Origin of the sequence: Nostoc favosum CHAB5714, assembly GCF_020829495.1 — a bacterium.
GTDB lineage: Bacteria > Cyanobacteriota > Cyanobacteriia > Cyanobacteriales > Nostocaceae > Nostoc > Nostoc favosum.
Map to the genome: position 1 here is coordinate 151822 of NZ_JAIVFQ010000004.1, position 57671 is coordinate 209492.

Consider the following 57671-nt stretch of genomic DNA (forward strand, 5'->3'; position numbering starts at 1 on the left):
GAATCTTGCTCCCACATTCGGATAACTCGATAACGGTGGGTTGTGACTTCGCTGACATATTCTTCAGTAAAAGCGATTTTGTCACTTGTCTCTTGTAAGAAAATCACTACCTGCGTAACAGGAACTTGATATTTCCGTGTCAATCGGACATAGTAATCTAGCATCCGCAGAGAAATTGGTTTTTGGGATTTGATTGTGGTTTGAAATTCTAGGTGTAAAATCCGATTTTCTGTTTGTAGAAATGTCACTGAATCAGCACGTATCGGTTCGATGCTTAATTCGGTTTTTAAGATTTCAATTGTTCGCGGTTCTTGATTTAATAACCAACGGATAAAATCACGGGGATATTTTTCTGCGAGTATTTTACAAAGGTTGTCATATTCTGCCATCTATAAAGATTGCACCTGATTTTATTGATTACTTTAAAGGCGATGTCTAGAGTGGGCTATTCAACGTCGCAGCTTAATTTAGGCACATTTTTTATAGTGACATGTATTTATAACTCGGAACTTCGACCTTTTAACTTGGAACTTCGACCTCTGAACTCGGAACTTCGACCTTTTAACTTGGAACTTCAACCACTGAACTCGGAACTTCGACTTCTGAACTTGGAGCTTCGACCTTTTAACTTGGAACTTCGACCTCTGAACTCGGAGCTTGAGCTTCTGAACTTGGAACTTCAACCTCTGAACTCAAACTCCGAGCTTCTAAACTCTAACTCTCAACTTTTTAGGCACAATTGCCGATAGATTTTCTCCACTACTGATGCTTATGGCTGCACTTTCAGAGCTTTACAGATGAAATTGCGTCCTCATCAACTTTTAGTTTCTACCTTTGAAAGAGTTTAGCCATTCTTGAACTTGCTCGCGGGCAATATCGCGCCCCCCAAGACCAAAAGCTAGGGCAATAGCAACTGCGATCGCACCTAGTAAAAGTCCAAAGGCTAAATTCACAATATCACTGGCAACTCCAATCTGTTGCAGTGCCATTGCAGACACTAAGGTAATAATTGCAATCCGCGCCACTTGTCCTAAAATCTGTGCTTGACGTTCGCCAGAACTGGTAATGATGTTAAAAGCCAGATTTGCCAGGAATAAGCCAATGGCAAATATCACCAATCCCGCCAAAATCCGCCCGAATATGATCACAATCCCAGACACTAATGCTGTCAGGGCTGGAATATTCAAGATATTCACCGCCGCTACCGTTGCAAATAGCATGATCCCCACTAAAGCAACAATGCCTGCAATTTCCGATGGAGTGCGGCTTGGAATCGGGGGGGTTGTTGATTCTGTTGAAACTACAATTCGTCTGCTGGGTGTTGTCAGACCCAAAATAGTGAAAATGTTATTAAAACCTAAATTGGTGAGGATGCTTGTAACCAAATCCGCGATAAACCGCCCTACGAAATACGCAACAATCAAAATTGCTACGGCTGTAAAAATGGCAGGTAGGGCGTTGAGAATCTGTTGCAGCATTGCGATCGCAGGCACAGATATCGCATCAATTCGCAAGGCATTCAGCGCTGCGATCGCCACAGGAATCAAAATCAGAACATAGACAATTGTGCCGATAATACTCGATAGAGGTTGCACCCCCGCAGCCGAAGATAATCCCAGCCGGCTACCTAAATGGTCGATACCAGTTGTCGCCAGCAAGTTCGTTACAATCCGCCGCACCACATTAGCTATGAACCAGCCAACTACAGCAATTAGCGCCGCCGCTAAAATGTTCGGCAGAATTAGCAGAACTTCTGTAATTAGAGCTTGGACTGGTTGTAGAGCCTGCCTTAGTTCCAGAGTATCTAAAACGGGGGCCAGAAACAGTAAAAATATAAACCAATACAGAGCATTGCCAATCGTCTCACTTAGAGACAGCTGATTAAGGCTGGGTGTCCTGTCTTCTGGTTGTGGATTCAAACGCTCATCTAGGTTAAATGCCTGTAATGAGCGCACAGTGATAATCTTCACAATGGTCGCCAAAAACCAGGCGGTTACCAAAAGGATTCCCACACCAACCAATTTTGGCAAAAAGCCAATAAGTTGATTGAGAAAATTATTGAGGGGTCGAGACGCTACCTCTAAATCTAATGCCTGTAAAACAGCTACTGCCGTCAGTAGGATAATGCTCCAAAATACTAAGCTGGAGATTAATTTCTCCACTTGGGGAACATCTTGACGACCCGTTACCCCTGCGGCAATGCGGTTATCTATATTTGTGCGATTGAGGATTCCTCGCGTCAGCGCGGCTACACCGAAGGCAATTAGCAAACCTACTAACAAAATTGCCACTGCCCCCAGCAGACGGGGTGTAAACAGAATTAACTGTTGAACAATACCTTGCACATCAGCAATTCCTTGATTCACTGCTGGTTGTGCCGATTGCAGGCTGGGCGATTGTGCCAAAAATTGCTGCGTCCTTGTGGACAAAGCAACTCCTATCACCTGGGTTATTCCTTGCCAAGTTGTGTTCATGGTTTTCGGGAATTAAGCTTAAAGTATTCGCCGCAAACACTGAGTCAGTGTTTTGCCTATCAATTTACCAGTAAAAACATACTTCTATGCCATTGATATCAAGAGTAATTTCTGACTGGTTAAGCTGATATGCGTCTAAATTATATAAACATTCTTTATAATCGTTGACGGATGACGGTTGACGGTTGACGGTTGACGGTTATCAGTCATCAGTCAACCGTCAACAGTCATCAGGTAAATGTACTAGTTTTATGCGTAACAGCTTACTAAATATTTGATTTAATCTACTGACAGTGCTGAATTTTGCGTTACTCTAATTGCAGCAACAGCATCAGAGATATAAAATGTCTCAAGTTTTGTCACAATCGATTCAAATTAATGCTACAGCTACGGTGGTGGAGCGCTGTATTAGCGATTTAGCTCTCATGCATCGCTGGCTCAACCCCGTTCTCCGTTGCGAACCTGTGGGTGAAGCTTGGAGTACTGATGTTGGCAGTGAAAGTCGTTTTATCATTCAAATTCCTCTGCTGAAACCCACGTTGAATAGTGTAGTTGTAGAACGACAACCGGGTTTGGTAGTTTGGGAATTTCAGGGATTTTTTCAAGGGCGCGATCGCTGGGAATGTCAGCCAACAAAAAAGGGAACGCTCCTACTCAACCGCTTTGAGTACGATATCCCTAACCCCTTAGTTAGTTGGGGTTTCAACACCTTTGCTGCGTCTTGGACAAAAGAAGATATGCAAGCCCAACTGCGCCGCCTCAAACGAGTTGCAGAAGAACAACAAAATTAGTCATTTTTAGTTGTGAATACTCACACCCATGTTTCCCCTGCTTATCCGAACCGTATTGGGAGTAGGGGGAGAAAAGGGAGAAAATTTTACCTTGTCCCCCTCTTCTTCTTTTAGGCTGTCGGTGTCAATGATTGTACTCTTGATTCCGATTGCCAGTCTAATGGATTCAAAACTCGATCTTCCAGCGCCATCTGCTCAATCAAACTTGCCAGTCTTAGGGCTTTGAGAGCTTGTTCACCACCTACTGAGGGTTGATTGCCACCGTGTACACAGTTGACAAAATGCTCTAATTCTGCACTTAAGGGTTGAATATTGCTGGTGTAGACTTTTTCAATCACACCATCTTGCCTGTAAAGTACTTGTCGGTGGTCGGTGAGAGAATTAGCATTTGTTTGTCGGTGAATCAAAATTTCATTCTTGAGAAAATCTGCCTCAGTGAATGAATTTTTGCAATGGGCGACAATCCGGCGAATTTTTCGGTGGGTAACTTTACTGGCGGTCAGAGTAGCAACAATACCATTGGCAAACCCCAAGGTGGCAGTTACGTAATCTAAATAACCAGAGTCCAGGGCGCGAGTACCGCTAGCAGTCAATTTCGTGACTGGGGAAGCAGCTAATTCCAGAAGTAGGTCGATGTCATGGATCATTAAATCCAGCACAACCGAAACATCGTTTGCCCGATCTGAGTAAGGACTCATCCTGTGGGCTTCTAGCGCCAGCAATTCCTCTGTTTTCAGAACTTGGCTCAGTTCTTTAAAAGCTGGGTTGAAACGCTCAATATGACCTACTTGCAGGATACATCCAGACTCAGCTGCGGCATTTACTAGGGACTCTGCCTCAGAAATACTGGCTGCGATCGGTTTTTCAATCAAAACATGAATTCCCGCTAACAGACAGTTGATGCCCACAGCGTAGTGCAGACGGGTGGGAACAGCGACACAAACGGCTTCCACAAGGGGTAGCAGGTCACAGTAATCTTCAAAAAAACGCACCTTGTACTTGCTGGCAGTTTCTAAACCTCGCTCAACGTTAATATCTGCCACTCCGACTAGTTCAACATCTTTCATTGAACTCAGCACGCGAGCGTGGTGTTGTCCCATGTTACCCACTCCAATCACGCCTATGCGGATCGGTCGTGGCTGGTTACGCTGTGTATATGGATTCGGTTCTGCCACTGACATGCTATTTTGCACTATTATTCTCTCCTCAACCACCAAATTTAGAGACGCTACGGCCGTTGGCGTTTATACTCGAAAGCCAGTTACGATCCGTCTAAAACCATCCAGATGGTAACATAGAGCCTATGTTTATGAAGAATTTCAAAGTTTGTGATCGGTTCCCGTAATCCAGATATCTTTTGTATAGATAGTTCGGATATGCTTTTGATTTTGCACTTTATACAATAAACATGTATCTTTTTATTAACTTTAAAACATTCAGTAAGACTTAAGTGTAAATTATTTAAATTTCTAAGGGTCGGCTTCTTCTGCTCCGACTTAACTTAATTGTTGCATTTAGACAATTAATTACCGGGATCAATATTTAATTGATACTACTAAAATTACAAAATCATCAAAAAGTAACATGTGTGCTTTTTGAAAGAAAAATGCTATTGGAAATGATCGCCACTGATTACTTGAAAAGATTTTTGTATGATTATTTGCAGTATTGATCGTAGAAACTTACTCCTGCAAAGAAGCAATTTATGCGTAGCGTCTAGTACCACAAGGCGGAAATCAGCCCCAACTCTTAGAGACGCTGTGTTTCGACTCCGCTCAACATAAAGAAAGCGTTCGGGGAAGTCATATCATGTCCGCATAAATAGTTATGCTAACCACAGCCATTACACCCCACCCCCAGCCCCTCCTGCTTGCGGGGAGGGGAGACAAAGCGACGATTGTCGGGGTGGGGTTCTTCGGGTTTAATAAGCAATCAAGCGGACATGATATCACGCATTCACGCATTCACGCATTCAAAAGTTTTGTATATCAAGGCTTTTGCAAGTTTTAAAATGGGAGCTTGATTTTTGCGCCCGCTGTACTAGTAGAGAAGACATTGCACCGCTTTTTGAGAGAAACTAGTGTAGATTGTTTCTTTGGAATATTTAAGGTGCGGCGTTGTTTGCCATCACTCACAGGGTTCAGGAGTCGCTTTGGCATTGCTTCCTGACATCTTGTTGAGGTGTAATTTGGCGATTTAAAATCCAAAATTTGCAACCGAGATGAAAGCTGTAATTCTGTTATCTGGGGGATTAGACTCTTCCACAATTCTATATAAAGCTAAGGCTGATGGCTGTGAATGCCATGCTATTTCCTTTGACTACCAGCAGCGACACCGACGAGAGTTACAGTCAGCCCTCACTGTTGCTCAAAAAGCTGCGATCGCAAAACATCAGGTGGTTAACTTTGACTTACGACAATGGGGCGGTTCGGCGCTTACCGATGATGCCATTGATTTACCCCAGGAGCGATCGCTAGATGAAATGTCTCAAAATATTCCTGTCACTTATGTTCCGGCTCGTAATACCATCTTTTTAAGCTTTGCTCTTGGTTACGCCGAAGCGATCGCAGCTGAACGTGTCTATATCGGTGTCAATGCCTTAGATTACTCAGGATATCCTGACTGTCGCCCCGACTATATCCAGGCGATGCAGGAAGTTTTTCGTCTGGGAACCAAACAAGGGCGTGAGGGACAACCAATAAATATTGTTGCACCCCTGATCAACCTGAAAAAAACCGAAATCATCCAACTGGGCAACCAATTGGGAGTTCCTTGGGAGCTAACTTGGTCTTGCTATGCCGGTGGAGATGTCGCCTGCGGTGTATGTGATTCTTGTCGCTTGCGCCTAGCAGCTTTTGCCGAATTGGGACTGGTTGATCCACTGGCGTATGCTTCTTGAGTGAAAAGTCATGAGTTATGAGTGAGGAGTTAGGAGTATGAGTTTTAACTCCTAACTCCTAACTCTCAACTCCTAACTCTTGTAACCGTTGCAGTTGAATTTGATGCAGGCGTGGGCCAACAATTGATACCACAGTGAATTCGAGATTTTGATAACGGAAGGTTTCGCCCTTGGCAGGAATTTTCTGTAACTGATACAGCAAAAAGCCCCCTAGTGTCTGATATTCTCTTGTCAAGGGCAAATCGAGATGTAAAACTTCGTTGAGGTCTTCGAGGTTGATCTGCGCCTGCACTAAAAATTTATGCTCATCTAACATCTGAATCAGCAAGTCGTCGTTGCTTTCAGGTTCGCTGGCGTCGCCAATGATTTCGGCAATGACATCTTTGATTGTCACTAGTCCCACAGTAGAGCCAAATTCATTTACTACCATGACCATAGCTGGTTTCTCTTGCTGCATCATGGGCAAAAGTTCACTCAGCGACGTGTGTTCGGGAACAAATCGGGCGGGACGCATCCAAGGTTGGATTTGTGTCTCTAAACTGAGCTTTCCTACAGCTAAAGGTTGTGCCAAATCTTTAAAATAAACAATGCCGCGAACATCGTCTAAAGATTCACCAATCACGGGATAACGAGAGTAACCAGTGGAAGCCATTTCCTTGAGTAATGCCTGGAAGGTAGCATCTTTTGGCAGCGCGATAATACTCGTGCGGGGGATCATCACATCTTGGGCCATGACATCCCCAAACTTAAAGACATTATTGAGCAATTCTCGCTCCGCACGCTGTAAACCAGTAGACCCCCATTCTGTAGAGATAATCAGTTGCAATTCTTCGGGAGTCACAGGTGGCCTCCAGCCTTGACCTGTGTATTGGATGCCAAAAATCCGCAATAAAAAACGAGTTGATTGGTTGAGAATCCAGATGAAGGGGCCAAAAAAACGCACGATCGCTTTTACCGAAGGCCCCAAAAATCTAGCTAGCTGTTCTGAGTACAGCATAGCTAAGGATTTGGGACATAATTCTCCGATCACAATTTGCAGATAGGCAATCAAGAAAAAGGCAATGGGAATTGATAGAGAATGCGCCAAGAAGGTAGTCATGCTACTTGGTAAAGGCCAGGATTTTAACCATGCATTCACCAGCACGACAATCGTACTTTCGCCAATCCATCCCAATGCCAAACTGGAGAGGGTAATACCTAACTGGGTGGTAGATAGTAGCCTGTCAATACTACGTTGTAGCATCTCGACTGCGATCGCTGGAATATCGCCAGCTTTAACTAGCTGGTGAATACGCGATCGCCGCACGCTCACCATCGAAAATTCCGCCGTCACAAAAAAGGCATTTATGGCAATCAGCAGTAGCACTGACAACAACCTTAGCGCCACGTCTGTCCAAATTAAATTAGGAAAACCACTCACCACCAAAGCTCGTGTAAAACTCACGCCCTCCATTTAGGGGAATAGGGGATAGGGAATAGGGAATAGTAAAAAATAACAGATAATCACCAATGCCCAATCTACCTTTCCACAGGAATATTCGATGCCTCTAGCTTTAATTCTTGAGCGGGATAATCAGTGAGAGCAAGTGATATTTTCTTGACATCATCAAGTAAAGCTGTGGGAATACTCACTGTACCTGTAAATGCTGGCCCATTTGCAGGCAATTCTGTTGGTAAACCCTCTGTACTAGCACTGAGGGTTCGTCCTTTATCATCGGTAACATCTAAAAAACTATATAGGAAGCGCACAGAATCTTTACCTTTGTTCTGCATTTTCACTTTCAGTAGCAAATCACCACCAGAGTAGCGGACAGATTGCACAGACATGGTTACACCCTCACTCAGAGCAGTAACTGGAAAACCTGGCTGGAGTTTTTCTTCAACCACTGCTGGGGGTTTCTCCTCTGGCTTCTGCTTGCTGCTATTGGTTTCTTCATCATCGTCCTCTAGCTTTTCCGATTTAGCAGCCTTGGTCTTACCCTCAATTCGCGCTTTGACAATTTTCAGAATCTCTTCCTCTTTTAATAACACTAGTCCTCCCTGTTGGGAGCTATTTGTCTTATTGCTGGCAAATTTGGTTGTGGGACGCCCATCTGGTGTAGTAACGCCTTTAAGTGCTGAACTCCCCAGTTCAAACCCCAAAAAGGCACTCACAGAACCTGCTCCCATCATCAGGATTAACAAAACCAAAGTAAGAAGTACAGTAGAATTTATTTTCATCGCTGACAAGCTATCACAATAGAATGCTGGTCTATTTAAGAATAGTGAAGCTTTTGACCTCAATCCTTAAAGGAACTTAATCAATATTAGTCTGCACTATTCCATGATTAAATTATGTAGTATAAAAATCTGGTAAACTATTGTCGAGTATTCACAGATGTAAATCTGTGCTATAATTACGCAATTGGCTAAACTCAGTGCATGAGGTATTTTCCTCAGTCTAAAATTAGCAAATCAGGTTGACCTAAGAGTTGAAGTAATTGACTCTTATGAACCCGAAGCCCAACAAAATAAGCGCCTTTGGCCGATTGGGGAGGCAACGAACTCATAATTCGTCTTCAGGCTGGTTCGATTCCAGCAGGGCGCACTTGAATGATCCAAAAGTAGTAATAGAGGGATAAAGGGCATTGGGCATTGGGCATGGAGCATTGGTCAATAATTAATAGTTATTCTTCCCCTGATCTCCCACCCCACTACTTCGGCTTCGCTCAGTACAAGTCCCCACTCCCTACTCCCCAATATTACCGAGGTGGTAAAGTTTCAAACTTGAATTCAGTTCCCACTTTGAGTTTGTTGCTATTCAAACGAGGAGACATCATCAGCGACGTGTCGTAAGGATTTGGTAAATCAGGAGTGCGAATATATGGATCGTTGCCAACTTGCTGAGTCAGGACATCATGATATAAAGTGTTGAGCAACTGAGCATCGCGGGCAATTTCATTTTCTGGGAAGGAACCACCGAAACCGTAACCACCTCCTAGAAGTGAGTCTAGTTGGCGCTTGAGGCTACCATTTTCGTAGAAATTGCGATCGTGACGAAAATAAGCTCGTTCAAATACATCATTCGTAGTTTCAGTTTTGGGGGTTTCCTTTTGGGCAGATGCAACAGAGGGAAAAGCAATACCAGCAGCAAGCAGTACCAATAAACCCCCAAAGGTTTTAAATTTTATACCCACGTTCCTAACTCCTCAATTTTTGGGCAATCTTAATTTATGCTTAATTTCAGAACTCTGATGAGTTCAACCTTTGGTGTAGCACAACTTTTAATGTTTTGTAATGACGTATCCTACTGAAACTCTTACCCACTCAGATATTTGGGCAACTACTGCTGATTTGACTATTTTGCGCCACAAGCTACTAGATTTATTTTCTCAACTGGCTTATCAAGAGGGTGATTTTGTTCTCGCTTCTGGGCTACGTAGTTCTTATTATGTCAATAAGATGCAGGTAACACTCCACCCTCAAGGAGCTTTAGCTGTTGGACGATTGCTGTTTCCTTTACTACCTGTAGATACTCAGGCTGTAGCAGGTTTAACGATGGGGGCTGACCCAATGGTGACAGCAGTGAGTATAGTTTCTGTTTATGAAAACCGCCCGATACCAGCGCTGATTATTCGCAAGGAAGCCAAGGGTTATGGAACGAAAGCTTATATAGAGGGCCCCACTTTACCTAAAGGTGCAAAAGTAGTAGTTTTGGAAGATGTGGTGACAACTGGGCAATCGGCTTTAAAAGCAGTTGAGCGTCTTAAAGATGCGGGTTATACGGTAAATCAAGTAATTTCACTGATAGACAGACAGCAAGGAGGAGGTGAGTTGTACCAGTCAGCTGGGTTGAAGTTTGAAACTTTGTTTTCGATTCAAGAAGTTCAGGAACGCTACCGACAACTTGCGAAATCATGAATATATAAATATAAGGTTTAGTTAGAGACTAAAACATAAACTTATGTAATGTAGAGCCAAAATCCCCAAAATCTAGGGGATTTTGCGTTCAAGCCAGCAGCGGGATTTGAACTCGCGACCTTCCGATTACAAGTCGGATGCACTACCACTGTGCTATGCTGGCAACTTTGGCGATTGCTTTTAATTAGCAACCACGATTTATTATTGTACCATAATAAATTTCTTTGTCTAGCTGTAATTGCTAAAAAATATCTCCCTGTTCAGAAATTAGGCTAGAAGACCAGAGATTTTGCCAATATCGCTGCTTTTGTGCCCCTAGATCGTTTAATTGGCGTTGCAACTGTGATTAGCCATAAAAAAATCAGTGATTCTGCTCACTGATAAAGTTGATAAATTAGTATGCATGGCAAAAGCTAACTCAAATCCTGGGCTAGATGCAAAAATATTTGGTAAAGTTTTAAAACTGTATTTTCTTGACACAGATGAATAAAGGAACAGAAATATTTGACACTCCCTTCGGCTAAAGCCGAAGGGATTCTTGGTTCAACGAGTCCACTTAACCTAGACCCCTTGCGGTATCTAAGCCTCCTTGTGGTTCTCTCCCCTTCGCGCAGCGTCTCGAAGAGAAGCTTTAACTTCCGGTATGCCCTACCGTAGTTGGATTGCTCCAAAATTTGTTTGATTTAAATGCTGTTTGTCTAGCTCCCATGTTCGCGTTAGCGTCTCGTAGAGAAGATTTTACCTATTCCTGGGATGTTCTAAAACTATGGAATAGAACCCTATATCTTCAATTGTCTTCGCGCAGCGTCTCGATAGAGAAGGTTCAGCACGGCAGTTGCTCCACTTGGGGAGACCCCAAGACCGCACTGCCTCGTCTACGTGTTAGGTAGCAATCGGGTTTTTTAAGTGGTTGATTACCCTTCCACTAGTCTTATTTTACCATGATAATTATTTTTTACAGATCACAAGCATGGCAGCATTGCTCGGACGAGATTTATTAAGTCTGGCGGACATCAGTCCAACAGAACTTCAAGAACTCCTGCAATTGGCAACTCAACTTAAATCACAACAGTTGAAGTTGCAGTGTAATAAAGTTTTAGGATTGTTGTTCTCCAAAGCTTCAACTCGCACGCGGGTAAGTTTTACTGTGGCGATGTACCAATTAGGTGGACAGGTAATCGATCTCAACCCTAATGTCACTCAAGTTAGTCGCGGGGAACCTTTACAGGATACGGCGCGGGTGTTAGACCGATATCTGGATATTTTGGCAATTCGCACTTTTGCACAGCAAGATTTAGAAACTTTTGCTCACTATGCCAAGATTCCGGTCATTAATGCGCTTACCGATGCAGAACATCCTTGTCAGGTATTAGCTGATTTATTGACAATTCAAGAAAGCTTTAACACCCTTGCTGGGTTAACTTTGACCTACGTGGGTGATGGGAATAATATGGCTAATTCTCTGATGTTGGGCTGTGCTTTGGTGGGGATGAATGTTAGAATTGCCACCCCTAGCGGATATGAGCCAGATTCTAAGATTGTAGAACAAGCAAGAGCGATCGCTAATAACAAAACGGAAGTCCTCGTCACTCATGATCCAGAATTAGCAGCTAAGGGTTCTGCTGTACTTTACACTGATGTTTGGGCGAGTATGGGGCAAGAAGCTGAAGCAGACAATCGAATGCCAATTTTCCAGCCTTATCAAATTTCGGAGCAGCTATTGAGCCTTGCGCAACCAGAGGCAATTGTTTTACACTGCTTACCAGCCCATCGTGGTGAAGAAATTACCGAAGCTGTTATTGAAGGTTCTCAATCACGAGTTTGGGAACAGGCAGAAAATCGCTTGCACGCCCAAAAAGCTTTACTTGCAAGTATCTTAGGGGCAAAATGAAAAGAGTTAAAAGACGCGATTAATCGCATCTGTACAAAAGTTAAGAGTCAGAATGGCGAGTGGGCAGCTGGCTCTTAACTACTTAAAATTTGTAAAAATCAAGAATAAATTGGTAAAAGAAAAGAGAATATTTTTGCTTTTGACTTTCATATTTTTATTTTTCTCTTGTTATGGGGAGTTTTTTGTAGTACTAATGTTCTAGAGACATTTATAATTACTTCCCGCTTTTTTTATGGAACGTCTAACTGAAGCTCAACAAGAACTTTACGAATGGTTGGCAGAATACATCCGATCGCACCAGCATTCGCCTTCAATTCGGCAAATGATGCAAGCGATGAACTTGAAGTCACCAGCACCAATTCAAAGTCGTTTAGAACATTTACGCACTAAAGGATATATAGAATGGACTGAAGGCCAAGCACGAACGATTCGGATTTTGCGTCCTGTTAAGCAAGGTGTACCAATTTTGGGCACGATCGCTGCTGGTGGTTTAATAGAACCGTTTACTGATGCTGTAGATCATTTAGACTTTTCTAATATCTCATTACCTCCCCAAACCTACGCTTTGCGCGTAGCTGGCGATAGCATGATTGAAGATTTAATTACTGATGGCGATGTGGTATTTCTGCGTCCAGTAGCAGAACCAAATCATTTAAAAAATGGTACTATCGTCGCCGCTAGAGTAGATGGATTTGGTACCACATTAAAACGTTTTTATCGCCAAGGCGATCGCGTTACCCTCAAACCAGCAAATCCTAAGTACAATCCCATTGAAGTCATGGCTCAACAAGTGCAGGTGCAAGGTTCTCTCATTGGTGTTTGGCGTGGTTACAACTGAGTAGTAAGAAAGTGATGAGTTATGAGTGATGAGTGATGAGTTTTAAATTACTAACTCCCAACTCCCAACTCCTAACTCCTAACTCCTAACTCCTAACTCCTAACTCCTAACTCCTAACTCCCACTATGTACCTGACGAAAAATTCAGTGCAGCAACTGCCCACTTTCCGGTTGAAATTACCAATTGCAAGGGAAATTTTGGGCAGTTATTACACTTTGCAACCATTACCAGGATGCCCAAGGATGCCTCCGTCTCTGCAATTGCGGCAATATCAGCAACAAGCGATCGCTAGCTGGTTTACCAACAATGGCAGAGGGACGCTGAAAATGGCTACTGGTAGTGGTAAAACGATTACTGCACTAGCGATCGCCTGTGAACTCTACCAACAGATTAATTTACAAGTTCTGTTGGTAGTGTGTCCCTATCGTCATCTCGTCACCCAATGGGCGCGAGAATGTGAAAAATTTAATTTGCAACCCATTTTAGCTTTTGAGAATTTACGTACTTGGCAAAGTCAACTTTCTACCGAAATTTATAATCTGCGTTCTGGTTCTCAACGGTTTGTCACTGTGATTACTACGAACTCCACTTTAATTGGAGATGGTTTTCAGTCTCAACTCAAATATTTTCCCGCGAAAACTTTAATTATTGGTGATGAGGCGCATAATTTAGGCGCACCTAAGTTAGAAGAAAGTTTACCGCGCAGTGTTGGGTTGAGACTGGCTTTATCTGCCACACCGGAGAGATATTTTGACGATTTTGGTACGCAATCTTTATTTGATTATTTTGGCCCAGTTCTCCAGCCAGAGTTTACTTTGAGGGATGCGATCGCTCAAGGTGCTTTGGTGCATTATCTGTATTATCCGGTGTTGGTGGAATTAACTGAAGCAGAAAGTATTGCCTATTTAAAGTTAACTAAAAGAATTGGGCGATCGCTTCTTTATCGAGATCGAGAAAATGGCGAAGCGGGAAGCTTTGAAGACAATGAAGATTTAAAGCCGTTGTTGATGCAAAGAGCAAGGTTAATTGGTGCGGCGGAAAATAAATTAAATGCTTTGCGGGATTTAATGATCACTCGCCGCGAAACTACTCATACACTTTTTTATTGTAGTGATGGTTCCCAAGAGGCGGGACAACGTTCATCTCTACGCCAACTCAAAGCTGTTGCTAAAATTCTGGGTGTGGATTTAGGGTACAAGGTAAGTACCTATACAGCACAAACAACTTTACAAGAAAGGGAAATTTTACGGCATCAATTTGAAAGTGGAGAGTTGCAAGGTTTAGTCGCAATTCGTTGTTTAGATGAAGGTGTAGATATTCCAGCAATTCAAACTGCGGTGATTTTATCAAGTTCTGGTAATCCCCGCCAATTTATCCAGCGACGGGGGCGAGTTTTACGTCCTCATCCGGCTAAAGAACGCGCGACAATATTTGACATGATTGTTTTGCCACCAGATTTAGATAGAGAAACTATAGAAGTTGAGCGTAATCTGTTGAAAAAGGAATTACGGCGCTTTGTGGAGTTTGCTGATTTAGCTGATAATGCTGGTGAAGCAAGAATGAAGTTACTTGATTTACAAAAGCGATATGGTTTATTAGATATTTGATGAGCAATTGTAAAATTTTTTGAGTTTTGAAAAAAGAAGCATTAAGTATGAAATAATAAATTTATGAGCTTGATTATAATGGGATGTAAGTAAAATTTTTAAAGCTACTTACATCCCATTATGATCTAGATTAGCTAAAATAAATAATAACAGAAAAAAATTAAATAATAAAGCGTTTTTTCAAATAAAATTAGGATTTTAAAGATAACGCAAACAGTGGCTTTACTGAGGGTATTCCAGCACTAGAGAAAGTTAAAATATAGAAAAACTATATTTCAAAATCCGATATGTCACAAGAGGCGAATATCGATGATGTACAGGAGCCAATAACCAGCGCTCCGCCGGAAGTACGGCAAATTATTGAGCGGGTATGGAAGCTGGAGAAAGGCAGGCTAGATAAAAAGATTAACAGCCATATAAATGATAATATTTTGGACATTATTAAGGAAGAGGTGCGATGAAGCTGACTTCAATCAAGCTATGCAACTTTCGCTCCTTTTATGGTACGACACCAGAAATGATTCTGGCTGGGGGAGATGCTCAGAACACGACAATTATTCATGGTAATAATGGCTCTGGTAAAACTAGCTTGCTGAATGCCTTTACGTGGGTATTGTATGATAAATTTAGTGCAGCGTTTGCATCGATAGAGCAGTTGGTAAATAAGCGTGCGATCGCAGAAACTCAAAAAGGTCAAGCTGTAGAATGTTGGGTAGAAATTGGCTGGGAACATGAAGGTAAACGCTATCGAGTTAAACGCGCCTGCCGGGGTTATAAAAACGAAGCTGATTTTGACGCTGGCAAAACTCAATTAACTATGTGGGTTGGTGCGGATGATGGCAAATGGAATATACCAACTCAGCAACCAGACGATATAATTAATCAAATTTTACCCGCTACTTTACATCAATATTTTTTCTTTGACGGCGAACGAATTGAAGAAATAGTCCGTTCTGACAAAAAAGCTGAGATTGCTGAAGCTACAAAAATTTTCTTGGGTGTAGAAGTAATCAACCGTTCCATCAGACATTTGGGAGATGCTAAAAAAACTCTAGAAAATGATTTAAAAGCTATTGGTGATTCTGAAACTAAACAACTATTACGACAGCAAGAAAAGTTAGAGCGAGAGCGTGAACGTATTACCAAACGGCAAAGTGAAATTAAAGAAGAGTTAGAATATCAACAAACTTTTAAAAAAGAGACAAGTAACCGTTTGCGAGAACTGAGTGCTGCTAAGGAATTGCAAGAAAGATGGCAGGATTTAGAATCACAGAAAACGGCGAATCAAGAAGAATATAAAAAAACCAAAGAAGCGCTGAAAAAAGTTATCTCCGCGCGGGGTTATACTGTTTTACTGTCAGAGACTACAGCACAGTTCCGAGGAATTATCAATGATTTGAAGCAGAGAGGCGAGTTAACATCAGGAATTTCGCGGGAATTTGTGAATGATTTACTCAATTCTCAGCGCTGTATTTGTGGCGCAGAATTACACGAGGGTAATCATTCTCATACTCATGTGAGTACTTGGTTAAAAAAAGCCGGTTCCTCGGCGGTGGAAGAAACTGCAATTCGGATGATAGCACAAGTAGATGAAATTGATAAGCAAGCTATAGGTTTTTGGGAAGAGGTTGATAGAGAACAAGCCAGAATTAATCAATTAAGGCAAAGCATATCTCAAATTGAAGGTGATTTAGACAATATTCAAGAACGGTTGCGAAAAGATGCTAATGAAGAAATTAGCAGTTTACAAAAACGCTTAGATGAAATTGAAAGTAAAATTGATGAATTGAATCGAGAACAGGGTGCAAATCAGCAGCAAATTGCTCAACTCACAACTGAGATTGAAGGTTTAAATAAACAAATTGCAAAGCAAAAGCTGAATGAAGATAAGCAAACTCTAGCACAGCGACGAATTAACGCCACTCAAGATGCAATTGAACGGTTAACGGAAGTAAGAAATCGTCAAGAACAACAATTTCGCCTGCAACTAGAAAAGCGAGTGCAAGAGATATTCACAGAAATTTCTGTTACTCCATACATTCCTAAAATTAGTGAAAAATATGAACTGACATTAGTAGAAAATACTACAGGTATAGAAGCACCAGTTGCAGCATCCACGGGCGAGAATCAAATTCTCAGTTTATCCTTTATTGCCAGCATCATTGACAAAGTACGGGAATGGAGTGAGAAACGAAAAATGATGATGATTCCCGATAGTAGTACTTTCCCAATTGTGATGGATTCACCCTTCGGCAGTTTGGATGAGAATTCGCGGCGACACATTGCGAAGACAATTCCCCAATTAGCGAATCAGTTGATAGTTTTAGTTACTAAGACTCAGTGGCGGGGTGAAGTTGATGCAGAAATGACGGAGAGAATTGGTAGAGAATATGTGCTTACGTATTATTCATCTAAGCCGGATTGCGAACAAGATTATATTGAGTTGGGTGGAGAAAGATATCCTTTGGTGAAACAAAGTCCGAACGAGTATGAATATACTGAAATTATTGCGGTTGAACGGGATGAGTAATTACAGCAGTTTTTATATATTTGAACCACATCTGTCTTAAGGGTACAGCAACGCTGTGTCCCTACCGCGTGGTTTATTTACCTGAAAATAGCTGTAAGAGAAACGAACCGCAGAGGCGCAGAGGAAGCAGAGGGAAGAGAAGATGTAAAATTGAGATTATCCCTAACTAATTAGAAGATGTTTTATGAGTATTAAAACTGAAGCAACTATTCAAGATTTGTACCACTTACCTGACAATTGTAAAGCAGAGATTGTCAATGGAAAATTGATGCTGATATCTCCATCTGGATTTTTATCAGGACGTGCAGGCGGTGAAATTTATGCAAGTCTACGGGATTATGAACGTCTGACAAAAAGTGGTTACGCTTTACCTGATAATGTCGGTTTTATTGTCAATCTCCCTAATCGCCGTTCTTTAAGTCCTGATGCTGCGTTTTATACTGGCAAACCTACAGGTGGGAAGTTTGTTAATGGTGCGCCTGTATTTGCTGCTGAGGTGAGAAGTGAAAATGATTATGGTGATAAGGCTGAGAAAGATATTGCTAGTAAACGCCGTGATTATTTTGCGGCTGGTACGCTGGTAGTTTGGTATGTAGATGTACTTAAAGAGGAAGTTATTAGAGTATATCGTGCTAGTAATCCTGAAGAAGCGGAAGTTTATCGCCGTGGGGAGGTGGCGGAGGCTGAACCCGCAGTGCCAGGATGGACTATGTTAGTGGATAATTTGTTTGTTTAGCGATCGCCTATATACTAGTATAAAATCACGCCTTAATAATTACCATCACCTTTAACTTTCGGTTAAAATAGCAACAATGTAGATATTAATATCATGGCTGCAAACAGAATCAAGGTTGCTAAAGATAAGGCTGAGTTGGTGAAATCTCTAGTCGCATCAAAAGACACAACTGGGCCTTTTCAGACTTATGTAGAAGTTATGGTGTTTGCAGCAGCATTAGGCGTTAAATATAAAAAGCGCGTTCCTTTGGGAGAAACCACAAAAAGAGAACCATCTCCAATTCCACAAGAGAATTTTGCTTCATTGGGATATGACCTAATTATTAAATTATTAGGAATCAATGAAACTAAAGATATTAACATACTCTCATCTAGAGAAGAACAAGATGAAGATAAACGTACTCAAATATTTGAAGAGTATGCTAACGCAGGACTTGAAATTTTACAAAACGAGTTGCGCGGTTCTGTTGACTACTCAGAGCGACTTCTATTAGTTCTGATTTCTGAAAGAGGAACAAAAGAACATCTAGAAGAAGAATTTGACCTCAGTAAATTTTTAACTTGATTTTTTTGCTTGCTTCATTAAGTAATTAAATATGAAAAATATAGCATATTATTGTCAACGGCTTGCTGAATTAAATGTGAGTAATAGCCGTAAGCGTGGTAACGCTCAATATAAACCAATATTACTTTTATCTGTAATTGATTTGATTGCGCGAGGTATCATTACTACTAATGAGATTCGAGTTTCAGACGAATTAATTCAAACATTTGAAAGGTATTGGAATGTAATCGGTTCTCCGTCTTACAAAGGTGGTTTACACTATCCTTTCTTGCATCTGCAAACTGAGGGCTTTTGGTACTTAAAATTTAAGCCTGAGTTTAATGGGTTACAACCAAAAACAATTAACAAGCTAAAGGAGGCTGTTGAATACGCATATCTAGACAGTGAATTATTTAACTTTTTGCAAGATGATTTTTTCAGAAAAGAACTAATTGATGCACTTGTGGCAGCTTTCTTTTCTGATAATGAAAATGATATAGAAGCTATTTTACAAATAAATCAAAGTTTTCAAGATGACGCGGTAGAGATAGAAAAATTAATTGAAATAGGAAATTTAGAGAATAATCCAAGGTGGAGCTTGAAACGAGCAGTTATTAGAAATGCTTTTTTTAGAAAAGCAGTTGTATACATTTATGATTATAAATGTGCCTTTTGTGGACTAAAAGTAACTAAAAAGTTAAATCAAAATATTGTGGATGGCGCACACATAAAGCCATTTTCACAGTTTTATGATAATAAAGTTCATAATGGAATTGCTCTTTGCAAAAATCATCATTGGGCATTTGATAGGGGTTGGTTTGCTGTAGATGAGCAATACAAAATTATAGTTAGCAATGATTTGGAAGAAGTATCTCCCCATGCTAAACCTATGAAAGATTTTCATGGTGAAACAATACTTTTACCAAATACAGAGCAACACTTTCCAGAACAAGAAGCGCTGCAATGGCATCGCCAAAATATCTTTCAAGCATAATTACAGAACAGGTGGAAGCCCTACCGCTTTCAGTTCAACAAACTCCCCATCAAAACCTATTGTTTTATTTTCAACAGTCCTAGCATCCGCCAAAGCCTTACGAAGTTCAGCACGTTCCATCTGTTCCTGAATTCCACCCAGGATGTAAACCAATAACTTCGCCGCCAAATCTCGTCCAGCAACCTGCACTCGCTTTTTATTTGGGTCATACAAAACCCCATACCAAAGAGATTGGGGATATTCCATACCACTAAAACCACCTTGCTGGTCAAACTTCCGCAGTTTCTTAAAAATATCTGCTAGGGAAAAACCTTTTTTAAAAACTAAAATTCCCAAAGCTTGCGCTAATGCAACTTGAGCAACTGGGCGGAAAAGCATATTTCCTTCACCTCCATCTTTCTCAAAGCTGAAGCGCCGTAAAGCTGGTGTATCTTCGTGTTCTAAAATCTTATAACTGGAAAGACTAGCCAAAGAATCAAATAGCTTTCTAAATTCCTCAATTCCCTGCTCAAGTTCTTCATCCTCTGGACGCATGGGAATTAGACCTTTCTCCAAGGGTTTCCAATGAGGGAACTTTTGAGCCAAATATCGCTCAGACATATCTTGCAGAGCTTGCAAAGTCGTCAAAACTGTAGAATTGGAGGCTACTGTTGCACTATTCCAATTAACACGGGGATTGCGCTCTTGTCGTTGTTCTAATAGTGGATGTGTAACTGCAATTTTTCTAGCAACGATCGCAAAACCATCATCCTCATTCAACTGTGTTAACTGACCTTTAGTCAAGGGTGCAGCCATCAGGTTGACATGAACAAAAATCGATCTCACCCTCCGCCTCGCCTGGGTGCGAGTTTCCCCAGCCGCTACAGCACAAATGAACTCAATACCAATTTTTTCCTTGGGTAAATTTTGCAAGTAAGCAAGGTCTACTTGGTACTTTTCTATCAAATCATTTACTGTAATAAAACTGTCATCAGCACCTTTATCTTTTTTATAGCGCTGGAGTTTACGAGTTTTAATTAACTCCATCAACCCCTGAACCCCCATTAATCGGTGTTGACCATCTAGTGCATAAATAGTCACATCATCCTCAGAAATATTTAGCAGACCTACTTTAGCATCTTTATCTAGGGGGATGAAATCTGTAGTAGACTTGGTGGCGCGTCCTTTGTTATCCCACTCAGCAGCTTTAGGATTATCCACCCACGGTTGATTAATCACCACCAGCACTGGTGGAAACTTGTGGTTGTGTCTAGCCGCTAAATACTGCACTAGCGGTGCTTGACGTGACCAATCAAGGGGACGCTGCTGAATTTCATCAATGCTATCTGCGTCAATTTCGACATTATCAGTCTCTGGATTATACTTTTTTTGAAACAGAGGTAAGCCAGAGGCAAAGTGAACCCGACCTGCAAACCATTCCAGTGTAACAGAGCTAACATAAGCCTCAGTACCACCCATCTCGGTTTTTTGAACGAGAATCTGATCTTTTCTCCCTAAAAACTTCTCCAGGAGTAAAGCTAGTACCTGTTTTTCCTTGTTTTCTCGTTCCAGGTACTCTCTAGCGATGTCAGCAGTTGGGTCAGATGCACTATCTTTCATGTTAAATTTTAAAAACAGAATAAGATTATGTTGTTTAATTATCCAAAAATTTGGATATTAGTAGTAAAGTTTTTAAAAACTTTTTTCAACCCATGAAGTGGATTTTGTCTGTGTAGCCCGAATATTACGCCACTGTTTCCAGAGAGAAGGAGAAATGACTACAGCACAACAACCAGAAAATAAAATTCAGCAAACACGTACTGTAGCAGAGTTAGTGGACTATATCCAAGCTCTCACCACTGAAATTCAAGAATTGTATTGTTTAGATGAGATACCTTGGGTGGTGGGCTATTCGGGCGGAAAAGATAGTACTGCTACCTTACAGCTTATCTGGAATGCGATCGCAGCACTACCAGTTGAAAAGCGAAAAAAGACTATTCATGTTATTACAACGGACACACTAGTAGAAAACCCTGTAGTCTCTGTTTGGGTACGCAAATCCTTAGAAAGGATGAGGGTTACTGCTAAAGAACAGAAAATGCCCATAGAACCCCATTTATTACAACCAGAAATTAAAGAGACATTCTGGGTAAGCTTGATTGGAAAAGGTTATCCAACGCCACGAGGAAAGTTTCGTTGGTGTACAGACCGTCTGAAAATTCATCCTTCTAACCGCTTTATCCGTGATGTGGTTAGAGTAAATGGGGAAGTTATTCTTGTTTTAGGTACCCGCAAAGCTGAAAGTGTCAAACGTGCTATCTCAATGGAGAAACATCAAGCAGGTAGCCTAAAAGATCGTCTCATTTCTGATTCAAGTTCGCCTACGTCTCTGCTTTACCATAGTGCAAGCTTACCTAATTCTTTAATTTATAGTCCCATCGAAGATTGGCGTACTGATGAAGTTTGGATTTACCTAAATCAATGGCAAAACCCTTGGGAATATAGCAACAAAGATTTGTTCACCATGTATCGAGGTGCTACAGCAGATAATGAATGTCCTCTAGTTGTTGATACTTCTACTGCTAGCTGTGGTGATTCTCGATTTGGCTGCTGGGTTTGCACAATTGTTAGTAAAGATAAATCAATGGAGGCAATGATTCAAAATGATGAAGAAAAAGAATGGATGCAGCCTCTATTAGATATCCGCAATGAATTAGATAATAGAGATGACCGCGAAAAAAGAGACTTCCGTCGCATCTGGGGAGAAGTCCAACTTTTTGAACGTCATGTAGATGGTGAAGCCTCTATTGAACCAATTCATGGCCCATATACTAAATATTGGCGAGAACATTGGCTCAAACGATTATTAGAAGCACAAACAAAAACCCGTCAAACAGCGCCAGTAAATATGCGCGATATCACACTAATTACTCTAGAAGAAATGAGCGAAATTCGCCGCATTTGGCTAGAAGAAAGACACGAGTTTGATGATAGCTTACCCCGGATTTATCAAGAAGTGACTGGCGAAGAATTTCAAGATCCCCGTCCTGGTGCTGACTATAGCCTACTAGGCCGTGATGAATGGATAGTATTAGAAGAAATCTGTGAAGGTGACGCGATGCACTTGGAACTCATGGCGAAATTGTTAGATACAGAACGCCAGTATCGCAAAAAGACTCGTCGTGTGGGAATATACGAAACCCTAGAAAAATGTTTTAATACAAGTTCCCGTTCTCCAGAAGACGCGATTAAAAATGCTCGTTTGAAACGTGAATTAAGCGAAGCAGTTAGTCAAGGTGACGTTGCAAAAGTCAAGCAGATGACTTTAGGCGATGTTGCAGCAATCAATGAAGTAGATGAAGCTGAAAGTGAAAGTGATCAGCAGGTAACTTGGGCAAGTATGAAATTTAAAAAGGAAAATTCAGAAGAATAGAATAATTCAATACCAGGCGAATGGAATAAGACTGTTGGCAAATTGATAGGCAGTCTAACCCATCAGCGATAATCCATCTTAATTTCTTTAATTTTAGTGCGTTTCAACGCAGTTTAGCTATTAGCCCGCAATTTATTGCAGGGCGGGAAAGCAACACAAAAACGAGGTTTTAGGGATGGGGATTTAACCCCTCGTAAATTGGCCAACAGTCTGATTCCATTCGCCCGGTATTTCTTTCCCCGGTATTTAATAATCTTAAAAATCAATGATATTTCTGGAACTGGTTCTACAAAACTTTGGCCCCTACAGTGGGAAACAAGTAATCAATCTTAACCCAAAAATTGATGAAGAAAACTCACACCCAATTATCCTCTTAGGTGGGATGAATGGCGGTGGAAAAACTACCCTTATGGATGCCATTCGTCTCGCTCTTTATGGCCCCCGTGCCCAATGTTCTACCCGTGGTAATTTAAGTTATAGCGATTTTCTCAATCAATGTGTTAACAACAAAATTGATCCAGTTACAGACACTCGTATTGAATTACTTTTTGAACATATTGAAAACGATAAACCAATAAAATACCGTGTTGTGCGTAGTTGGACAAAAAACCCTAAAGACGGTAAAGATACATTAGGTATTTTAGGCGACAGTGATACATGGCCTGATGCATTAGTTAATATTTGGGATGAATATATTGAAAATCTCCTACCGTTAGGTATTTCTAACTTATTTCTCTTTGATGGTGAACAGGTTAAAGAACTCGCAGAACAGGAAATACCACCACCAGTTGTAGTAGACGCAATACGCGGACTTTTAGGGCTAGAGTTAGCAGATCGTTTAGCAGTTGATTTAGATATTTTAGTTAACCGTAAACTTAAAGAAGTTGGTAATAGTAAGGATTTAGCAAACTTAGAGGAAATTGAAACTAGGTTAACTCAACAGCAAGAAGATTATCAAATAACAGAAGAGAAATTAGAAACTCTCAAAAATCAGGTAGAAGAGTTAGAACAAAAGCACCAAGAAGCCTTTGATAAATTCATTTCTGAAGGTGGGAAGATTGCAGCAGAACGAAATCAACTAGAACTACAACAGGATACAAAAACTGCGGAAATTGAACAAGTACGTCAATTGATGTGTGAATTAGCGGCTGATGTTTTACCTCTGGCATTAATTCCCAATTTGCTTACTCAGGCGCAAGCACAGGGGGAAAAAGAATTTCGCCATCAACAGGTACAAATTTCTAAAGATTTGTTAATTGAGCGAGATCAGCGCTTACTCACTTGGCTAACTCAAGTAGAAATTTCTCCGATACAAGTTGAAAAAATCCAATCATTTTTAATCCAAGATGTAGATAGTTTATATGCAAAGACTCTCCAGACAGAAGCACCTTGGTTATTAGCTGATGATGAAACTTTAAGCCAGTTAGATAATCTTATATATCACTTACAAAATTCTAAACTTTCTGCAAAAGAGAAATTAGCTATTCTCAAAAATAAAGAAGAGGAAATTCATACTCTAGAAAGACAGGTGCAAACAGCAGCAGCACCAGAAGATTATACAAAGCTGTGTGACGCACTAGAAGCGGCACAAAATCAAGTTATTGAAGCTAAAGCAAATTACGAAACAATCCGCCGCCGTTTAGCTGAATTAGAAAGTATTATTGCCAAATCAAAAAAACAATTAAGTGAGTATACTTTAGAAAATATTAAACATAAAAATAGCGAACATATTATTACCTCTGCGGCTAAAGTTCAAAATACACTCAAGATTTTTCGTGAAAAATTAACCCTGCGAAAACTCAATAAATTAGAGGAAGAAGTTAAAAATTGCTTCCTTTATCTCCTCCATAAATCAGATTTAGTGCATCGCATCACCATTGATACTAAGACTTTTAGCCTTTCACTTTACGATTTAAATGGTAAACCTGTCCCTAAACATCGCCTCTCGGCTGGCGAAAAACAACTACTTGCGATCGCTTTCCTCTGGGGTTTAGCCAAAGTCTCTGGACATCGCCTACCAGTAGCAATCGATACGCCACTAGGTAGACTAGACTCCTCCCACCGCAGCAACTTAGTTGAACGTTACTTTCCATCCGCCAGTCATCAAGTAATTTTGTTATCTACGGATACCGAGATTGGCAAAAAAGAAGTAGAAACACTGCGAGAAAACGAAGCGATCGCCCGCGAATACCTACTCAAATACGACTCCTCCACCCGTCAAACAACAGTGATAAAAAATCAATATTTTTGGTAGTAGATATCGTCTAAAAAAGATATTTACAATATATATAACAACCATTGGAAAGGAGATAAGCAATCATGAACTCACCACATTTACTAAAAATAGAGCGTGACCTACGTGCTTTGTCATTAGAAGAATTAGAATGGATATTAAAACTTATCACAAGACAAGTGCAAGAAAAGAAGCAAATCTCAAATAAATTATCTGATGTTAAATATATTAATGAACAACTAGTTGAAATGGCTAGTGATTTAGATATAAAAACAGAAATTACCTCTATCAATAATGAATTTGGTATTACAGAAATGGATGGTTTAGAAAAGCTGTGAACATCGAGAGAGGACAAATTTATTTTGTCAATCTTAATCCAGTGCAGGGCCGAGAACAGGCAGGAACAAGACCAGTTTTAGTTTTATCTATAGACGCTATCAACGAATTACCTTTGGTTGTGACTGTAGTTGTCGGTACGAAAGGAACAAATATTAAGCGTGATTATCCAACTAATATACGAGTCTCTGCAAGTGACAGTGGATTGCTTATAGAAACAGTGTTCTTATGTTTTCAAATTCGTTCTTTAGATCCAAATCGCTTTCCTGCTAACCCATCTGGCAAGATTTCTGACTCCAAGATGCTTGAAGTTGAAACTGCGGTTCGCTACTGTTTGGGTTTATGAGCGAAAATTATCTCAATTTATAAGAAGATTATGGAATCCCCAATCGAAAGAATAAAACTCTCTCAAACAGCCAAAGACCAACTTACCAAACTTAGACGCAGCACCAAAATCGACCAATGGAATATCCTATGCCGTTGGGCGTTTTGTCGTTCCCTCGCAGAATCAACCGCACCCTCCCCCGTCCCAATTCCCCAAGATAGCAACGTCGAAATGACTTGGCGCGTCTTTGGCGGGGAAATGTCCGATATACTCCTCCTCGCCCTCAAGCAACGCTGTCACAATGACGGTTATTCCACCGACAAAGAAACCCTCGCCACCCAATTCCGCTTACATTTGCATCGCGGTATTGGCTACTTAGCAGGCGATCCAAATATCAAGAAAATTGAAGATTTAATTGAACTGGCCATTAAACCTTGAAAGAATATTAGGTGCTTGGTGTCTTAATTACGAATTACGTTAGCGTAGCGTTAGCGAGTATTCGAGCGTCATTACGAATTACGAATTAGTATCATGCCTGAAGTTCTAGAAATCGAGCGTCATAGAGCTGCGATCGCTCGCACTGATTTATCTCGCCCTGTGCGATTGGCAATAGAATGGGCAATCCTAACTCAAGACACCACTTTTTTTGATTACGGTTGCGGTTACGGTGGTGATGTGCAGCGAGTAAAAAACTTAGGCTACACCAGTGCAGGTTGGGACCCTTACTACCATCCTGATGTACCACGCACCCCCGCCGATGTGGTCAATTTGGGTTACGTTCTCAACGTTATTGAAGACTCAGAAGAACGCCGTCAAAGCCTGATCCAAGCCTGGAAACTCACAGAGAAAGTTTTAATTGTCGCGGCTCAAATACTGATTAACGCTGCCAGCAAAACCCAACTTGCTTACAATGATGGCATTGTGACGCGCCGCAATACTTTTCAGAAATATTACGAACAACAAGAACTCAAAACTTATATTGAGGAAGTCCTAAATGTAGATGCAGTACCGATCGCACTAGGCGTGTACTTTGTTTTTCGAGATGAAGCTGAAAAAGAAACTTACAAAGCTATCCGCTTCTTTTCCACCACTTCTACACCGCGAGTCCGCATCCCCATTAAGCGGTTTGAAGACTATCAAGAACAGCTACAACCATTAATGTCTTTTTTTACCAGGCGCGGTAGACTACCTGTTAAAGGCGAATTGGAAAATGAACAAGAATTACTCAGCGAATTTGGTAACTTTCGCCGTGCCTTTGGTGTAGTTTTGCAAGCTACTGATGAGGCTGAATGGGATGCGATCGCTTACCGTCGTTCTCTGGATATCCAAGTTTATCTCGCCCTCACCCACTTTGATCAACGCCCTGCATGGCAAAAGCTAGCGCCAGAAATGCGTCACGATATCAAAGCCTTTTTTAGTAGCTATGAGGAAGCTTGTCAAGTAGCCGACCAAAAGCTTTTCAGCTTAGGTAAACCTGGGGTGATTCAAACTGCGTGCGAAAAAAGCAAAATTGGTAAACACACGCGCGGTGCGCTTTACGTCCATGTTTCCGCACTAGCAGCACTTGACCCCGTACTACGAATTTGTGAAGGTTGCGCTAGCCGTACCATTGGGCGTATCGATGAAGCCACGTTGATCAAATATCACACTGATAAGCCGCAAATATCCTATCTGTCTTACCCGGAATTCGACACTGATCCCCACCCGGCGTTAAAAGCCAGCATAGGTATTGATTTAAAAACCCTAGTCGTCACTCACCGAGACTATGCAACTAGGGAAAACCCGCCAATTTTGCACCGCAAGGAAACATTTGTTACCAACAACTACCCTCGTTACGAAGAATTTGCTAAACTCACCCAACAAGAACAGGAATTAGGGCTGCTTAACCAAAAAAGCGACATTGGTACGCGTGAAGGTTGGGAAAAATGCCTTTCTGCACACAGAGTAGAAATCAGGGGGCATCAGGTTTATCCAATTCAAGAAAGTTAATAAAACGCTGACACTATAAGGTTATCCTGAATTTGTATTTAACCCAAGTAAATCTTGGTAGTTTGTCATGTTTGCAGGAAATTACACAGCAGCTATGGCAAGTTTCAATCCCTGATCGGCATTAATAGGGAACTGCTGCCGCTCCGATAATTCAAACCTTTATAGGTACTAGTTAGATGATATACTTTCGCGTTTCCTCGTTGTATTTTATTGATATTTCCTCAAAAGAGGCAAAAAGTTGAAACTATGAGGAAAATTAAATCGCTGCTGGGAGTTTTCGGTAGTCGCAAGATTGCGGCTTTATTATTTTTAGGCTTTTCATCAGGTTTACCGTTATTTTTAATTGGTAGTACCTTAAAGGCTTGGATGACGGAAGAGAAGGTAGATTTAGCCGCTATTGGTTGGTTTAGCCTCGCCAGTTTGCCTTATTCCTTGAAGTTTCTGTGGTCGCCGTTGGTGGACAGGTTCACTTTGCCAGTTTTGGGACGACGACGGGGTTGGTTAATTTTGACGCAGATTGCTTTGATCATAGCGATCGCAGTCATGGCTTTCCAACAACCCAAACAAGCATTACAACTACTAGCAATCAATGCCATAGTCATTGCTTTTATCAGTGCAACTCAAGATATTGCCGTTGATGCCTACCGTACCGACGTTCTAGAAAAACTAGAAATGGGCGCTGGTGCAGCAGTTTTTATCTTAGGTTATCGAATTGCCCTGTTAGTCGCAGGTGCTTTAGCCTTGATACTTGCTGACAAACTGCCTTGGTCATCGGTTTACTTGTTTATGGCAGGGACGATGGTAATTGGTATTCTTGCCACCTTGTTCGCACCAGAACCCAAAGAAATTAGCCCTCCAAGTTCTCTAGCTGATGCTGTAATCTTGCCCTTTCGGGAATTTTTTCAGCGTCAAGGGATTATCAAAGCTATTCTAATGCTTGCATTCATTACCCTATATAAGCTAGGTGATGCTTTGTTGAGCAATATGACCACGCCTTTTTTGCTGCAAACGGGTTTTACCAAAACCGATATTGGGGCAATTCAAGTAGGGATGGGGTTAATTGCTACGATTGTCGGCGCTTTAGCAGGTGGTTCAATTTTGAGTGCTATTGGCATCAATCGATCACTTTGGGTTTTTGGTATTCTACAAGCAGTAAGTAATTTAGCTTACTTTTTTTTAGCATACATCGGTCAAAACTACCAAGCTATGGTACTTGCCATCAACGTAGAACAATTTTGTGGTGGATTGGGGACAGCAGCCTTTGTTGCCTTTTTGATGAGTCTTTGTAACCAGCGGTTTTCCGCAACCCAATATGCTTTGTTATCCAGCTTGATGGCTGTCAGCCGCGATATTCTGGCGGCCCCTGGAGGCGCGATCGCACAAAACACGGGTTGGCCTATATTTTTCTTAATTACCATCGCAGCCGCTGTACCAGGACTACTCCTATTACCAGTATTTGCCCCCTGGAACCCTCAGCCAGTGGCAGTATCTAGACCAGGACTTGAGGACGAAGAAGAGGATATATGGGGAATCAAGTAGTTATTGCTGTCGGCACATTCATCCTCTTACTCACTGGTTTATTACTTGGGTATGTTCTCTCGCAGTTAGTTCTGGGATTTCTACCATTTAACCTCCTAACTTTTTTCGGAACACTCAGCCTAATTTTAATTTTTGGTACACTTTATTACGTTTTATTTTGGCAGTTGCGGAGAGATCAGTCCCGGCCATCAACTATAAATGAAGGGATACCAAACCAGGTAGACGATGGTGTATCTGATAGCTATCTCAAAAACAGGCTAATCGCTAAATTATCCGGTGACACTGCCGCTGCCGAACGGTTAATTGAACAAGCAAAAGAGACTTATCCTGGGATGCCGGAGAATTGGTATTGTGAGAGAGTCCTTGATGACTTAGAGCGCGATCGCCAATAGTGCGGAAGCAGGGAGTAGGGAGTGGGGGAGATGAGGGAGCAGGGGGAGCAGGAGAAGAATAACAATGCCCCATTCCCCATTCCCCATTTCCATGCACAGAAAATTGCTAAAATAAATCAAGAATACTTCACAAATCTTCAGCTAGGTTCTCATAAAAGTTCCTAGCTTCTTGCAATTAAAATATGGCTATTTTTCGTCAATACATCGCCCCACTGCTTGCAGTATTAGTATTTTTCTTTGCCCTAGTGGCAGTCAGCGCCCGGATCTTTTTACCCTCCGATATGGCAGCACCCGCACCAGTTGAAGAGGTGGGGGTAAGTTATCAACCTACTCCAAGTAATTTACCACCAGCAGCACATAACGAAAGCTAGCTAAGTCAATAAACGTATTTAAGTGTCTGAGCAACTACTACCTGGATATATTATTCGCCGTGGCTCTACTTTGGAGCGATCGCTACTGCTTAAATTCATGCAGCGAACTTACCAGGATCTCTTTCCCAATGAGGATTTTTCCCACTTAGAGCAAACAGTTAAGCAATACTTTTCTAGCGATACGCCCTTATGGTGGGTAGAAGAGGAGGGCGAGCAGGGAGCTCTTAGCTGGGAGCAGGGGGAGATGAGGGAGACAAGAAGAATAAGCAATGCCCCATGCCCCATTCCCAATGCCCCATTCCCAATGCCCAATTCCCCCATCGCCTGTCTCTGGGTGGGCAATGCCATAGATCAAGTGCAGGGAAACCGTCATGCTCACATTTTTATTCTCTACGTTGTACCAGAACATCGGCGACAGGGTATTGGTAGAGCCTTGATGCGATATGTGGAAAATTGGGCTATTCAAAGAGGCGATCGCCAGATTGGATTGCAAGTTTTTCAATCCAACAAACCTGCATTAAATCTTTACAATCAGTTAGGTTATCAAACCCAATCCCTGTGGATGGTAAAATTCCTGAGTGCAGAAAAATAAATTATAGGATAGCAGTAACATACTTAAGCGTCTGAGTTATGGCGTTTCTCGTTTGGATAAAACTCAACGAGGAGAAAGGAAAGTGTATAATTACGCAACTCATACTTATAAAGCTTTAACTTATTGACGCGGGGGATTATGTGTTAATCCCGAAAAGGGATTGAAATGAAATTATGTATGACGAAGACGATCTCAGCCTACTCGATATTGAGGAGGAGCTAGAAAGCCCCCTAGATAAAATAGAGCCGCTAACTGACGAATCAGTTGTGGCAAAGCCTGATCCAGAAGTGATGCTAGCCCTGCTGGATAATCCCCAGCCCCAACAAAGAATGTTAGCAGCGCGTGCTTTTTGTGATATAGAAGATGTGCGTGCTACCCCTCATCTGATTCGCCTGTTAAGTGATACCTGTCCCTTAGTGCGGGTGAGTGCAGCTTATGGCATCGGACGCAATCCTAGTTCAGAGGCAGTGAGTCCGTTAATTGCTCAACTAAACAGTGATTGGAATGGCTATGTGCGTAAAGGTGTTGTTTGGGCTTTAGGAAACTGTCGCGATCGCCGTTGTTTACCGCCCCTAGCAGATGCCCTCAGAACTGACATTTCCGCAGTACGTTTGTGGGCTGCTAGCGCCTTAGCACAGATGGCAGAAGTGGGTTATGAAGCAGTTATAGGGGCAATACCACCATTAATTGAAGCCTTAGTCAAAGATCCCGTGGCAGCAGTGCGGAGTAACAGTGCTTGGGCAATTGGTCAACTGTGCCGTGAGATGCCTTCTAATGTAGTTTATGCCACAGCGATCGACGCTTTAATTCAAGCCTTTGCCGAAGACCAAGATTTAGGAGTCCGGGCAGACGCCAAAGCCTCATTGTTAGGAGTCGGTGATCCCCGTGGTTTACAGTTGATTGAAACCTTAGAACAAGAAGGGTGGTTTTGATTTATTTGGGCATTGGAAAGAGGCAGAAAAGCAGGGAGCAGCGAGCAGAGGGGAAGAGCTAATTTTTTATTCTCCCCCTGCTCCCCCTGCTCCCCCTGCTCCCCCTGCTCCCCCTGCTCCCCCTGCTCCCCCTGCTTCCCCTACTCCCTCATCCCCCGCCCTAGCCCTTACAGAGTATCAGCTACAGGTTTGACCAAATTTAAATCATAGGGGCGTTCCGTATCATCTTCGCCCAAATATTCACCATTTTGAATTTCCAGAATAACTAGCGGAATCTGTCCAGGGTTTTCTACCTTATGTAGGGTTGCTGCGGGGACATAAGTTGATTCGTTTCGATTCAGTAATATTTCTTTTTCTCCACAAGTTACCTTCGCTACACCGGAGACTACAACCCAATGTTCATTGCGATGATAATGGATTTGTGGTTTAATTCCGTGCCTGGGCTTAATTTCAAGACGACTAATTCTATAGGTTTCTCCCTCCTCGATCACCTCTACTTCACCCCAGTATCGTGTACCTGAATGTGGAGACAATTGGTTGATATTTGACTGAGTATTATTTTCATTGGGAGTCATAATTAATTTCTCAACCAGTTAAGTAATTTACCGTTAATGAAAAACAAAGCATTAAATTTGAGGATATCTGAGCGTAGATTAAACAAACTACGCTTATACTCGGCTCAAAACGATAAAACCATGACTCATGTAATTGAAGATTTTATAGATTCGCTGGAAGTTAAAAATGGCGATTCCGACCCTCGAAGACTCGCTAACGCTTCGCTATCCTCGACCCCACGAAGAGTCAAACCTACGGTTTGATTTGGTTAGGGGTCAACTCGTCACCGCCCAAAAATTCATCTCATCGCCTACCTTCGGCAACGGCGAGAGGCTTCTTTTTGCTGAAGCTAAACGGGATAAACCTGGATAGGGAGATGCGGCCACAACATTTCTATTGATGACAACTGCTCTAACTTTACTCCAGGCAACAGATCCTATCCGTGAATTTTTAAATGTTTGAATGCGTGAATTGCTTAACCCCCCGTATACTGAATCCGATAAATCCGATTATTGGCTTCTTCTGTTAGTAATAGACTGCCATCTGGTAACACGAGTAAAGCTACAGGTCTTCCCCAAGTGGTTGGTACAGAAGGATTTAGCAAAAATCCTGTGAGAAAGTCTTCGTAATAGCCAAGCGATCGCCCTTTAGCATCGAAGGGAACAAACACAATTTTATAACCAGTACCGCGATCGCGGTTCCAAGAACCACGAAAAGCAGCAAAAGCACCATTCCGGTATTTTTTTGGAAACCTTTTACCATCATAAAATTGCAAACCCAATGCTGCTGAGTGCGCCTGGAACAGCACATCTGGCGTTTGGGTACGGGCTGCTAAGTCGGGGCGTTTACTTTTGTCATCCGTCTTTTGGCGCGGATCGAGGTTGTTTGGTGTCAGATAAGCATAAGGCCAGCCGTAAAATGCTCCCTGTTTAACGCGTGTCAGATAATCTGGAACCAACTCATCACCGATTCCATCGCGTTCGTTGACAGTGGCGTAAAGTTCCCTAGTTACAGGATGGAAGTCTAAACCAACAGGATTACGCAAGCCGGAAGCAAAAGTTTGCTGCTGGGAACCATCCAAATTCATCACTTGTACTGAAGCCCGTGGTAGAGGTTCTTCATCGACATTGGTTCCTGAACCAACAGAAACATATAATTTATTGCCATCGGGCGAGACAACAACATTGCGTGTCCAATGGTTGTTATAACCTTGAGAAGGCAAGTCGGCGATCTTTTCTCCCTTGTCTGTAATTTTATTTTGACCTTTCCTATAGGGAAAACGAACCACAGCATCTGTGTTCCCCAGAAAAAAGGAATTACCTGCAAAAGCCATACCAAAGGGTCTATTAAGTCCGTTGTCCCTACTAGCAAAGGTTTCTCGAACGTCAGCTACGCCGTCACCGTTGCTGTCACGTAACAGACGAATGCGGTTTTGCCCGGTTTCAGTCACCAAGACATCACCACTGGGAGTTAAAGCTAGCCAGCGTGGGGCATCTAAACCTTCTGCAAAGACGTTAACTGTAAAGCCTGGTGGTACGCGCAGCACTGGGTTTTCCGGAATGGGCACAACCTCAGGTCGCTTAGAGGCACTTTGTGTTGCGAAAGGTGCTGGTAAATTCTTCAGATTGATGCGGATAGGCGTGGGTGAAAGTGCTTCAGTTCGGACAATATTTTTTGGCTGTGTAGGATTCTGTGTCAGTTGAGGAGAAGGTACAGGTGTTTCTGGTGTGGGATTATCTGAGGAAGCGCGAGTCTGGTTACAGCCTGCTACCAAGGTCAGTAAAAAAACTGGCAGCAACAAACGCGCAGGGACTTTCATGATGGTAGAGACTATGACACAATTTTCTTAGTTTAGACTTGAGACTTAATAATTGTCGCCAGTCTAAAGTCCGATTTTTCTGAGTTAGTCACCCTATTAAGGTACTGATACCAATTATGTATAAAGATGCGCCAAATTTAGAAAGGAACGAACCGCAGAGACACAGAGAAGCCAGTGCGCCCTTGCGGTTAAGAGACTTGTTCGCTCTTAGCGTTCCCGCTCTTTAGCAACTGGCGCGACACAGAGGAGAAAAAGCAAGGTTAAAAAATTCAGCGCAGCTTCATAAAGAAATGGTATGAGTACTGAGAAAATAATTTACTCCCCATTCCCCATTCCGCATTCCCAATGCCCAATATTCACACATATAATCATTTATTAGTCAATAAAAATTTTTCAAATTCTGCTGCTGGCAATGGACGACTAAATAGAAAGCCTTGCATATAATTACAGTTGTGTTGGCGTAAAAAAGCCAGTTCTGCTTCGGTCTCTACACCTTCAGCAACTACATCTAAATTGAGATTGTGAGCCATTTGAATTAATGCCTTAGTAATGGCTGATTTCTGTGGATCATTAGCAACATTATGGATAAAATAACGGTCGATTTTTAATGTGTTAATTGGTAAATTTTTCAGATATATTAAAGAAGAGTAGCCCGTTCCAAAATCATCGATCGCAATTTTTACACCCAACGATTGCAATTTGCTCATAGTAGCGATCGCACTATTTACATCTTGCATAATCATACTTTCAGTGAGTTCTAGCTCTAAGTAACGTGGTTCCAAACCATTAATATCTATAAAGTTGACTATTTTGTGAATAAAATCTGGTTGATTAAATTCAAGTACAGACAAATTTACAGCAAGCATCAGTGGATAAATTCCAATATCACGCCAGCTTTTTATTTGTTTACACACTCTTTTTAATACCCATTTACCAAGTGGAACAATTAAACCTGTAGACTCTGCTAACGGAATAAATTCTGTTGGGTAAACCAGCCCCACTTCCGGACTTTGCCAGCGCAATAAACTTTCAGCTGCTACTATTTTTCCAGAAGCAATATCGACTATTGGTTGATAATAAATTTCAAATTCCTCAAAATTATGTTGTTTGATAGCCCGGTATAAACTAATTTCTAATAGCTGCATTTTGGGAGACAAGTTGTTAATTACAGTCTGAGGAGATAAATACTTTTTTAAAGTAGTGTACTTTTCCAATCTGTTCATGATGGCACTTAATAACTCAGCACGAGTGAAAGGCTTAGTTATATAGTCATCAGCACCCATATTCATACCTTGGCGGAAGTCAGATTTGGCAGATTTGGCAGTGAGAAAAATGAAGGGAATTGTTGCCGTTGATGGATCTTGGCGTAACGCTGTTAGTACGCCATAACCGTCAAGTTGTGGCATCATCAGATCACAGAGAATTAAATCGGGAACTTCGGAGATAGCCAAATGTACCCCGATTCTGCCATTAGCCGCAGCAATAGTTTCAAAATCCTCAGCTTCTAAGAGATCCAAAATATTTTCACGAACTGCTTCTTCATCTTCTATTATTAAAATTTTGGGCATAAATTACCTCGCTTTATATTTTATTTCTTATGCAAGAATGGCAAAAGTTTTTGTATAAAAACCCCATCTAGTTGTGGCAGATATTTTTTATTGATAGCTATATATCAACTTTTTAAAATTTTTTATTCCTAATCCAATGCCTAGTATATTGCCGATATTAATTGTGGGAGAAAAGGATTTTAACAACGAATGCAGTTCGTTAGCCCAAAAGCTAAGACTTTTGAGCATTTTCCACACTTGATAGCCCGTGATAGCGACAACATTTTCCCTAATAAATGTATTACCAAAATCTGCATAACTCTTGCAGGTGTAAATTACTGCTGGACTGGAGGAGAGTAAATATTGCAGATGTTGTTGGTTAACAAGTCGCGTCCACCATCTTTTCCAATATGGACGCTCAACTACATCTTGTGGCTGTACTTCTCCCAAGTGGAGTGCTGTTTGGTTAACTTCTAGCACGATACCCTTTGTTATCAGCAACCCGATAAATTGGAAGGAACTGTTGAAGATGGGGCGAAATCGTCTTTCACTCTCACGAAATAATACTTCTGCCTGTACACAGGAGGTACTATCCACAGAAACTCCAATCAGGCAAGGATGTTCACCTGTCGTATCTATACGTACTATAACGCGTACTAGTAACCATTTGTACTTGAGTAGTTGGTTCTCAACGAGAATCTGATGTTTCACCTCAAAGGAACCAATACTAGTGTTACCTCTACTTTTCTCTGTTTGTTTTGCCAGTGCTTGACAGAGACTTTCAGGCATGATGAAAATGACAATGTGACCTTGGTTATCTGCAACTGATAGTAGATCAAACTGATGGCGCAACTGTAATAGCACTGAAGCTATCTCCGAAAAAGATGACACGTTTAATGTCATGACCAAGGTATGCATAACTTCAAAAATATTGGCTGTTTTCAAGCTAGTTTCTGAAGCTACAAGGATTACCATATCATGCTTGGTGAAGGACTCCACTACCTGCGAAGATGAAAAAGCTAAAACATTTTTGCCCCGTGTTTCCATCAGTGCGACGCCGAATAGCCCGTCGTAAACATCACATCTAATAGTCCTGTTTCCGGCACAAGCATCCGCAGCGAAGGATCAATATTGACTCTAAGCTTTGTAGCCTTAGAAGCTGAGGTAAGCTTGCATATATTTTTTCAATAGCTATTATTAAAAAATAGTTATCTAAAGCTTCTTACCTAAATATTTTCCAATATTTTGACGCCAAACAAGTAGCAATATTTAGGATATAAACACTACAAAAAGTGTGTCAAGAATTACAAACTAGCTGATATCTAGCTACTTGGAAATTGGGTATTGGGCACTTGTACTGAGCGACTTGCCTTGAGCGAAGCCGAGGTAAGTCGAAGTATTGGGCACTGGGCATGGGAAAGAGGACAAGGAGAATTGGGAACCTGACTTTTCACGGTATCTGGAAAACCTCACTTCTATTTCTCTCTTCCTTTAAGGAGAGAGACTTTGAATTTTCCCCCTTCCCGCCACGGGTTGGGGGTTAGGGGGTTAGGTTTTTGGTGGACTTTTCCACATAACGTGAAAAATCAGAATTGGGAACAAGGGGGAAAGACTTGTTGCAAGTTCTCACCTCTTGTCAGCTTGTCTCCCGTGCCTCTTCTTCAAGAGCCTGCTTCAACCAAGAAATTCCTTAACCGAACGGTATTGTCTTGCCTCTTCACTAAGGACGCAACTGCAACCGCCGTTCGCCGTAACGTAATAGCCTTTCTATAGTTACAAGCCGATTTTCCCAAACTTTGACTTGATAGGAATTTGACTTAAGCTCTTGGCTCATCAATACCCGAAATTGCGACTGGAACCGAGTTAGAGAGGCTCTCGCCACTAGTAACTTGCTAGGATTCGGGGAAGCAGCAAGCTGATTTAAAGCACTGCGTAGAACTTCTGCCTGGTTGTTAAAATCTAATATTGTCTGAGTCGATCTTTGTGGTTGGTCATTTTGGAAAACAAATTTCCATTCCCGTTGCAGCGCGGTGTAACGAATGGCAGCAGTTTGAAAAGGCTGGCGGTGAGGAATCGGTTGACTTGTTGTAGATTGAATCCTACCTTGGGTGCTACTAAAGAGTTTTTGTAGATCGTTGTTAAAATTCTCTGCGGCAAAGAGTGCATAACCACTAACTGGCAAGTCCCTTACCAACTGGAGTTGATCGAATGCCCCAATTGTTGGCAAAGAAAGTAAGCGAATTCCCGGTACCAACAATGTAGATCCCAATTGTTTAGAGGCGATCCAGGGTTGGGCCAGTCGTTGGAAGCGAGAAGTATCCAGAGCATAAGTCATGGGAACAATTAAATCTACATCCCCCCGCCTTGCCCAATTTTCCCAGTCTTGTTGAATTTTCTGAATTCGCTCTAGTTCTGGCAAAGGAAATACTGCAACTGATAAAATCAAATTCGGTCGCTTTTGCTTTAACTGCTGTGATAATTGGGCAACAAAGCTATCAACTTGCTGGGTGCGAAATGTCGTCCACTTTTGCCACAAGTCTGGTTGGCTAGGGGAAATATTTACTGGATCTACACCAGTAAGTTGCTGAAATTGCGCTCTTGCAGCTTTGCCATAGCCGTAGGTTCGACCTGCTGATGGGTCTTGGAAAGGGTAGCGAATGTAGTCTAGCTGTAGACCATCTACGTTATAGCGAGTGACAATTTCCTCATACAGCTTGAGTAAATACTCGCGCACTTCGGGGTTGGCTGGATCGAAGAATGGCTTAGTCTGACCAACGGGAATCATGTTGCCAAGATTATCGTAGTTTGCCCAATCGGGATGAGCCGCCAGCACTGGCCCTGGATAATCAGGATTAACGTTGATAATCTGATTGTGACGTTGGTTGCCAGCAGCAAAAGTCCAAACCCAAGCGTGTAATTCCATGTCACGCTCATGGGCTAATTTCACCGCATCTGCCAGTGGGTCCCACCCACGAATTAATGGGTTTTGCTCTTTTGCCGCTTGGCTCGGATAAATGGTGTAGCCAGCATTAACAGTTTCAAAGAAGACGGTATTAATCCCAGCTTGAGCTAGGCGATTAAAAATCTGGACTAGTCCCGCCTTGCTACCAGCACGAACAATCGTCCCCCGATCTAACCAAACTGCCCGAATTTCTGGTTGAGCTAGTCTTTGATCAACAGGAAACTGCTGCCACAAAGTCGTTTTAGCGGTCAGCCATTGCTGACGAGCCAGAGCGTAGTTTTTTTGGGCAATCAATAGGGGTAAGTTTTTGACAATTACCCTTACCCGTGCCAAGGCTTGCTCTTTACTCATGCCTAGCGCCCCCAGTTTAGTTGAAGCCAATTGCGTGGGTTGCTCCTTGAGAGATTGGGAGGTGTAGGCGTCCAGATGCCTAGAGGACTGCTTGTCTTCAGATGTCACTTCACCAACATTAGCCGCATCGGCTGACACTGCTAAATTAGCGCTTTCCACCCGACCTATCAGATTTTCTAGCTCTTGCTGGAGAGCGATCGCTTGGTTGTTGTCAATCGGCTCATTGGAGTTGGGTGCAACATCCAGACGCACCGCTTGTTCTAATTGGTCTATAGCCTCTTGGGAACTTGGGGGTTTGATTGTAGGAAGCGGTTTAGGTATGGGAGCAGTGGCAGTTTTAGGAGGAGGGGATGAGGGAGATGAGGGGGATGAGGGGGATGAGGGGGATGAGGGGGATGAGGGGGATGAGGGGGATGAGGGGGATGAGGGGGATGAGGGGGATGAGGGGGATGAGGGGGATGAGGGAGATGAGGGAGATGAACTCCTCCCCTGCTCCCTTGACGCAGCCGCCACTGTTGTCGAGCAGTTTGGGGAACCTCCTGCTACTTTTTTCATGCGATTCGATGGCGGTGGCGCTGTCAAATAGTGATTGAGAGCAGCTTTTAACCAGGCATTATCTAACCCGGCAGCTGAAGCTGTGTCTGTTCCCCAGCGCCAGCCCATAAAGGTGGAACGCTCAGTTGTCACTACTGCGGCTGGATTATCTTTGGAATTCCAAACAGCAGGAGATTCACTGCCCATATCATTAGGAATCACAACGCCGCCGCGCACTTTGCCAAAGAGTTCAGTTTGATTTGCCCATTCTGGGATCTTAGTTTTTGTGGGTTTAATCTGTTCTGTGTCACTGAGGCTGAATCCCCAATAACCTCCCAAAAGCGATCGCAATAATTGGCGCACTCCGGGCGCTGACAGACTACCTACAGGGCCACTGGCAATCAAACGCCCTCCCTTACTCATCCATTCTTCGAGAGCGATCGCTTGGGTTGGGGTTAATGTCTCCACATTTGGCAAAAATAATACCCGGCGATCGCCCCAATCTGCCACACTCCTTACATCATTTAGGGGAATTACACAATATTTCACCCCTATTGTCTGTAAGCGGTCAGTTATCCCTCTCCATTGATTTGCATTTTCTTGACCATACACTACGCTCAATACAGGTTCTTCAGTTGCCGCAGTTACTGGCAAAATACTAAAACTATTTAAAATCAAAAAGTTAAAACTTAAAATGAAGAATCCGGCTTTTTTTATTTGTAAATTTGCCTTTTTATGATATTTTTCCTGATTCTTCACTACTGACTCCTCAGCGAATTAGTTATTAGGCATTACTTCTTATTTATCATCTAGCATAACTATAAATTACCTCCGAAAAACGACTGATCTTTGATAACTAAACTTGAACAAAATTTAAAATACATGTTTTGATTAAATCTTCAACTCCTCCTAAAGGAATAATTTTTGTATTGAGTCTGCTAGCTAATTCATCAATACTCATATCATCTAAAAACACTGATTCACCATTTTTTAACATGACATTTGGTAGTAAAATACCATCACCTAAATCTTGCCCTTCTAAATTTAAAAGCAAATCATGACCAGTTAGTAATCCGGTTACACTGATAGTTTGTCCCCAATAATCACTACATAAAGCACGCATATTGACTTCTAAACCTTCAACACAATTTAAGCGTTTCAAAATGGGTTGAAATGCTTTTTCTACGGCGTTGCCTACTATCCAAGTAAACTTTCTTTGAGGATATACTTTTGGCGGTAGTAATTCTGCTGCAACGGTGGCAAATTGCTTGATAAATAATTGAATCGAACCAACTCCGTTATCAATTTGGGGATATTCTTCATATTCAGATTCGCTGGGTAATTCCTCACCTGCAATCAAAAACCACTCATCGGCTAACCAAACAACGCTAGAACCGAGTTTTTGGCGAAATTGCCGCGAGAGCATTCGCACTTGGTAAATCACTTCTTTTGCTTTTTCCCTAGTTACAGGTATGAGTTCGTCTTCTGGAGGCCGAAACCGTGTCAACCCAACTGGCACAACTGCTACCGATGCCACCGCAGGCACTTCACCAGTATGAAAGGACGCTAAATCTTTGAGAGTTTGTTCCAGATGTTTGCCATCATTTATACCAGGACAAACAACTACTTGAGCATGAATTTGTAGTCGCCTTTCTTGAAACCATTTGAGTTGTTGCAAAATTTGTCCCGCACGCGGATTTTTCAGCAGTCTAATTCTTACTTCTGCCTCGGTAGCATGAACAGAAACATACAACGGAGACAAGCGCATTTGCTCAATCCGCTGCCATTCTCTTTCTGGCAAATTGGTTAGGGTAAGATAAGAGCCGTACAAAAAGCTTAGACGGTAATCGTCATCTTTTAAGTACAAACTGGTGCGCTTACCTGGTGGCTGTTGGTCGATAAAGCAAAATGGACAGCGATTGTTGCACTGAATTAAGCCATCAAATAGGGCAGTTTCAAATTCTAGCCCTAAGTCTTGATCGTAATCTTTTTCGATTTCCAGGCTATGAGTTTTACCAGCAGCGTCTAAAACTTCTAGTTCCAAAACTTCATCAGCACACAAAAACTGATAATCAATTAAATCGCGGGGACGTGTACCATTGATTGCAACGATCGCATCCCCAGCTTCAAAGCCAATCTCTGCGGCTATTGAGTCTGGAAGAACCTTGGTAATTCGGGCAGGATTAACGGTACTCATTGGGTATAGGGCATTGAGCATGGGGGATTGGGCATGGGGCATTAGTCATTTGCTTTGAACTAATGACTAATGACCAATGACTAACGACTATTATGAATTATCCTTTCCAACCTGCTGCGATCGCAGCTAAAATAGCGCTGCCGAATGCTAATCTATACCAAACAAAAACTAAAGTATTTTTGGTTGCTAAATACTTGATTAAGAATGCAATTGATAGGTAGGAAAAAATCAAGGTTGAAATAATCCCTACAATTAATAGTCCAACAATGTTATCTGGCAACTGTTGGGCTTCAAATAACTTGAAGATTTTCATACTTTTATACAGCGTTGCAATGGTAAGAGTTGGAAACCCTAATAAAAAGGAGAATTTCGCTGCTGTATCGCGTTCTAATCCTAAAAATAAGGCAGTCGTCAACGTTGATCCAGAACGAGAAACACCCGGAATTAAAGCAAGTGTTTGTCCTAATCCAACTAAAATACCATCCCGAATCTGCAATGAATTAAAATCTCGCTTGCGAGTGCCAATTTTTTCTGCCAAAGCTAGTAAAAGTGCCATGATAATTGACATTATGGCAATAATTAATGCGCTCTCCGGTAGAACGTCTTTCAAAAGAAACCCGAAAATTAAGGCAGGCATTGTTCCTACTACAATACCGACAATAATTTTCCACTCTTCACGTTGCCAGTCTTTGTCTTTTACTGCTTCAATTCCACCTTTGACAATATTAGAAATCAGCGACCAAAAATAGCCCACAATTGCTATAACGCTGCCAAATTGAATTGCATCGACAAAATCTTTAGAACCTAGTTCTTTCCAGCCAAATACCTTGGTCACAATCAGAAGATGTGCAGTGCTGCTGATTGGCAAAAACTCTGTAATACCTTGAACAATACCCAAAATAAAAGCTTGAATAAACTCCATCAATTAATACCTTTTTCCTGTTGTAGACATCATTACTTGCGTGGCAATGTTAATTTATATACTTTTTGCTGCACCCGATATTATAGAAAATTCCGCTTTACTAAATCAATAACACCATCCAAGACGCTGGCCATGTTCTTACACCCACATCAATAAGTCAACGAAATTTTGGCAATTCATCAAACTTTAATATTTAGCGACTGATGCCATTGACTTTTTACCCATTACATTTAGCTTTCATCTCTCTGTAGTTCTTTGTAAATGCGAACTACAAAGGAGTTTTGTACATAAGGCAACTTAAGTGAATTAGTCTGGTACAGAATGTTTTGTTTGGTTTGCGCCAGCGCTCCCCGAAATTTCAGTATAATTACAATACTCTCAGGCAATGCCCCTGGGGGGGATTTTAAAATGTGATATATTAAATAAAATAAAGTTTAGTAACAAATATTAAAAACTTTGATTAATAATACACTTTCCTCCTACACTGCTTCTACCCCTTCTATTGATACAGAGTTAGATTTAACTGTTACTAAGCAGAAGGGTATCAGGCAATTGGAATCTACACTATCCTTTTCTCCCTCCCTTCCCTTATCTATTTCTGCCCGACAAACTTGGTTAGTGTTTGGGGCGGCGGTATTTTTGGTAACAGTACCAGTATTTGTAGAAGCGCCAATAGTGCGATCGCTACCAAGCCTAAGTTTAGCGCTGGCAGCATTTTGGGTGTGGCTAAGTTTTACCTTAATGTCACGTCCTGCGACTTATGTATGGGGAGATTTACTCTTAGGATTTAGCTGGAGTTGGTTAGCAGGAGCTATTTACTGGGGCTGGTTACGTTGGGAACCTGCATGGCATCTGCCAGTGGAGTCTATAGGATTACCGTTTGCTTGCTGGTGTTTGGCGAAGAATTGGGGCAAGGTGGGTAACTGGTTTTATTTAGGTTCTTTACTAGGTACAGTCTTAACCGACGTATATTTCTATATAGCAGACTTGATGCCCTATTGGCGGCAAATCATGAGAGTAGATGCAGATGTAGCACCGCAAATATTACAAAATGCCCTCATGCAAGTACAAACACCTTGGGGACAAAGTTGGGCTATACTTCTGGCCTTAGTACTGTTGACAGTCGGAATTTTACCTTTAGGTCTAAAGCAAAGACACTGGTATGCTTTTAGTGGCGCAGTTTTAAGCACAATTTTAGTAGACAGCCTATTTTTGTTAGCTGCGATCGCAGCGTGAAGAAGGCAGTCCCGATGAAGCAAGTTTCACAACCAAGCATGAAAGTGGTCTTTCCCCACTCATATCATGTTCGCATAATTAGTTATGATTCCCATAGTCATTGCACCCCACACGCTATCCGGCTCCACGCAGGTGAACCCCAAGACCGCACTGGCTCCCCTTAATCCCCTCCCCGCAAGCAGGAGGGGAGACAAAGCGTAGCTTTGGCGGGGTGGGGTTCTTCAGGTTTAATAAGGAATCAAGCGGACATGATATCACCACTCCCTACTCCCAACTTTCAAGTCAGGAGGCCGGAGGTTGTAATGATCCTGTAGGTTTCTCTTACCGAAACTTTTTCCAGTCCAGTCTACGGTACATCAAAAATGATGGTGTAGATGATTAATAGGTTAAGAAATATTACATAACAGTTCATCACCATCAAGTCTTCTTGCTAGGGTTTTCGGTATTAGGTATCGAAAGATTTAACTAGTTCCGTGTGTTTAAGTCCCCCGGTTCAATAAAAAAGCAAGTTTTGTGTTGGGGTTAAATCCCCATTACAAAACTTAATTACGAATTACGAATTACGAATTACGAATTATTTAATGTCTGGTTGGGAGCTAGAATCAGCCACGCCGAAAAGATTTCGTCTAGCTGGGAATGCTCAGGATCATGGATGGAACCGTATTGCAGCTATGCAGGCACTCTTACCACAATGAAAATTTTTGGCAAAAGTATAGTCAAACCCAGTAACGGCAAATATTGTGGATATTAATACGCTGTATATTAGTTTCTGATGACTGCTGTGTTGATTAAGCTATCAGGTTTTGTCCTTTGTCCTTTGTCCTTGGCACTCTCACGAATGACTAATGACTAATGACTAATGACTAATGACCACTGTTAGCTTAAAACTTTTATTTCTGTTTGATGGAGAGAGGTAGAAAATCGTGAAAGGATTGGCGCGTTTATTAACAGTGTTTAGCTTGTTACTTAGTTGCTGGGGATGGCTGGGAACAACTCAGATAGCTCAAGCTGCTAGTTTCAACAGTTTTGCATTTCCTCAAGTCCCAATTCTGGCAATTGAGCGGCAGAATCGGGCAGATGCGAAGCTAGGAACGGAATTTGGTAAAAAAATTGATTTGAATAATACCAACGTCCGAGCTTTTCAACAGTATCCAGGGCTTTATCCCACCCTGGCTAAGAAAATCATCACAAATGCTCCCTACAAAAATGTAGAGGATGTATTGGATCTTCCAGGATTGAGCGATCGCCAGAAACAAACCCTGCAAGCCAACTTGGATAAGTTCACCGTGACAGAACTAGAACCTGCCTTTAACGAGGGAGACGATCGCTTTAACAACGGCATCTACAGATAACTGCACGTTGCAGTTAATGTAGCAAATAGCAGCCCACTCCTAATTCTAGGGAGTGGGATATTCTATTACAAATGGAAAGGATGAGGAAGATGAGGGGGATGAGGGAGATGAGGAAGACAAAGTAGATTTTTCTACCTCATCTCCCCCTACTCCCCCTACTCCCTCATCTCCCCCTGCCCCCTCCCCCCTCCCCCCTCCCCCATTACCTTGCCTCAGATAGATATTCCTAGCCAATTTGATGTCTTAGTAGTCGGCGCTGGTGCGGCTGGACTATACACAGCGCTGTGTCTACCAGAATCCTTGCGAGTCGGCTTAATTACCAAAGAAACTGTTGCTTTATCCGCCAGTGATTGGGCGCAAGGTGGTATTGCCGCAGCAGTTGCCCCGGAAGATTCTCCCACGCTGCACATTGAAGATACGATCCGGGCAGGTGCAGGTTTGTGCGATCGCACTGCTGTAGAATTTCTCGCCCAACTTGCGCCTAACTGTATTCAATCCCTAGTTAACTTGGGAGTTGCTTTTGACCGTCATGGTCAAGCCTTGGCTTTAACTTTAGAAGCTGCCCATTCTCGCAACCGCGTTCTCCACGCCGCAGACACCACAGGTAGGGAAGTTACCACCACCCTCGCAGCCCAAGTATTACGTCGCCAAAATATTCAAGTTATTCAGCAAGCTTTGGCTTTGAGTTTGTGGATTGAACCCGAAACTGGTCGCTGTCAGGGAATAAGCCTGTTTTATCAAGGTGAAATCACATGGGTAAGGGCTGGTGCTGTGGTATTGGCAACTGGTGGTGGCGGTCAGGTATTTGCTCAAACCACTAACCCGGGTGTAAGTACGGGCGATGGAGTAGCGATCGCATATCGGGCTGGGGCGATCCTGCGCGATTTGGAATTTGTGCAATTTCACCCCACAGCCCTCACTAAACCTGGTGCCGATCACTTTCTCATTAGCGAAGCTGTACGCGGCGAGGGCGCACACCTTGTCGATAACGAAGGGCGGCGTTTTGCCTTTGACTACCACCCTGCGGGTGAACTCGCACCTAGAGATGTGGTCAGTAGAGCAATTTTTAGCCATTTACAACGTACCGCCGTCGATCTGGCGACTGCCCATGTGTGGTTGGATATGCGCCCCATACCTGCCGACAAGATTCGTCACCGCTTTCCCAACATCATCAAAGTTTGTCAGCATTGGGGAGTTGATGTCTTCCATGAACCAATTCCTGTGGCCCCTGCTGCCCATTACTGGATGGGTGGCATTGTCGCGGATCTGATGAATCGCACGAATATTCCCGGTTTGTACGCGGTGGGTGAAACCGCTAGTACCGGGGTGCATGGGGCAAATCGCCTTGCCAGTAATTCCCTGCTAGAATGTATTGTGTTTGGGGGCCAGATGGCCCAAATTGAGTTGGAAAATATTGGGCTGCCATCAGAAACACCAGTACTACCATTACAGAAATTTACTGCTGATGCTAGTGAGTGGCACATCCAGCAAGCACAGCTAGAAGCACTCAGAGAGAAGTTACCACGTCTAGTGTGGGAAAGTGCTGGTATTTGTCGGGAGCAATCAAGGTTGGAAAGTGCGATCGCTACTACTGAATCTTGGCAACAAGATTTTGCTATCCTGCCTTTAAGCCAATTCTTGCTTGCTTTACGTCCCGCAGAACCAGCTAGTTTTGACATACCAGATGTTGAACGGCAATTGAGACTTTGGGCAGAAACCCGCAATTTATTAGATGTCGCCGATTTAATTCTCAAAAGTGCTGCTTTTAGAACCGAAAGCCGAGGTGGACACTACCGTTTAGATTATCCTCAGCCAGACCCGAATTGGCAAGTTCACGCACTTGTACAAACACATCATTGGTGGAAATCTCCACTATTATCTTGATTGAAGTTTTTTCCAGAGCAAGCTTTTAGCAAAGGCTTTTAATCCCTTCTTCTCTAGTCGCAGCGCTTGGACGGGTGACGCTCTTAGGTCGTTATCACTAGGTGGTGAAAGGGGAAATTTCAGTCTACTTGAGTGGCAGTAGTTCTTAGCCTATAACTTAATCACAATGCCTTCACGCATGGGGTCAATCTAAAATCCAAAATTCCTATTAGCGGGTGCCGCTACCATGCTGACTGTCGGGGCCACCATAATTTGGTGGGATATACACGTCTTTTAAATTTTGAGAATTGACTTTGCGGACAATTAAGGTGTTACCGCTAGTAGCGCCAAAAGCATTAGCGCTTGCAGTATTGAACATACCTATACAGCCTGCAATTTTCGGTATTAGGATGTAAGCACCTATACACAATATCATAAACTTTTTGATTCGGAAGTTAGTCTTCATGAATTTCAGTAAATTTACTATTTTTTAATTTATAAACTGTTTTTATGTGTTTACGTATATATACTTAGTCTAGTTAAAAAATAACTTTATTAAATTAATTTAATTATTCTTGGCAATGTACAAGTAATTATGGCCAACACTTGTAAATTAAGCTTTATCTGCTGTTATTAAATAGTCTATCTACTTAAGTAATAATCTTAATGTGTCATTTTCACATCAGTCCAAAGTTAGATATATTGATAAATTGCTGGAAGCCTTTTGTCTAAACCAATACATATTAATAATATTTTAATATTTATAAGTATAAACACTATGTTTATTATCTAAGAGTTCAGGAAAATCTTCAGTAATACTTAGTTAAGTGTATATTTAAAATTTAATTACAGTAAAGATATATAAAGTTAGAGTAACGTAATTACTATAATATAAGGACTTACAAAAATATGAACTATAAAATATAATAATAAACCGAGTAAGTACAGTATATTTTATGTTGGTAAAAATATTGACAAAATTAATTACTTGGCTAGTTACCTCTGATGATTAATCCCTTCTTCACCTGTATTCTTAGGTTGAGTTTTCAGGTGAAAAAACCTTACTAAGTCTTTATCTTGCCGAAAAAACCACTTCGCAGAATATACACCATACTTTTCCAAGATAGTCCTTTGGACGTATCTCCACCCCTGATTCCTAATTTCAAGGTAAAAATTGTGACTAAAAAGAAAAAAACCTGGAGACTTGACTATTGACTAACTAAGCAAATTCGTAGCGATTTTTACCCAGGTGCTTGGCACGATACATTGCTGCATCTGCTTGTTTCATTAAAGTTTCACTGTCTTGACTGTTGTATGGATAAACACTAATGCCAATACTGGCAGAGACTCGGATTGTATAGCCGTCCAAGACAACTGGTTCGCTAATACTGGTTAAAATTTTTGCGGCGACTTTAGCAGCTATTTGAACATTAGGAATTGCCCGTAAAATCACAGTAAATTCATCGCCACCCAAACGAGAAACTGTATCACTAGCGCGTAAAGAGTTGCTGAGTCGTCCGGCGATAGTCATTAGCAAGCGATCGCCCGCCTCGTGCCCCAGAGTATCATTGATTTGCTTAAAGCCATCTAAATCAATAAACAGCAGCCCCAGCAACAATTTGTTGTGTTGCGCCCAATGTAACGATTCGTAAAGTTGTTCGGCAAATAATTTGCGATTGGATAGACCTGTGAGCGGGTCGTGATAAGCTAAGTGACGCAAGTGGTCTTCTTTGAGTTTTAGTTCCTTGTTAGAGCACAATAGTTCAGCAGCAGTACGTTTTAGCTGTTCTTCCATGAGCTTGCGCTGAGTAATATCTCGGATGACTCCAACTAAAAATAAATTGCCAGCTGAGTCTTTATGGAGCGATCGCTTAGTGGCAATTTGATGAGTCTGACCATTTGCATTGGTAAATTCTTCTTCATGTTCCTGGGGTCTTTGAGTCCTGAACACAAGATCATCCTGTTGTCGAAACACATCGGCTTCATGTTTAGGAAAAAAGTCATAGTCTGACTTTTCAATTAACAACTTATTCGGATAACCGATAAATCGACAATACGCTTCATTTAAAACAATCCACTGGTGTTGTTCATTTTTCACAAAAATTGGATCGGGAATCGTGTTGATTACGTGATGCAAAAATTCTTTAGAACGTTTCCACTCTTCTTGGATATGGGCAATATGACTGGTAATCCAAATAGCTGAACTGCCAAAGCTAAACAGTGAGGGAATGAGCGGTATCCACCAACCATATAAGAAAGCAAGGTACGCACTCAGGGTCAATACTACGCAAGAAACTAGGATGCTAAAGAGGCTCTTAGCCGCGTGTCGTATCCGCCATGTTGTCACAGTTCCCAGATAAGACCAGATAAAAATCCATAAGTATTCCACTAAGTCAGGCCAGACCTTGAGTAATGGTCGTCCTTGCAGAGCAGCTGAGATTAACTCACTAATAAAATAAGCTTGCAGTTGAATACCAGGTACAGGCTTTGCCGTACCTATTAGACTGCTGGAGTAGGGAATAAATACAAAATCCTGGAGGCTGGGTGCAGTGGAGCCAATAAGTATAATCCGATCTTTAATGAAGTTTTCTTTGACTTTATCTGCCAGTACATCTCTCATCGATACCTGGCGAAAACTACACCATTCTCGAGATGAACTTTGACATTTGGGTTTGGGAAAATTAGTCAAAATTTGGTAGCCTCTAGCATCAGCTCCCACATAGGCACCATCATTAGCCTGAAAACGAGTAAATACTGCCTTACCCAATTGCAAATACTCAGGGTTGTTTTTTGCTTTGGTGGGAGTAATATTTTCTGACTTTAAATACAATAAAGCCAACTTCAGAGCAAAACTTTCGTGTACCTGATTATTAACGTGCCAATACAACAAACTGCGACGTACTTTACCATCGAGATCATATAGCACATTGTTAAAGCCCACTTGATCCTGATTTAGCCCCAGTGGAGGTGAAACATTAACATTTTTGTCATTTGCCAGTAACTCAATACCAATCAAGTTGGGCATTAACTTATAAGCATTACGAAGTTCTTGATTACCAGTTTTTACTGGCAAATCTCGGTAGATATCTAAGCCAATAGCACGGGGTTTGTGGACGTTCAATTTTTTTAACAACTGGGCAATCTTCGCATCTGGAATCGGCCACGAACCTACTTCCTTTAAATAAGCTTCATCAATCACTACGATGGTAATACGCTCTTCTGGCGGTTCATTTGGACGTAAGCGAAAAAATTGATCCAAAGCTGCCAACTCCAAAGATTGTAATAATCCGATGGAGTGGAAAAGCAGGACGCAGACTGCAACGCTGGCGGCAGTAATCAATTCTCTGTGTCCTCGACCAAGCGATTGTTTCAGTTTAAAGATTAACTTCACAAAACGCTTGCCTAGCTGCTGATTCATTCCCATTACACTACTGGGGAGAAATATTCTCTATTTCCTATAGCTATTAACCAATTGAACAACACATATTATCTACTACCAAAAACAAAAAAGCCAACTGGAAACAGATTTTGCTGTATTCATCCAGTTGACTGGGTGTGAACTACACCGTACCGCTAGGTAGATTACCTGAAATACTTGAAGTTACGAGGGCCCGTGTAACCAGAAACTTTCGCTAGTTCCTCTAAATTTTGGACTCCGCTATAGCTTTTACCATTGATAATCCAAGTGGGGAAGCCTTCAATTTTTGCGGCTTTACATAGTTCGGGTTGAGCTTTAAATCCCTCGGGAATGCACTCTACCTTAACATCATTGTTGATTATTTCCTCGGCTTCTTTACCAAAAAGCAGCTTTTGTTCATGGCAGTGAGGACACCAGTAAGCACTGTATTCCTTTGCGCCTACCTTCGCCAGATGTCGTGCTAAAGCGATTTCTGCCTCACCAGAAGTAGTAGTAACTTTCCAACCGAAGGCTGGGTTAGCGTCTCCTTTGGGAGTAAAGGTAATTTTTGCGGGTTGTCCTGGAGTTACAGGTGTAACATCTGATTGATTCACGCCAGCATAAACGCCTAAAGTGCCAATCAGCGTCACCATACCTACAATAATGGCGGTAAAGAAGATTTGTCCTATATCCTCCCAAGTTCGACCGATAATTGTCAGTACCAAAAGACTCACAGAGAACAAAGCTGAACCGATACAGTAAGGACAAATAGCCTTGATTTGAGATGCTAGCACGTACATTAAATAGCCGCTAAAGACAGACATTGCGATCGCTCCCGCCAGCAGCAGCAACCACGTCCAATTTTCCACTTGCTTGCGACTATTCTTTTCCCCTGAGTTAAATACCAAGGGAGCCAAAGCAAATATCACCATACTGATGTATGCCAAAAACCCAAACAAAGTTAATGGCTGACCAAAAACCGTTGCCCAAGGGCTGGAAAGTACATCATTACAGCCCTTGACACCAGCCTGTGCCACACAAGCTGCACTGCCTCCTGTTAACTTTTCTATGGTCAGATAACCAGTTATCAGGGCACCACATCCAGCGATCGCGGCAATCAATGGACGTGACCATTTATGAATCCAAGGAGTAGAACGGCGGCGAATCATAAATATTGGGGAATGGGGAATGGTAAAAGTTAGGAGTTAAGAGTGAGGAGTGAGGAGTTAAGAATGAGGAGTTAGGAACAATTAATTTAAAACTCATAACTCATAACTCCTAACTCCTAACTCTCTTTCCCCACTCCCTACTTTCTAAGAATGTAACTTTACTTGTTCTGCTGATTTGCTTTCACTTTTGGAGTTCCAATTGCGACGCGCAGCTTCGACAAATTGACTGACGCGAATTGGGTCAATTGGTTGCTCTATACGTCCGTGGCGTTTCAGGGAACTGGAAACTATCACACCATCTGCTGCTTGCATCAATGTATCAATATTTTCCCAATTCGCCCCACTACCGATGAACACTGGCGTGCCAGCTGCTGCACCACAAGCTAGTTCCAAATCTTCTAAGTTAGGTGGACTACCAGTAGCCCAACCAGACAAAATCACTCCGTCTGCTAAACCCCTTTCAATGGTGTCTTTCACGGCGACTGTGAGATTTGGAGAACTCAAAGGACGGGCGTGCTTCACCAACACATCGGCCAGGATTTTAACATCACAGCCTAACTCCCGTCGATAGCGGAGTAATTGATGGGCTTCTCCCTCAATTAATCCCTGATCGGTTGCCATCACTCCTGTGAGAACGTTGACGCGGATGAATTGCGCCTGCACACAGCTAGCGATCGCCATTGCACTTTTGGCGTCGTTTCGCAAAACATTTAAGCCTATAGGCAAAGTCACCAAATTTTGTATTCGCTGCACCACAATGGTCATGGCACTCACAACCACCGGATCGACTTGGTTTTTGGTAAACGGCGCGTCGAAAAAATTCTCCACAATCAGCCCATCAACCCCTCCACTTGCCAGGGCGGCAGCTTCTTGTTCGGCGCGGTCAATCACCGCTTTTAGGCTACCTCCCCAACGAGGTGAGGTCGGCAGTGGTAGCAGGTGAACCACGCCAATAATCGGTGAGCGAGTTTTAAATAATTGATATAAGTCCACGTCTTTAATCCGCCTCGCGGAGTCCAGAGTCTAGAATTTTTTGACTATTGACTATATGACCCTTGACTCTTGACTTTTCATTAACTAGTCAAATGTGTTTTATGATAGTCGGTTTACTGCCTCCTTCCTTAGATGGAAATTGGCCTCCAACCTCCCATAAGATATGTTAAGATAAAACTTGGCTACAAGAGGAGTTTGCCACTCACTAGACGCGAGGCAGCTTTCCGTGGTTTAGGCGTCTTGTCCGCGCCCAGTCGTAGGACTTGCCAATCGCCAGGCTAGCATTACTGCTTTATTAAGCGTAGTCGCTTTCGTCGATTTCCCGGAGGGTAGCGACTTCTCACAACAAGCCCTTTGGGCGGCTTCCCGATGGGTAGATTAACAACGCACACGCTGTGGTAATGTAAAATACCAATAGGCGAATTGTTAAAAAAGATTACAAGTGTCAAATGTACCCAAAGACACTTCAATTTACCCTGGGGAACAGATTGATAGGAATATCATAACATGACCTCTATTTTTATTTATTGATAGGGTTATGAGTCCACGAGCAGTTATTGACAGTGGAGATTTGCCACTGCGCTGTTTTCATGAGGATGCTGATAGCAAAAAAGCTGAATTTTGCGCCAGAATGTTTGACTAAAAGATAAAGAAGAAAAAAAATGAAGATTTTTTCAAAATATGGGTGACAAGCCAACAATTGCCATTTCTCACCTGGGCTGCGAGAAAAACCGAATTGATACAGAACACATGCTGGGAATGCTCGTAGAAGCAGGCTACGGTGTAGATACAAATGAAGAGTTAGCCGATTACGTTATTGTTAATACTTGTAGTTTTATTGAAGCAGCCCGGCAAGAATCTGTCAGAACTTTGGTAGAACTGGCAGAGGCAAACAAAAAAATCGTAATCACTGGCTGTATGGCGCAACACTTTCAAGAACAACTTTTGGAGGAGTTGCCTGAAGCAGTAGCGGTGGTGGGCACTGGCGATTATCACAAAATTGTAAATGTAATTGAGCGTGTAGAACAAGGTGAGCGGGTCAAACAGGTTAGTATTGAGCCAACCTATATTGCCGACGAAACTACACCGCGCTATCGCACTACAACCGAGGGCGTAGCTTACCTGCGGGTTGCAGAAGGATGTGATTATCGTTGTGCATTTTGTATAATTCCTCATCTTCGAGGGAACCAGCGATCGCGTACTATTGAATCTATAGTCGCCGAAGCCGAGCAGTTAGTTAGTCAAGGGGTAAAGGAAATTATTCTAATTTCCCAAATCACCACTAATTACGGTTTGGATATTTACGGTAAGCCAAAATTAGCCGAATTACTTCGCGCTTTGGGGAAAGTAGATATACCGTGGATTAGAATGCACTACGCTTATCCCACGGGACTAACCCCAGATGTGATAGCGGCGATCCAAGAAACACCAAACGTTTTGCCTTATCTGGATTTGCCCTTGCAACATTCTCATCCAGATATTCTCCGCGCCATGAACCGTCCTTGGCAAGGACGGGTAAATGATGGGATTATAGATCGCATCAAAACGGCGCTACCAACAGCCGTACTGCGGACAACATTTATTGTTGGTTTCCCAGGAGAAACAAGCGAGCATTTTGAGCATCTACTAGAGTTCGTTGGGCGACATGAATTCGATCATGTTGGCGTCTTCACCTTTTCCTCTGAGGAAGGAACCCCAGCTTATAAGCTACCAAATCAGTTGCCCCAAGAGGTGATGGACGATCGCCGATACCAACTGATGGAACTCCAGCAACCGATTTCTCAAAAGAAAAATCAACAGGAAGTAGGCAAAATCGTCGATGTCCTGATTGAGCAAGAAAATCCTGAAAGTGGTGAATTAATCGGTCGTTCAGGTAGATTTTCCCCAGAGGTTGATGGTCTGGTGTATGTCAAAGGCCAGGCAAAGTTAGGAACCATCGTGCCAATAGCGATTCACCACGCTGATACATACGACCTCTATGGTCAAGTAGTCAATAACTAAATTGTCATTTGTCTTTTGTCCAAAGTCCATTGTTAAATGACCCTTACAGATTCATCCTTATACTAAGGTCAATGCTGCATTAATAGCAGTTTTCATGAGGGTTTACCTGAAACGCTGGCGGACTTATTGGCATAGCCTCTCCAAGAGTTGAGGCTTCGCTACCGCCCTTAGCTCACTAATGACTAATGACTAATGACTAATGACTAATAACTAATGACTAATGACTAATCCAAAATCCTTACATAAAATTTAGGACGAATTAATGACTCTTTCATTTCAAGAATTAGGCATTTCCCAAGAACGTGTCGAACAACTAGAAAAAATCGGTTTTACCGAACCCACTAACATTCAAGTGCAAGCAATTCCCCAATTGCTAGCGGGTCGTGATGTAGTAGGTCAATCTCAAACAGGAACAGGCAAAACGGCAGCATTTTCACTGCCAATTTTAGAGCGGCTGGATATTAATCAAAAAGCCGTGCAAGCCATAGTTTTAACACCAACTCGTGAATTAGCAATGCAAGTTCACGATGCGATCGCGCAATTCATCGGCAATGAAGGATTGCGGGTGTTAGCAATCTATGGTGGTCAATCAATTGACCGCCAAATGTTACAACTCAAACGTGGCGTTCACATGGTTGTGGGCACTCCAGGACGGGTGATCGATTTGCTCGATCGCGGCTGTTTAAAACTCGATCAAGTGAAGTGGTTTGTGTTGGATGAAGCCGATGAAATGTTGAGCATGGGCTTTATTGATGATGTGGTGAAAATCCTCTCGCAAGCGCCCGTAGATCGTCAAACAGCTTTATTCTCGGCAACAATGCCACCATCGATTCGGATGTTGGTGAACAAGTTTTTGCGATCGCCAGCGACTGTCACCGTTGAACAGCCAAAAGCCGCTCCCAACAAAATCAATCAAGTAGCTTACTTGATCCCCCGCCACTGGACAAAAGCCAAAGCTTTACAGCCAATTCTGGAAATGGAAGATCCAGAAACAGCTTTAATCTTTGTCCGCACCAGACGCACAGCCGCAGAACTTACCAGTCAGTTACAAGGGGCTGGTCACAGTGTCGATGAATACCACGGTGACTTATCGCAACAAGCGCGGGAACGGTTATTAAGCCGATTCCGTAACCGTCAAGTTCGCTGGGTGGTAGCAACTGATATTGCAGCACGAGGGTTAGATGTCGATCAACTCTCCCATGTGATCAACTACGACTTACCCGATAGCGTAGAAACCTACGTCCATCGCATTGGTCGTACTGGTCGTGCTGGTAAAGAAGGAACAGCAATTTCTTTAGTACAGCCATTTGAGCGCCGCAAGCAGCAGACATTTGAACGTCATAACCGCCAAAGTTGGCAATTGCTGACCATTCCTACACGCGCCCAGATTGAAGCAAGACACATTCTTAAATTGCAAGAACAGGTGCGAGAAGCATTGACAGGTGAGCGTTTGGCTTCATTCTTGCCAATTGTCAGCGAACTGATTGAAGAATACGATGCTCAAGCGATCGCCGCAGCTGCACTGCAAATCGCTTATGACCAAACTCGTCCCGCTTGGTTGAGTTCAGACGTAGAAATTCCCCAAGAGGAATCCTCCGCTCCCAAACCTAGACTCGGTAAGCGTCGTGAATCTTCTAGCGAGCGCCCCCGTTCTGCGTGGAAATCAGATAGCAGCAATGAAGATGAAGAAAGACATTCTTCTCCCAAACCAAAACTGCGGACAAGTGCTCGTGAGTCTTCTGCATCCCCTAGTAAAAAGCTAGGTTCACCTACAGCAAGAGAATCAGCTTCTTAGTCAAGAGTTAGAAGTTAATCGATTTTGGATTTTAGATTTTTTCTTCAATCCCTTCTCCCAAGGGGAGACGCTGCGCGAACGGGTTCAGCAGTCGCTCATGGGGGAAACCCCCAAGACCGCGCTGCTTCACCAAAATCCAAGTTCGCTGGAAGGGCACCAAAGGTGCGACCCAAAATCTAAAATTGGCAGAGTTGAGGGTTAAGAGTCAAGAGTTAAGATTTTGACTTTAGACTCTTGACTTTTTGGCTTTTTTAGAAACTTTAAAAATACTACAGCCAAGGACGACTAACTTGTTCTAATTCTCCAATTTCATCGTCGCTCAATCTCCAGCCCAAAGCACCAGCATTCTGCCGTACCTGTTCGGCTGTCTTCACCCCAGCAATGGGAATAACGTTCCCCTGAGCAATTAACCAGTTGAGAGCAACTTGGGCAGGAGTGCGATCGTATTTTTCTCCGAACTTACGTAGTAAAGATATAACTGGGGCAATTTTTTGCAAACCTTCTTTGTTAAATCGCGGGTCTACTTTCCTTGCACCAGTGGGGGTTTCAGTACTATCAATACTGTACTTGCCTGTAAGTAATCCCTGTGCTAGAGGACTATAAGCCAAAATAGTCACACCCAACTCACGGGCAGTTGCAATAATACCTTTGCTTTCAACTTGACGAGTGAGTAAAGAATAGCGCACTTGGTTCACAGCCAAAGGCACTCCCCGGGCCGCCAATATTTGATGCGCGTCCCGCATTTGCTCTGCTGAGTAATTACTCACACCGACTGTAGCAATTCTGCCCCGCTTCACTTCATCCGCTAGAGCATTCATCAGAGTTTCTTGGCTTAGAAAGAAGGCAAAAGGCCAATGCACTTGATACAGGGCGATTCGATCAAGTTGTAGGCGTTTGAGACTCTCTGTTAAAGCATCAGAGACGGATTGGGCTGTAAATCGCCACGGTACAGGGCCAAATTTTGTGGCTATTTGCACAGGTTGTTGTGTCTGTTGCAGAAATTGTCCCAAAAATTTCTCGCTCTTTCCCATTCCGTAGATTTCGGCAGTATCAAAGAAGGTAACACCAGCCTCTAAGGCTGCTGTAAAGGCTTCTTGTAACTGTTCTGGGCCATAGCGATCGCCATAATTCCAAAACAGTTTATCACCCCAAGCCCAAGTGCCTATGCACAAGGGTGTAACAGATGGGCCATTTTGCCCCAATGTGATGGTTTCCACGGTTGCAAAATTTAGTTTATTTACATTTCTTTACTTTTATAGTGTATCGTTACAGACTAAGGTTGGGTGTGGGGAAGTTGATGTAGTATTTTCAGAGTGCGATCGCCACCATTTCGCCGCAATTGTTGTTGTGCGACGCCGAATAGCCCGTCGTAGACATCGCGGCTTGCATAAAGATTTACAAATTACACCTGAAAATCTATCTATTCTCACAATTAAAGGAGGCTAATAACCTCCCTTTTATAATAGTTGAGTGTATTGACTTGTATTTAAGAATTAGATGATTTATCCTGCTTGGCTTTTTTGATTAATTCCATGTAGACATTAATCTCACTAATTTCTACGTCATGCTCAACTCTGGTTACTTTCCATTTCTCCTTTTTTAGGTAAACTTCCTCTCCTACTCTGGGAATAAATTGGAGATCATAGAACTTCTT

The 57671-nt window shown here is 42.3% G+C and carries 50 protein-coding genes and 2 tRNA genes (1 of these 52 running past the window's edge); 30 read left to right on the forward strand and 22 right to left on the reverse strand.

What is annotated here, in order from left to right; translation table 11 throughout:
- Nucleotides 1–389 (reverse strand): RpnC/YadD family protein (locus LC586_RS05145; protein ID WP_498072174.1); only part of this gene is annotated, 389 nt, incomplete at its 3' end.
- A gap of 432 nt (nt 390–821) precedes the next feature.
- Nucleotides 822–2474, reverse strand: a complete 1653-nt coding sequence (locus tag LC586_RS05150) for a mechanosensitive ion channel (protein WP_229483447.1) — start codon at nt 2472–2474, stop codon at nt 822–824.
- A 344-nt stretch (nt 2475–2818) separates the two neighbouring features.
- Between LC586_RS05150 and LC586_RS05155 the strand changes: the two genes are divergently transcribed.
- Complete coding sequence (locus LC586_RS05155) at nt 2819–3265, forward strand: SRPBCC family protein (protein ID WP_229483449.1); 447 nt, start codon at nt 2819–2821, stop codon at nt 3263–3265.
- A 110-nt stretch (nt 3266–3375) separates the two neighbouring features.
- Here LC586_RS05155 and LC586_RS05160 read toward each other — a convergent pair whose 3' ends face one another.
- On the reverse strand, nt 3376–4458 hold the full coding sequence (locus LC586_RS05160; RefSeq protein WP_100901191.1) for a Gfo/Idh/MocA family protein: 1083 nt from the start codon (nt 4456–4458) through the stop codon (nt 3376–3378).
- Between the two features lie 1028 nt (nt 4459–5486).
- On the opposite strand from LC586_RS05160, the gene queC reads away from it, so the two are divergent.
- Entirely contained in the window at nt 5487–6164 is a 678-nt protein-coding gene (gene queC, locus LC586_RS05165) for a 7-cyano-7-deazaguanine synthase QueC (RefSeq protein ID WP_229483451.1), read from the forward strand.
- A gap of 58 nt (nt 6165–6222) precedes the next feature.
- Here queC and LC586_RS05170 read toward each other — a convergent pair whose 3' ends face one another.
- The gene (locus LC586_RS05170; protein ID WP_229483453.1) at nt 6223–7617 is read right to left on the reverse strand and encodes a hemolysin family protein; all 1395 of its coding nucleotides are present in this window, start codon (nt 7615–7617) and stop codon (nt 6223–6225) included.
- 65 nt (nt 7618–7682) lie between these two features.
- Nucleotides 7683–8384, reverse strand: coding sequence for a hypothetical protein (locus tag LC586_RS05175; protein ID WP_229483455.1), 702 nt, complete (start codon nt 8382–8384; stop codon nt 7683–7685).
- Nucleotides 8385–8678: 294 nt separating this feature from the next.
- On the opposite strand from LC586_RS05175, the gene LC586_RS05180 reads away from it, so the two are divergent.
- Nucleotides 8679–8751, forward strand: a tRNA-Ile gene (locus LC586_RS05180).
- A 154-nt stretch (nt 8752–8905) separates the two neighbouring features.
- Here LC586_RS05180 and LC586_RS05185 read toward each other — a convergent pair.
- Nucleotides 8906–9340, reverse strand: coding sequence for a hypothetical protein (locus LC586_RS05185; RefSeq protein ID WP_229483456.1), 435 nt, complete (start codon nt 9338–9340; stop codon nt 8906–8908).
- A gap of 100 nt (nt 9341–9440) precedes the next feature.
- Between LC586_RS05185 and pyrE the strand changes: the two genes are divergently transcribed.
- Nucleotides 9441–10064 (forward strand): orotate phosphoribosyltransferase, encoded by a 624-nt coding sequence (gene pyrE, locus LC586_RS05190; protein WP_229483457.1) that lies wholly within the window; start codon nt 9441–9443, stop codon nt 10062–10064.
- A gap of 91 nt (nt 10065–10155) precedes the next feature.
- On the opposite strand, the gene LC586_RS05195 is transcribed toward pyrE, so the two are convergent.
- Nucleotides 10156–10227 (reverse strand) — tRNA-Thr (locus LC586_RS05195).
- An 807-nt stretch (nt 10228–11034) separates the two neighbouring features.
- On the opposite strand from LC586_RS05195, the gene argF reads away from it, so the two are divergent.
- The 8 genes from argF to LC586_RS05235 all read left to right on the forward strand — a co-directional run bounded on the left by argF (nt 11035) and on the right by LC586_RS05235 (nt 19203).
- Complete coding sequence (gene argF / locus LC586_RS05200; RefSeq protein WP_229483458.1) at nt 11035–11955, forward strand: ornithine carbamoyltransferase; 921 nt, start codon at nt 11035–11037, stop codon at nt 11953–11955.
- Nucleotides 11956–12187: 232 nt separating this feature from the next.
- Entirely contained in the window at nt 12188–12793 is a 606-nt protein-coding gene (gene lexA, locus LC586_RS05205; protein ID WP_229483459.1) for a transcriptional repressor LexA, read from the forward strand.
- Nucleotides 12794–12918: 125 nt separating this feature from the next.
- Nucleotides 12919–14400 carry a DNA phosphorothioation system restriction enzyme gene (locus tag LC586_RS05210; protein ID WP_229483460.1) on the forward strand — a complete coding sequence of 494 codons (1482 nt, stop codon included), beginning with the start codon at nt 12919–12921 and terminating at the stop codon, nt 14398–14400.
- A 287-nt stretch (nt 14401–14687) separates the two neighbouring features.
- Entirely contained in the window at nt 14688–14861 is a 174-nt protein-coding gene (locus tag LC586_RS05215) for a hypothetical protein (RefSeq protein ID WP_180277607.1), read from the forward strand.
- Nucleotides 14858–16930 carry an AAA family ATPase gene (locus LC586_RS05220; protein WP_229483461.1) on the forward strand — a complete coding sequence of 691 codons (2073 nt, stop codon included), beginning with the start codon at nt 14858–14860 and terminating at the stop codon, nt 16928–16930. Before LC586_RS05215 ends, LC586_RS05220 begins: the two co-directional genes overlap by 4 nt.
- 184 nt (nt 16931–17114) lie before the next feature.
- Entirely contained in the window at nt 17115–17666 is a 552-nt protein-coding gene (locus LC586_RS05225; RefSeq protein ID WP_229483462.1) for a Uma2 family endonuclease, read from the forward strand.
- Nucleotides 17667–17759: 93 nt separating this feature from the next.
- On the forward strand, nt 17760–18230 hold the full coding sequence (locus LC586_RS05230) for a DNA phosphorothioation-associated protein 4 (protein WP_229483463.1): 471 nt from the start codon (nt 17760–17762) through the stop codon (nt 18228–18230).
- A gap of 31 nt (nt 18231–18261) precedes the next feature.
- Nucleotides 18262–19203, forward strand: a complete 942-nt coding sequence (locus LC586_RS05235) for an HNH endonuclease (protein ID WP_229483464.1) — start codon at nt 18262–18264, stop codon at nt 19201–19203.
- Here the strand turns inward: LC586_RS05235 and LC586_RS05240 are convergent, their stop codons facing one another.
- Nucleotides 19204–20802, reverse strand: coding sequence for a DGQHR domain-containing protein (locus tag LC586_RS05240; protein ID WP_229483466.1), 1599 nt, complete (start codon nt 20800–20802; stop codon nt 19204–19206). It lies immediately after the preceding gene.
- 154 nt (nt 20803–20956) lie between these two features.
- On the opposite strand from LC586_RS05240, the gene dndC reads away from it, so the two are divergent.
- The 11 genes from dndC to LC586_RS05295 all read left to right on the forward strand — a co-directional run bounded on the left by dndC (nt 20957) and on the right by LC586_RS05295 (nt 31324).
- Nucleotides 20957–22615, forward strand: a complete 1659-nt coding sequence (gene dndC / locus LC586_RS05245) for a DNA phosphorothioation system sulfurtransferase DndC (RefSeq protein WP_229483468.1) — start codon at nt 20957–20959, stop codon at nt 22613–22615.
- 265 nt (nt 22616–22880) lie between these two features.
- Complete coding sequence (dndD, locus tag LC586_RS05250; protein ID WP_229483469.1) at nt 22881–24869, forward strand: DNA sulfur modification protein DndD; 1989 nt, start codon at nt 22881–22883, stop codon at nt 24867–24869.
- A gap of 65 nt (nt 24870–24934) precedes the next feature.
- A complete protein-coding gene (locus LC586_RS05255; protein WP_229483471.1) occupies nt 24935–25186 on the forward strand; it encodes a hypothetical protein in 252 nt (83 codons plus the stop codon).
- Complete coding sequence (locus LC586_RS05260; protein ID WP_229483473.1) at nt 25183–25530, forward strand: type II toxin-antitoxin system PemK/MazF family toxin; 348 nt, start codon at nt 25183–25185, stop codon at nt 25528–25530. The genes LC586_RS05255 and LC586_RS05260 overlap by 4 nt, the downstream gene beginning before the upstream one ends.
- 30 nt (nt 25531–25560) lie before the next feature.
- Nucleotides 25561–25947, forward strand: coding sequence for a DNA sulfur modification protein DndE (gene dndE, locus LC586_RS05265; protein WP_229483475.1), 387 nt, complete (start codon nt 25561–25563; stop codon nt 25945–25947).
- A 93-nt stretch (nt 25948–26040) separates the two neighbouring features.
- Nucleotides 26041–27498 (forward strand): DNA phosphorothioation-associated putative methyltransferase, encoded by a 1458-nt coding sequence (locus LC586_RS05270; protein WP_229483477.1) that lies wholly within the window; start codon nt 26041–26043, stop codon nt 27496–27498.
- Nucleotides 27499–27744: 246 nt separating this feature from the next.
- Nucleotides 27745–29037, forward strand: coding sequence for an AmpG family muropeptide MFS transporter (locus tag LC586_RS05275; protein ID WP_229483478.1), 1293 nt, complete (start codon nt 27745–27747; stop codon nt 29035–29037).
- Nucleotides 29022–29429, forward strand: a complete 408-nt coding sequence (locus tag LC586_RS05280; protein ID WP_229483480.1) for an ABC transporter permease — start codon at nt 29022–29024, stop codon at nt 29427–29429. The genes LC586_RS05275 and LC586_RS05280 overlap by 16 nt, the downstream gene beginning before the upstream one ends.
- A 182-nt stretch (nt 29430–29611) precedes the next feature.
- The gene (locus LC586_RS05285; RefSeq protein WP_229483482.1) at nt 29612–29800 is read left to right on the forward strand and encodes a DUF8624 family small hydrophobic protein; all 189 of its coding nucleotides are present in this window, start codon (nt 29612–29614) and stop codon (nt 29798–29800) included.
- Nucleotides 29801–29822: 22 nt separating this feature from the next.
- Complete coding sequence (locus tag LC586_RS05290; protein ID WP_229483484.1) at nt 29823–30392, forward strand: GNAT family N-acetyltransferase; 570 nt, start codon at nt 29823–29825, stop codon at nt 30390–30392.
- A gap of 173 nt (nt 30393–30565) precedes the next feature.
- Entirely contained in the window at nt 30566–31324 is a 759-nt protein-coding gene (locus LC586_RS05295) for a HEAT repeat domain-containing protein (protein WP_229483485.1), read from the forward strand.
- Nucleotides 31325–31491: 167 nt separating this feature from the next.
- On the opposite strand, the gene LC586_RS05300 is transcribed toward LC586_RS05295, so the two are convergent.
- Entirely contained in the window at nt 31492–31899 is a 408-nt protein-coding gene (locus LC586_RS05300; RefSeq protein ID WP_229483486.1) for a phosphomannose isomerase type II C-terminal cupin domain, read from the reverse strand.
- 166 nt (nt 31900–32065) lie between these two features.
- Here LC586_RS05300 and LC586_RS05310 point away from each other — a divergent pair, with 166 nt between their 5' ends.
- Nucleotides 32066–32251: a hypothetical protein gene (locus LC586_RS05310; protein WP_229483532.1), complete on the forward strand. Its 186-nt coding sequence runs from the start codon at nt 32066–32068 to the stop codon at nt 32249–32251.
- 103 nt (nt 32252–32354) lie between these two features.
- Here the strand turns inward: LC586_RS05310 and LC586_RS05315 are convergent, their stop codons facing one another.
- The 6 genes from LC586_RS05315 to LC586_RS05340 all read right to left on the reverse strand — a co-directional run bounded on the left by LC586_RS05315 (nt 32355) and on the right by LC586_RS05340 (nt 42211).
- Nucleotides 32355–33698, reverse strand: a complete 1344-nt coding sequence (locus LC586_RS05315; RefSeq protein WP_229483488.1) for a PQQ-dependent sugar dehydrogenase — start codon at nt 33696–33698, stop codon at nt 32355–32357.
- A 368-nt stretch (nt 33699–34066) separates the two neighbouring features.
- Entirely contained in the window at nt 34067–35266 is a 1200-nt protein-coding gene (locus LC586_RS05320) for an EAL domain-containing response regulator (protein ID WP_229483489.1), read from the reverse strand.
- A gap of 87 nt (nt 35267–35353) precedes the next feature.
- The gene (locus LC586_RS05325) at nt 35354–36292 is read right to left on the reverse strand and encodes a CBS domain-containing protein (RefSeq protein WP_229483490.1); all 939 of its coding nucleotides are present in this window, start codon (nt 36290–36292) and stop codon (nt 35354–35356) included.
- Between the two features lie 673 nt (nt 36293–36965).
- The gene (locus tag LC586_RS05330) at nt 36966–39851 is read right to left on the reverse strand and encodes a glycoside hydrolase family 10-like protein (protein ID WP_229483491.1); all 2886 of its coding nucleotides are present in this window, start codon (nt 39849–39851) and stop codon (nt 36966–36968) included.
- A 97-nt stretch (nt 39852–39948) separates the two neighbouring features.
- Nucleotides 39949–41289 (reverse strand): TIGR03279 family radical SAM protein, encoded by a 1341-nt coding sequence (locus LC586_RS05335; protein WP_229483530.1) that lies wholly within the window; start codon nt 41287–41289, stop codon nt 39949–39951.
- Between the two features lie 97 nt (nt 41290–41386).
- Nucleotides 41387–42211 carry an undecaprenyl-diphosphate phosphatase gene (locus LC586_RS05340; protein ID WP_229483492.1) on the reverse strand — a complete coding sequence of 275 codons (825 nt, stop codon included), beginning with the start codon at nt 42209–42211 and terminating at the stop codon, nt 41387–41389.
- A gap of 456 nt (nt 42212–42667) precedes the next feature.
- Here LC586_RS05340 and LC586_RS05345 point away from each other — a divergent pair, with 456 nt between their 5' ends.
- Complete coding sequence (locus LC586_RS05345; protein WP_229483493.1) at nt 42668–43447, forward strand: DUF3120 domain-containing protein; 780 nt, start codon at nt 42668–42670, stop codon at nt 43445–43447.
- Nucleotides 43448–44370: 923 nt separating this feature from the next.
- A complete protein-coding gene (gene psbU / locus LC586_RS05350; protein WP_100901144.1) occupies nt 44371–44799 on the forward strand; it encodes a photosystem II complex extrinsic protein PsbU in 429 nt (142 codons plus the stop codon).
- A 45-nt stretch (nt 44800–44844) separates the two neighbouring features.
- Here the strand turns inward: psbU and LC586_RS05355 are convergent, their stop codons facing one another.
- Nucleotides 44845–45033, reverse strand: a complete 189-nt coding sequence (locus LC586_RS05355) for a hypothetical protein (protein WP_229483494.1) — start codon at nt 45031–45033, stop codon at nt 44845–44847.
- Between LC586_RS05355 and nadB the strand changes: the two genes are divergently transcribed.
- The gene (gene nadB, locus LC586_RS05360; protein WP_229483496.1) at nt 45007–46683 is read left to right on the forward strand and encodes an L-aspartate oxidase; all 1677 of its coding nucleotides are present in this window, start codon (nt 45007–45009) and stop codon (nt 46681–46683) included. The genes LC586_RS05355 and nadB overlap by 27 nt on opposite strands.
- A 208-nt stretch (nt 46684–46891) precedes the next feature.
- Here nadB and LC586_RS05365 read toward each other — a convergent pair whose 3' ends face one another.
- The 4 genes from LC586_RS05365 to btpA all read right to left on the reverse strand — a co-directional run bounded on the left by LC586_RS05365 (nt 46892) and on the right by btpA (nt 52221).
- Complete coding sequence (locus LC586_RS05365) at nt 46892–47041, reverse strand: hypothetical protein (RefSeq protein WP_229483498.1); 150 nt, start codon at nt 47039–47041, stop codon at nt 46892–46894.
- Between the two features lie 840 nt (nt 47042–47881).
- Nucleotides 47882–50080: a CHASE2 domain-containing protein gene (locus LC586_RS05370; RefSeq protein WP_229483500.1), complete on the reverse strand. Its 2199-nt coding sequence runs from the start codon at nt 50078–50080 to the stop codon at nt 47882–47884.
- 164 nt (nt 50081–50244) lie between these two features.
- Nucleotides 50245–51228, reverse strand: coding sequence for a vitamin K epoxide reductase family protein (locus tag LC586_RS05375; RefSeq protein ID WP_229483501.1), 984 nt, complete (start codon nt 51226–51228; stop codon nt 50245–50247).
- Nucleotides 51229–51372: 144 nt separating this feature from the next.
- Nucleotides 51373–52221, reverse strand: a complete 849-nt coding sequence (gene btpA / locus LC586_RS05380) for a photosystem I biogenesis protein BtpA (protein WP_100901140.1) — start codon at nt 52219–52221, stop codon at nt 51373–51375.
- Between the two features lie 681 nt (nt 52222–52902).
- On the opposite strand from btpA, the gene rimO reads away from it, so the two are divergent.
- Nucleotides 52903–54222, forward strand: coding sequence for a 30S ribosomal protein S12 methylthiotransferase RimO (rimO, locus tag LC586_RS05385; protein WP_229483503.1), 1320 nt, complete (start codon nt 52903–52905; stop codon nt 54220–54222).
- Between the two features lie 262 nt (nt 54223–54484).
- Nucleotides 54485–56017 carry a DEAD/DEAH box helicase gene (locus tag LC586_RS05390; protein ID WP_229483505.1) on the forward strand — a complete coding sequence of 511 codons (1533 nt, stop codon included), beginning with the start codon at nt 54485–54487 and terminating at the stop codon, nt 56015–56017.
- A gap of 269 nt (nt 56018–56286) precedes the next feature.
- On the opposite strand, the gene LC586_RS05395 is transcribed toward LC586_RS05390, so the two are convergent.
- Nucleotides 56287–57234, reverse strand: coding sequence for an aldo/keto reductase (locus LC586_RS05395; protein ID WP_229483507.1), 948 nt, complete (start codon nt 57232–57234; stop codon nt 56287–56289).
- On the opposite strand from LC586_RS05395, the gene LC586_RS05400 reads away from it, so the two are divergent.
- On the forward strand, nt 57224–57463 hold the full coding sequence (locus LC586_RS05400) for a hypothetical protein (protein WP_229483509.1): 240 nt from the start codon (nt 57224–57226) through the stop codon (nt 57461–57463). The two genes, LC586_RS05395 and LC586_RS05400, sit on opposite strands and share 11 nt — an antisense overlap.
- Before the next feature lie 40 nt (nt 57464–57503).
- On the opposite strand, the gene LC586_RS05405 is transcribed toward LC586_RS05400, so the two are convergent.
- On the reverse strand, nt 57504–57671 hold the 3' portion of the coding sequence (locus LC586_RS05405; protein WP_229457035.1) for a hypothetical protein. It continues 57 nt past the right edge of the window; 168 of the gene's 225 nt are visible here — the last part of the coding sequence; its start codon lies beyond the right edge, outside the window — the gene reads right to left on this strand; it ends in the stop codon at nt 57504–57506.

Bases quoted from the DNA above. Each gene is read 5' to 3' on its own strand.
- LC586_RS05235 (WP_229483464.1), top strand. From the start codon at position 18,262: ATGAAAAATATAGCATATTATTGTCAACGGCTTGCTGAATTAAATGTG.
- LC586_RS05230 (WP_229483463.1), top strand. From the start codon at position 17,760: ATGGCTGCAAACAGAATCAAGGTTGCTAAAGATAAGGCTGAGTTGGTG.
- LC586_RS05285 (WP_229483482.1), top strand. From the start codon at position 29,612: ATGGCTATTTTTCGTCAATACATCGCCCCACTGCTTGCAGTATTAGTA.
- LC586_RS05240 (WP_229483466.1), bottom strand. From the start codon at position 20,802: ATGAAAGATAGTGCATCTGACCCAACTGCTGACATCGCTAGAGAGTAC.
- LC586_RS05280 (WP_229483480.1), top strand. From the start codon at position 29,022: ATGGGGAATCAAGTAGTTATTGCTGTCGGCACATTCATCCTCTTACTC.
- LC586_RS05175 (WP_229483455.1), bottom strand. From the start codon at position 8,384: ATGAAAATAAATTCTACTGTACTTCTTACTTTGGTTTTGTTAATCCTG.
- LC586_RS05295 (WP_229483485.1), top strand. From the start codon at position 30,566: ATGTATGACGAAGACGATCTCAGCCTACTCGATATTGAGGAGGAGCTA.
- queC (WP_229483451.1), top strand. From the start codon at position 5,487: ATGAAAGCTGTAATTCTGTTATCTGGGGGATTAGACTCTTCCACAATT.
- LC586_RS05255 (WP_229483471.1), top strand. From the start codon at position 24,935: ATGAACTCACCACATTTACTAAAAATAGAGCGTGACCTACGTGCTTTG.
- LC586_RS05270 (WP_229483477.1), top strand. From the start codon at position 26,041: ATGCCTGAAGTTCTAGAAATCGAGCGTCATAGAGCTGCGATCGCTCGC.
- LC586_RS05335 (WP_229483530.1), bottom strand. From the start codon at position 41,289: ATGAGTACCGTTAATCCTGCCCGAATTACCAAGGTTCTTCCAGACTCA.
- LC586_RS05390 (WP_229483505.1), top strand. From the start codon at position 54,485: ATGACTCTTTCATTTCAAGAATTAGGCATTTCCCAAGAACGTGTCGAA.
- LC586_RS05320 (WP_229483489.1), bottom strand. From the start codon at position 35,266: ATGCCCAAAATTTTAATAATAGAAGATGAAGAAGCAGTTCGTGAAAAT.
- LC586_RS05155 (WP_229483449.1), top strand. From the start codon at position 2,819: ATGTCTCAAGTTTTGTCACAATCGATTCAAATTAATGCTACAGCTACG.
- LC586_RS05210 (WP_229483460.1), top strand. From the start codon at position 12,919: ATGTACCTGACGAAAAATTCAGTGCAGCAACTGCCCACTTTCCGGTTG.
- LC586_RS05375 (WP_229483501.1), bottom strand. From the start codon at position 51,228: ATGATTCGCCGCCGTTCTACTCCTTGGATTCATAAATGGTCACGTCCA.
- dndD (WP_229483469.1), top strand. From the start codon at position 22,881: ATGATATTTCTGGAACTGGTTCTACAAAACTTTGGCCCCTACAGTGGG.
- LC586_RS05365 (WP_229483498.1), bottom strand. From the start codon at position 47,041: ATGTTCAATACTGCAAGCGCTAATGCTTTTGGCGCTACTAGCGGTAAC.
- LC586_RS05340 (WP_229483492.1), bottom strand. From the start codon at position 42,211: ATGGAGTTTATTCAAGCTTTTATTTTGGGTATTGTTCAAGGTATTACA.
- dndE (WP_229483475.1), top strand. From the start codon at position 25,561: ATGGAATCCCCAATCGAAAGAATAAAACTCTCTCAAACAGCCAAAGAC.
- LC586_RS05225 (WP_229483462.1), top strand. From the start codon at position 17,115: ATGAGTATTAAAACTGAAGCAACTATTCAAGATTTGTACCACTTACCT.
- LC586_RS05325 (WP_229483490.1), bottom strand. From the start codon at position 36,292: ATGGAAACACGGGGCAAAAATGTTTTAGCTTTTTCATCTTCGCAGGTA.
- argF (WP_229483458.1), top strand. From the start codon at position 11,035: ATGGCAGCATTGCTCGGACGAGATTTATTAAGTCTGGCGGACATCAGT.
- LC586_RS05170 (WP_229483453.1), bottom strand. From the start codon at position 7,617: ATGGAGGGCGTGAGTTTTACACGAGCTTTGGTGGTGAGTGGTTTTCCT.
- LC586_RS05310 (WP_229483532.1), top strand. From the start codon at position 32,066: ATGGCGATTCCGACCCTCGAAGACTCGCTAACGCTTCGCTATCCTCGA.
- LC586_RS05400 (WP_229483509.1), top strand. From the start codon at position 57,224: ATGGTTTCCACGGTTGCAAAATTTAGTTTATTTACATTTCTTTACTTT.
- dndC (WP_229483468.1), top strand. From the start codon at position 20,957: ATGACTACAGCACAACAACCAGAAAATAAAATTCAGCAAACACGTACT.
- LC586_RS05150 (WP_229483447.1), bottom strand. From the start codon at position 2,474: ATGAACACAACTTGGCAAGGAATAACCCAGGTGATAGGAGTTGCTTTG.
- LC586_RS05220 (WP_229483461.1), top strand. From the start codon at position 14,858: ATGAAGCTGACTTCAATCAAGCTATGCAACTTTCGCTCCTTTTATGGT.
- LC586_RS05215 (WP_180277607.1), top strand. From the start codon at position 14,688: ATGTCACAAGAGGCGAATATCGATGATGTACAGGAGCCAATAACCAGC.
- LC586_RS05275 (WP_229483478.1), top strand. From the start codon at position 27,745: ATGAGGAAAATTAAATCGCTGCTGGGAGTTTTCGGTAGTCGCAAGATT.
- LC586_RS05370 (WP_229483500.1), bottom strand. From the start codon at position 50,080: ATGAATCAGCAGCTAGGCAAGCGTTTTGTGAAGTTAATCTTTAAACTG.
- lexA (WP_229483459.1), top strand. From the start codon at position 12,188: ATGGAACGTCTAACTGAAGCTCAACAAGAACTTTACGAATGGTTGGCA.
- pyrE (WP_229483457.1), top strand. From the start codon at position 9,441: ATGACGTATCCTACTGAAACTCTTACCCACTCAGATATTTGGGCAACT.
- rimO (WP_229483503.1), top strand. From the start codon at position 52,903: ATGGGTGACAAGCCAACAATTGCCATTTCTCACCTGGGCTGCGAGAAA.
- LC586_RS05315 (WP_229483488.1), bottom strand. From the start codon at position 33,698: ATGAAAGTCCCTGCGCGTTTGTTGCTGCCAGTTTTTTTACTGACCTTG.
- LC586_RS05300 (WP_229483486.1), bottom strand. From the start codon at position 31,899: ATGACTCCCAATGAAAATAATACTCAGTCAAATATCAACCAATTGTCT.